The 57,671-nt window shown below is 60.2% G+C and carries 50 protein-coding genes (2 of these 50 running past the window's edge); 15 read left to right on the forward strand and 35 right to left on the reverse strand.

Annotated elements, in window-relative coordinates; all coding sequences use genetic code 11:
- Nucleotides 1–87, forward strand: the final stretch of a protein-coding gene (locus AKI39_RS23540) for an aminotransferase class III-fold pyridoxal phosphate-dependent enzyme (RefSeq protein WP_066641465.1). 1,272 nt of this gene lie to the left of the window's left edge; the window shows 87 of its 1,359 coding nt (coding positions 1,273–1,359); its start codon lies off the left edge, out of view; its stop codon occupies nt 85–87.
- Here the strand turns inward: AKI39_RS23540 and AKI39_RS23545 are convergent.
- Genes AKI39_RS23545 through AKI39_RS23565 form a run of 5 tightly spaced genes read right to left on the reverse strand, consistent with a single transcriptional unit; the run spans nt 40 to nt 4,545 of the window.
- Nucleotides 40–690: an alpha/beta hydrolase gene (locus AKI39_RS23545; RefSeq protein ID WP_066641467.1), complete on the reverse strand. Its 651-nt coding sequence runs from the start codon at nt 688–690 to the stop codon at nt 40–42. The two genes, AKI39_RS23540 and AKI39_RS23545, sit on opposite strands and share 48 nt — an antisense overlap.
- Nucleotides 691–703: 13 nt before the next feature.
- Nucleotides 704–1,630 carry an ABC-type transport auxiliary lipoprotein family protein gene (locus AKI39_RS23550; RefSeq protein ID WP_066641469.1) on the reverse strand — a complete coding sequence of 309 codons (927 nt, stop codon included), beginning with the start codon at nt 1,628–1,630 and terminating at the stop codon, nt 704–706.
- Nucleotides 1,627–2,580 carry an MlaD family protein gene (locus AKI39_RS23555; RefSeq protein ID WP_066641475.1) on the reverse strand — a complete coding sequence of 318 codons (954 nt, stop codon included), beginning with the start codon at nt 2,578–2,580 and terminating at the stop codon, nt 1,627–1,629. Before AKI39_RS23555 ends, AKI39_RS23550 begins: the two co-directional genes overlap by 4 nt.
- Nucleotides 2,567–3,412 carry an ABC transporter ATP-binding protein gene (locus AKI39_RS23560; RefSeq protein WP_066641487.1) on the reverse strand — a complete coding sequence of 282 codons (846 nt, stop codon included), beginning with the start codon at nt 3,410–3,412 and terminating at the stop codon, nt 2,567–2,569. Before AKI39_RS23560 ends, AKI39_RS23555 begins: the two co-directional genes overlap by 14 nt.
- Nucleotides 3,409–4,545, reverse strand: coding sequence for an MlaE family ABC transporter permease (locus tag AKI39_RS23565; protein WP_066641489.1), 1,137 nt, complete (start codon nt 4,543–4,545; stop codon nt 3,409–3,411). Before AKI39_RS23565 ends, AKI39_RS23560 begins: the two co-directional genes overlap by 4 nt.
- 231 nt (nt 4,546–4,776) lie before the next feature.
- On the opposite strand from AKI39_RS23565, the gene AKI39_RS23570 reads away from it, so the two are divergent.
- The 5 genes from AKI39_RS23570 to AKI39_RS23585 all read left to right on the forward strand — a co-directional run bounded on the left by AKI39_RS23570 (nt 4,777) and on the right by AKI39_RS23585 (nt 9,300).
- Nucleotides 4,777–5,661: a biotin--[acetyl-CoA-carboxylase] ligase gene (locus tag AKI39_RS23570; protein WP_066641491.1), complete on the forward strand. Its 885-nt coding sequence runs from the start codon at nt 4,777–4,779 to the stop codon at nt 5,659–5,661.
- Between the two features lie 206 nt (nt 5,662–5,867).
- Complete coding sequence (locus tag AKI39_RS25040) at nt 5,868–6,752, forward strand: type III pantothenate kinase (protein ID WP_443103681.1); 885 nt, start codon at nt 5,868–5,870, stop codon at nt 6,750–6,752.
- Complete coding sequence (locus tag AKI39_RS25930; RefSeq protein WP_201258529.1) at nt 6,752–6,904, forward strand: hypothetical protein; 153 nt, start codon at nt 6,752–6,754, stop codon at nt 6,902–6,904. The genes AKI39_RS25040 and AKI39_RS25930 overlap by 1 nt, the downstream gene beginning before the upstream one ends.
- A gap of 480 nt (nt 6,905–7,384) precedes the next feature.
- Complete coding sequence (locus AKI39_RS23580) at nt 7,385–8,347, forward strand: glycosyltransferase family 2 protein (protein WP_066641495.1); 963 nt, start codon at nt 7,385–7,387, stop codon at nt 8,345–8,347.
- Nucleotides 8,348–8,376: 29 nt separating this feature from the next.
- Nucleotides 8,377–9,300, forward strand: coding sequence for a hypothetical protein (locus tag AKI39_RS23585; protein ID WP_066641496.1), 924 nt, complete (start codon nt 8,377–8,379; stop codon nt 9,298–9,300).
- Nucleotides 9,301–9,304: 4 nt separating this feature from the next.
- Here AKI39_RS23585 and AKI39_RS23590 read toward each other — a convergent pair whose 3' ends face one another.
- The 10 genes from AKI39_RS23590 to AKI39_RS23635 form a co-directional block, all read right to left on the reverse strand.
- A complete protein-coding gene (locus AKI39_RS23590; RefSeq protein ID WP_066641497.1) occupies nt 9,305–9,970 on the reverse strand; it encodes an acetyltransferase in 666 nt (221 codons plus the stop codon).
- Entirely contained in the window at nt 9,967–10,602 is a 636-nt protein-coding gene (locus AKI39_RS23595) for a class I SAM-dependent methyltransferase (protein WP_066641498.1), read from the reverse strand. The genes AKI39_RS23590 and AKI39_RS23595 overlap by 4 nt, the downstream gene beginning before the upstream one ends.
- Before the next feature lie 39 nt (nt 10,603–10,641).
- Complete coding sequence (gene rffA, locus AKI39_RS23600) at nt 10,642–11,784, reverse strand: dTDP-4-amino-4,6-dideoxygalactose transaminase (RefSeq protein ID WP_066641499.1); 1,143 nt, start codon at nt 11,782–11,784, stop codon at nt 10,642–10,644.
- Between the two features lie 85 nt (nt 11,785–11,869).
- Entirely contained in the window at nt 11,870–12,634 is a 765-nt protein-coding gene (locus AKI39_RS23605; protein WP_066641501.1) for a class I SAM-dependent methyltransferase, read from the reverse strand.
- A 129-nt stretch (nt 12,635–12,763) separates the two neighbouring features.
- Nucleotides 12,764–13,192, reverse strand: coding sequence for a GtrA family protein (locus tag AKI39_RS23610; protein WP_066643674.1), 429 nt, complete (start codon nt 13,190–13,192; stop codon nt 12,764–12,766).
- An 8-nt stretch (nt 13,193–13,200) separates the two neighbouring features.
- Entirely contained in the window at nt 13,201–13,896 is a 696-nt protein-coding gene (locus AKI39_RS23615) for a WbqC family protein (protein ID WP_066641503.1), read from the reverse strand.
- 102 nt (nt 13,897–13,998) lie between these two features.
- Nucleotides 13,999–15,288, reverse strand: a complete 1,290-nt coding sequence (locus tag AKI39_RS23620) for a 3-deoxy-D-manno-octulosonic acid transferase (RefSeq protein WP_066641505.1) — start codon at nt 15,286–15,288, stop codon at nt 13,999–14,001.
- 35 nt (nt 15,289–15,323) lie between these two features.
- On the reverse strand, nt 15,324–16,256 hold the full coding sequence (gene waaC / locus AKI39_RS23625; RefSeq protein WP_066641507.1) for a lipopolysaccharide heptosyltransferase I: 933 nt from the start codon (nt 16,254–16,256) through the stop codon (nt 15,324–15,326).
- 390 nt (nt 16,257–16,646) lie between these two features.
- Nucleotides 16,647–18,503, reverse strand: coding sequence for a hypothetical protein (locus AKI39_RS23630; RefSeq protein WP_145925362.1), 1,857 nt, complete (start codon nt 18,501–18,503; stop codon nt 16,647–16,649).
- Between the two features lie 297 nt (nt 18,504–18,800).
- A complete protein-coding gene (locus tag AKI39_RS23635) occupies nt 18,801–21,977 on the reverse strand; it encodes a glycosyltransferase (protein WP_158515208.1) in 3,177 nt (1,058 codons plus the stop codon).
- Between the two features lie 232 nt (nt 21,978–22,209).
- Here AKI39_RS23635 and wecB point away from each other — a divergent pair, with 232 nt between their 5' ends.
- From wecB to AKI39_RS23660, 6 genes are all read left to right on the forward strand, one after another.
- Nucleotides 22,210–23,373: a non-hydrolyzing UDP-N-acetylglucosamine 2-epimerase gene (gene wecB / locus AKI39_RS23640; protein ID WP_066641511.1), complete on the forward strand. Its 1,164-nt coding sequence runs from the start codon at nt 22,210–22,212 to the stop codon at nt 23,371–23,373.
- Nucleotides 23,374–23,388: 15 nt separating this feature from the next.
- A complete protein-coding gene (locus tag AKI39_RS25670) occupies nt 23,389–24,483 on the forward strand; it encodes a glycosyltransferase family 4 protein (protein WP_145925363.1) in 1,095 nt (364 codons plus the stop codon).
- Between the two features lie 198 nt (nt 24,484–24,681).
- Nucleotides 24,682–27,054: a hypothetical protein gene (locus AKI39_RS23650; RefSeq protein ID WP_145925364.1), complete on the forward strand. Its 2,373-nt coding sequence runs from the start codon at nt 24,682–24,684 to the stop codon at nt 27,052–27,054.
- Between the two features lie 345 nt (nt 27,055–27,399).
- The gene (locus AKI39_RS25045) at nt 27,400–28,329 is read left to right on the forward strand and encodes a GNAT family N-acetyltransferase (protein ID WP_076879742.1); all 930 of its coding nucleotides are present in this window, start codon (nt 27,400–27,402) and stop codon (nt 28,327–28,329) included.
- A gap of 131 nt (nt 28,330–28,460) precedes the next feature.
- The gene (locus AKI39_RS25050) at nt 28,461–29,219 is read left to right on the forward strand and encodes a polysaccharide deacetylase family protein (protein ID WP_076879743.1); all 759 of its coding nucleotides are present in this window, start codon (nt 28,461–28,463) and stop codon (nt 29,217–29,219) included.
- Between the two features lie 432 nt (nt 29,220–29,651).
- Nucleotides 29,652–32,219, forward strand: coding sequence for a glycosyltransferase (locus tag AKI39_RS23660; RefSeq protein ID WP_083229027.1), 2,568 nt, complete (start codon nt 29,652–29,654; stop codon nt 32,217–32,219).
- 43 nt (nt 32,220–32,262) lie between these two features.
- On the opposite strand, the gene AKI39_RS23665 is transcribed toward AKI39_RS23660, so the two are convergent.
- The 12 genes from AKI39_RS23665 to AKI39_RS23720 form a co-directional block, all read right to left on the reverse strand.
- Nucleotides 32,263–34,137, reverse strand: coding sequence for a DUF2142 domain-containing protein (locus tag AKI39_RS23665; protein ID WP_158515209.1), 1,875 nt, complete (start codon nt 34,135–34,137; stop codon nt 32,263–32,265).
- Nucleotides 34,097–34,837, reverse strand: a complete 741-nt coding sequence (locus AKI39_RS23670) for an ABC transporter ATP-binding protein (RefSeq protein WP_066641522.1) — start codon at nt 34,835–34,837, stop codon at nt 34,097–34,099. Before AKI39_RS23670 ends, AKI39_RS23665 begins: the two co-directional genes overlap by 41 nt.
- A gap of 5 nt (nt 34,838–34,842) precedes the next feature.
- Nucleotides 34,843–35,643, reverse strand: a complete 801-nt coding sequence (locus AKI39_RS23675; RefSeq protein WP_066641524.1) for an ABC transporter permease — start codon at nt 35,641–35,643, stop codon at nt 34,843–34,845.
- Between the two features lie 81 nt (nt 35,644–35,724).
- Nucleotides 35,725–36,063 (reverse strand): EamA family transporter, encoded by a 339-nt coding sequence (locus AKI39_RS23680; protein ID WP_066641526.1) that lies wholly within the window; start codon nt 36,061–36,063, stop codon nt 35,725–35,727.
- Nucleotides 36,060–37,067, reverse strand: coding sequence for a glycosyltransferase (locus AKI39_RS23685; RefSeq protein WP_235610703.1), 1,008 nt, complete (start codon nt 37,065–37,067; stop codon nt 36,060–36,062). The genes AKI39_RS23680 and AKI39_RS23685 overlap by 4 nt, the downstream gene beginning before the upstream one ends.
- Nucleotides 37,068–37,080: 13 nt before the next feature.
- The gene (locus AKI39_RS23690) at nt 37,081–39,078 is read right to left on the reverse strand and encodes a glycosyltransferase family 2 protein (RefSeq protein WP_066641527.1); all 1,998 of its coding nucleotides are present in this window, start codon (nt 39,076–39,078) and stop codon (nt 37,081–37,083) included.
- Between the two features lie 4 nt (nt 39,079–39,082).
- Nucleotides 39,083–39,640 carry a dTDP-4-dehydrorhamnose 3,5-epimerase gene (gene rfbC, locus AKI39_RS23695; RefSeq protein WP_066641528.1) on the reverse strand — a complete coding sequence of 186 codons (558 nt, stop codon included), beginning with the start codon at nt 39,638–39,640 and terminating at the stop codon, nt 39,083–39,085.
- Nucleotides 39,637–40,527 (reverse strand): glucose-1-phosphate thymidylyltransferase RfbA, encoded by an 891-nt coding sequence (rfbA, locus tag AKI39_RS23700; RefSeq protein ID WP_066643681.1) that lies wholly within the window; start codon nt 40,525–40,527, stop codon nt 39,637–39,639. The genes rfbC and rfbA overlap by 4 nt, the downstream gene beginning before the upstream one ends.
- Before the next feature lie 8 nt (nt 40,528–40,535).
- Complete coding sequence (gene rfbD, locus AKI39_RS23705) at nt 40,536–41,435, reverse strand: dTDP-4-dehydrorhamnose reductase (protein ID WP_066641530.1); 900 nt, start codon at nt 41,433–41,435, stop codon at nt 40,536–40,538.
- Entirely contained in the window at nt 41,432–42,502 is a 1,071-nt protein-coding gene (rfbB, locus tag AKI39_RS23710; protein ID WP_066641531.1) for a dTDP-glucose 4,6-dehydratase, read from the reverse strand. The genes rfbD and rfbB overlap by 4 nt, the downstream gene beginning before the upstream one ends.
- Before the next feature lie 2 nt (nt 42,503–42,504).
- Entirely contained in the window at nt 42,505–43,416 is a 912-nt protein-coding gene (locus AKI39_RS23715; protein WP_201258531.1) for a glycosyltransferase family 2 protein, read from the reverse strand.
- A gap of 59 nt (nt 43,417–43,475) precedes the next feature.
- Nucleotides 43,476–44,582, reverse strand: coding sequence for an MraY family glycosyltransferase (locus AKI39_RS23720; protein WP_066641542.1), 1,107 nt, complete (start codon nt 44,580–44,582; stop codon nt 43,476–43,478).
- A gap of 554 nt (nt 44,583–45,136) precedes the next feature.
- On the opposite strand from AKI39_RS23720, the gene AKI39_RS23725 reads away from it, so the two are divergent.
- The gene (locus AKI39_RS23725; RefSeq protein WP_066641543.1) at nt 45,137–45,706 is read left to right on the forward strand and encodes an SRPBCC family protein; all 570 of its coding nucleotides are present in this window, start codon (nt 45,137–45,139) and stop codon (nt 45,704–45,706) included.
- A 106-nt stretch (nt 45,707–45,812) separates the two neighbouring features.
- Complete coding sequence (locus AKI39_RS23730; protein ID WP_066641545.1) at nt 45,813–46,694, forward strand: DMT family transporter; 882 nt, start codon at nt 45,813–45,815, stop codon at nt 46,692–46,694.
- Nucleotides 46,695–46,722: 28 nt separating this feature from the next.
- Here AKI39_RS23730 and AKI39_RS23735 read toward each other — a convergent pair whose 3' ends face one another.
- The 8 genes from AKI39_RS23735 to AKI39_RS23770 all read right to left on the reverse strand — a co-directional run bounded on the left by AKI39_RS23735 (nt 46,723) and on the right by AKI39_RS23770 (nt 57,201).
- A complete protein-coding gene (locus tag AKI39_RS23735) occupies nt 46,723–47,922 on the reverse strand; it encodes an acetyl-CoA C-acyltransferase (RefSeq protein ID WP_066641547.1) in 1,200 nt (399 codons plus the stop codon).
- Between the two features lie 40 nt (nt 47,923–47,962).
- A complete protein-coding gene (locus AKI39_RS23740; protein ID WP_066643683.1) occupies nt 47,963–50,317 on the reverse strand; it encodes a 3-hydroxyacyl-CoA dehydrogenase/enoyl-CoA hydratase family protein in 2,355 nt (784 codons plus the stop codon).
- Between the two features lie 376 nt (nt 50,318–50,693).
- Entirely contained in the window at nt 50,694–51,911 is a 1,218-nt protein-coding gene (gene clsB / locus AKI39_RS23745; protein ID WP_066641549.1) for a cardiolipin synthase ClsB, read from the reverse strand.
- Entirely contained in the window at nt 51,908–52,768 is an 861-nt protein-coding gene (locus AKI39_RS23750) for an endonuclease/exonuclease/phosphatase family protein (RefSeq protein ID WP_066641551.1), read from the reverse strand. Before AKI39_RS23750 ends, clsB begins: the two co-directional genes overlap by 4 nt.
- Nucleotides 52,769–52,788: 20 nt before the next feature.
- Nucleotides 52,789–54,576, reverse strand: a complete 1,788-nt coding sequence (gene aspS / locus AKI39_RS23755) for an aspartate--tRNA ligase (RefSeq protein WP_066641553.1) — start codon at nt 54,574–54,576, stop codon at nt 52,789–52,791.
- A 92-nt stretch (nt 54,577–54,668) separates the two neighbouring features.
- Nucleotides 54,669–55,331: a DUF502 domain-containing protein gene (locus AKI39_RS23760; RefSeq protein WP_066643685.1), complete on the reverse strand. Its 663-nt coding sequence runs from the start codon at nt 55,329–55,331 to the stop codon at nt 54,669–54,671.
- Nucleotides 55,332–55,347: 16 nt separating this feature from the next.
- Nucleotides 55,348–55,686 (reverse strand): FmdB family zinc ribbon protein, encoded by a 339-nt coding sequence (locus AKI39_RS23765; RefSeq protein ID WP_066641555.1) that lies wholly within the window; start codon nt 55,684–55,686, stop codon nt 55,348–55,350.
- 249 nt (nt 55,687–55,935) lie between these two features.
- Nucleotides 55,936–57,201: a putative Na+/H+ antiporter gene (locus AKI39_RS23770; protein ID WP_066641557.1), complete on the reverse strand. Its 1,266-nt coding sequence runs from the start codon at nt 57,199–57,201 to the stop codon at nt 55,936–55,938.
- Between the two features lie 221 nt (nt 57,202–57,422).
- Between AKI39_RS23770 and AKI39_RS23775 the strand changes: the two genes are divergently transcribed.
- Nucleotides 57,423–57,671, forward strand: the 5' portion of a protein-coding gene (locus tag AKI39_RS23775) for a CaiB/BaiF CoA transferase family protein (RefSeq protein ID WP_066641559.1). 1,035 nt of this gene lie beyond the right edge of the window; 249 of the gene's 1,284 nt are visible here — the first part of the coding sequence; the start codon lies at nt 57,423–57,425; the stop codon falls past the right edge of the window.

The following is a 57,671-nucleotide window of genomic DNA, read 5'->3' on the forward strand; positions in this document are numbered from 1 at the left end:
CTGCGCGAGATCACGGGCGCGTCTGGCGCGTGGAAAACCTCAGGGCAAGACGCGCGACAGGCGGGTGAGGACCAGCTGCCGCAATAGCAGCAGCTTGCCGTGGAAGAAATGCGTGGCGCCGGGGATGACCACCACCGGCACCGAACGTTCGCGCGTCCAGTCGAACAATTCCCCCAAGGGCACCACTTCGTCGTGCTCGCCGTGGACGATCAAGGTATCGTCCGGCAGCGCGACGTCGCGAAACTGGAAGCGCCACACGGCGGTGCCCGCCAGCACCAGCGCGGCGGGCCGGTCCATGCCGGCATCGGCCAGCGTGGCGTCCAGCTGCGCCGCGACCGCGGTGCCAAAGGAAAAGCCGGCCAGCACCCAGGGCGTGCCGGCGAGTTCCGGCTGTCGCTCCAGCCATTGCGCGACCAGTTCGCGCATGTCTTCTGTCTCGCCCCGCGCCTTGTCGAAGACACCCGCCGATCCGCGCACGCCGCGAAAATCCGGCCGCAGCGCCACCAGCCCTTGCTGCACGCAAGCACGTGCGATCGTCGTCACGACCTTGTTGTCGCGCGTGCCTTCGTGCAGGGGGTGGGGATGCAGGCACAGCGCCCAGCCGCGCGGAGCGTCGTCGGGCCAGTCCACGGCGCAGTCGATGCGGCCGGCCAGGCCGTTGAACTCAACAATCTCGGTACGGGCGGGCATTGCGAAGTACTCGTCAGGGCGAAGAGCGCAATGTTAAACCGGCGGGGTCGGCGGCCGGCCGATGGATCGTCGATGCCGATGCCGGGCTCCGGGCCGAGGCGCGGCTCGATGCCGGTGTCGGTGTCGGTGCCCCGCTCGAAGCCGATGTGGACGTGGACGCCGATGCCGCCAGGCTGCGATCCAGCCAGGCGGCCAGATCGTCGGCGGTCATGTCCGTCGCCGCGCGCAGCGCCACCACACCGCCCTGGGCGTCCAGGCTGGGCGCCGGGGCGCCGTGGGCTAGCCGGACCGAATCGACCACGCGTCGATCGCGCACCAGCACCGCCTGCAGCGCGACCTGGCCGGAACTGGACTTGCCGTCCGGCGTGTAGACCTGTTCGAAACGCGTCAGCGTGACCTGCAGCACGGGCGCGCGCGGGTCGACGCCATCCTGCACCACCGGCCCCGCCGCGGACAGCCGGTCGATCACTCGCTGCTGCACCAGTTGCGACGGCGGCGCGGCCCAGCGATACGTTGCATAGGAATGCGGACTGGCGCTGTCGCCGACGCGCCAGATGACGCCGGTGTCGGTGAGCATCTGCGCCGCCGAAAAGTTGACCGCCACGGGTTCGCGTCGCGCGCCGAGCCCGGTCGCGGCCGATGGGAAGGCGTCCGGCGAACCAGATGCGCTGGCCGAGCCCGATGCGCCAGGCGATCCCGGGTGGCGGGATGCCCCCGTTGCCCCGCGCGAACCCGATGTACCGGACGGCGTGGGCGCGGCCGCCTCGTCGGCTGCCGGCGTCGACGCCATGCCCGGTCCCGGGCCCAGGTCGAACAGCTGGGCGGGAGGGCTCGTGCGGCCCAGGCCGCATCCGCTCAGGGCCACGGCCAGGCCCAGCATCACCGGCAGCGTGTGCCACCTGCCCCGCCGGGGCGCGTGTCCGGTCATGCGCTCGTTCATTGTCCTCTCCCGAATCCCTCGAAGCCGGCTTCGCCCGGCCCGGGCCGCGGCGGCGGCGCGCCGAAGATGATGGATTGCGGCGTATCGCCGACCCGGCGCACGGTCGCGGACACGCCGCGCGCCGTGGCGTTGACCTGGTTCGCCATGCCGCTGACCGCCGGCAGGGTCTCGGTGGACAGCCGCGAAGCGGCATAGGCGATTTCACGCAGGCTGCGCGTGGCCATCACCAGCGGTCCGTCGGGCGCATCCAGTCGCGCCACCGCCACGCGCGCCTGCTGCGCCAGCGCGGAGATGTCACGCGCCGCGCCCTGCGCCTGCCGCGAGGTCTCGGCCAGGTTGTCGATCAGCGGCCCGACCTTGGCGACCAAGGGCCGCAACTGCGCGCTGGCGTCCTTCAGCGACGCCGACACCGTGGCGGCGTCCCGCAGGGCCGACTGCAGGGCCTGCACGTTCTGGTCGCTGAGCAGGACCGCCAGCTGGCCGGATATTTTTTCCAGGTTGCCGACGATGTTTCCACCTCCCAGCGTCAGCCGCTCGAACAAGCCGGGGCGCAAGGGAATCACGGGCAAGGCGTCGCCTTGCCGCGTCAGCCGCACGTGCGAACTGCCATCGTCGCGCAGATCGACATTGGACAGGCCCGTGATGCCCTGCACGCCCAGTTCCGCCCAAGTCGCCGACGTGATGGGCGTACTGGGCGCCACGCCGATGCGGATGTGCACGCGCCCCGGCACGTCGGGATCGAAGCCCAGCGACTGCACCTTGCCCACCGGCACGCCTTGATAGCGGACGGGCGATTGCTGCGACAGGCCGCTCACGGCGGTATTGGAAACGATCTCGTACTCGGTCAAGGTAGCGCGATCGTGGTTGATCGCCAGGGCGATCAGGACCACGGCCGCCAGCAGCACCAGCGTAAACGCACCCGCCAGCAGCGCATGGCTACGGCTTTCCATACATCAACTCCTTTGGAGCCAGATCGCCAAGGGCGCGCCGGCCGCGTTCGCCCAGGAAGAAAGTATGAATGAAGGGATGATCCACGTTCAGGATCTCCGGCAGCGTATCGCAGGCGATGACGCGCTTGTCGGCCAGCACCGCGACGCGCGAGGACAATTCCACCAGGGTGTCCAGATCGTGCGTGACCATGAGTACGGTGAAATGCAGCTGCCGGTGCAGGTTGCGAACCAGGTCGACGAACTCGTCGGACCGCTGCGGGTCCAGGCCCGCGGTGGGCTCATCCAGGAACAGCAGCTGGGGATCGAGCGACAGCGCGCGCGCCAGCGCGACGCGCTTGATCATCCCGCCCGACAGGTCGGCGGGCCGCTTGTGCGCGTCGTCGGCCGACAGGCCGACCATTTCGAGGCGGCACATCACCACGTCCTGCACCAGCGTTTCCGGGATCGTGCGCAGCTCGCGCAAGGGCAAGGCGACATTGTCGAACACCGACAGCGCGGAAAACAGCGCGCCCGCCTGGAACAGCACGCCCCATCGCCGCGCCAGCCGGCCGCACTCGTAGGAGCTCATTTCCGACACCGGCATTCCCAGCACGGTCACCGTGCCGGCCGCCGGCGCGTCCAGCCCCATGATCTGCCGCAGCAGCGTCGTCTTGCCCGAGCCGGACCCCCCCACCAGCGACAGGATTTCGCCGGGATACACGGTCAGGTCGAGGTTTTCGTGCACGACATGGTCGCCGAACGCCGTCTTCAGTCCCACCACGGAAATAATGGGCGCCACGGTCAGCGCGTCGTCGGTGAACAAATGCCGCTGTTGACTGACATCGTCCTTCATAAAGGCACCCCGCTCAGCATGACTGCGTACAAGGCATCGACCAGGATCACACCGGTGATCGACGTCACCACGGACGTCGTCGTGCGGCGCCCCAGGCTTTCCGTATTCGGCTCGATGTTCAGGCCGAAATAGCAGGCCACCAGCGCGATCACGACGCCGAAGGTGGCGCCCTTGGCCAGGCCGATGGCGTAGTTCGACAGCGTCACCGCCGTCGGCAGCGTATCCAGGAACCAGGCCAGGGACACGCCCAGTTGGGCGCGCGCGGCCAGCATGCCGCCCAGCAGCGCCAGCGCATCCGTCCAGACCACCAGCAGCGGCATCGACACGGCCAACGCGACCACGCGCGGCAGGATCAGTCGCTGGCTGTATGAGATACCCATGACCGCCATGGCGTCCAGCTCTTGCGTGACGCGCATCACGCCGATCTGCGCCGTGAAGGCCGACCCCGAACGCCCCGCCACCAGGATGGCCGCCAGCACCGGCCCCAGCTCGCGGACGATGGAAGTACCCAGCAACCGCACGATGAAGCGGTCGGCGCCGTAAGCCGATAGCTGCTGCGACGAAAGATAGGAAATCACCACGCCGATCAGGAAACCCACCAGCGCCGTAATGCCCAGCGCCTGCGCGCCGGCCCGGTAGATTTGCGCCGAGATCTCCCGCCACGGCACGCGTGCCGGATAGCGGATCATGGTGCCCAGGTCCAATATCAGCTGGCCCAGCATGATGATCATGGCGTAGCCGTGCCGCGCGCCCACCAGGATGGCCTCGCCCAGCTTCGTCACGGCACCCCAGCGATCCGCGGGCGGCGGGGGCGGCGCGACAACCTCGTGTGGATGGGCAGCCAGGGCGTCGAAGACCTCCTTCAGCGGCCCAGAGACGCGCAGGCGCTCGGGAATCCGGTCGCCCCAGGCATGCCAGATCAGGTTGGCGCCCACGGTGTCCAGGCGCACGATGCCGGTCAGGTCCCAGCGGGCGTCGCGCGCGGCCTGCTCCAGGGCGTGGCAGCGCGCCTGCACCTCGCCGGGACGCGCCAGGGCGTGGACGCTCCAGTCGCCGCTCACATAGCAAACGTCGCCGGCAAGCCGGAAAGGCGGCGCGGCGGCGGATGGCAGGTTCGAGATGGTCTGGACCATGGACGGATCGGTAGTGCCGGTCTGGCGCCGGCCCTCGTGGGCGCGAACAGGGGTAATGATACGCGGAGTAGCGTGTCAGGACGGGGACGGTGGCTGTCGGAGCGGGGATCGCCGTTGCCGGTCCGGGACACGGTTGCCAGGCTAAGGACACGGCTAACTATAAAATCCCATGATCGCCACTGCCACTTTTCCGTCGAAAGCCCGCGCGGCTTGCGGCAACCGCCTCTTCCCATGCCGGATCTACCCGAACTTCCCACGCCAGATCACTTGGCCGCCGCCCTGCGCGCGCGGTTGATGGACGGGCTTTCCGCGCCCTTCGGGCGGGTTGATTGGGTGGCCCAGACGGGGTCGACCAATGCCGATCTGCTGGCGCGCGCACGGGCACGCGCCAGCGCCACGTTGGGTGCGGTCAGCGCGGCCAGCGAAGGGGCCGGCTCGCCCAAGCCGTGGCTGCTGGGCGCACACCTGCAGCAGACCGGCCGCGGCCGCGCCGGCCGTGCGTGGCAGAACCGTCCAGGCGCCGCCCTGATGTTCTCCTGCGCTTTCGATACGATGCTGCCGCCTGCAAGCCTGCCGGTGCTCTCCCCGCTGGCTGGCCTGGTCGCTTGTGAGGCCCTGCGCGGCATCGCCGGGACCGCCGGCGAACGCCTCTGCGTCAAATGGCCCAACGACGTGCAGTGGGGCGATGCCAAACTCGCGGGCGTGCTGGTCGAAACCACGCGCAACCTGGCCGACCGGACCGCCAGCCACACCGTCGTGATCGGCATGGGCATGAACCTGCGCGACGGCGACGCGTTGTCCCATGCGCTGGAGCGCCAGGTCGCGGACTGGTCCATGACGAATTGCGGCGCGGCGCTGAGCGATATCGTGTGTGCGGTCGCCTTGGCGTGGCGCGATGCGCTGGCCGATGTCGAACGCGATGGATTCGCGGGCTTCGTCGGGCGTTTCAGGCGGCTGGACGCGCTGGAAGGACGGGATATCCAGGTGCTGGACAAGGGCAGTGTGCTGCATCACGGGCTGGGTTGCGGCGTGGACGCGCAAGGGCGTCTGCGGATCCGCACCTGGGAAGGAGAACTGCCGGTTTCGGTCGGCGAGATTTCGGTGCGGCCAGCATGAACACCATCGTATTGATCGATTCGGGGAATACTCGGCTGAAGGTCGGGGTGATCGGCGACAGAGCCAGGGACACGGGTTCCGCACCGGACCGCAATGCCGGTGACCGCTCCTCGCATGCCGCCGATGGTGGATTGAGCGATGTCGATGACCTTGACGAGCCTGTCGTCACGACGGATTCGGCTCACGATGGGAAGGTCGGCGCATGCATTGGGGGTGTTGGCACCGGCCGCGGCAATTGGAGTGGAGACCTTCAGGCATCCGTCTTGGACCAGGACGATGTCCAGAGCTTGAAGGACTGGCTTGCCGCGCTGCCCGGCCCGCCTGTGGCGGCGCTCGGAACCAACGTTGCTGGCGAGGCGCGCGCCGCCATTATCGAAGCAGCATTTGCAGAGATCCGCTGTCCCATTCGTTGGATCGCGCCGCAGGCGCAGGCCTATGGCCTGACGTCACGCTATACGAGGCCGGAGCAGCTGGGCGCCGATCGATGGGTATCGATGCTGGGTGTGCTGGCCAGGCGCGATGCCGTAATGCATGCGTCCTCCTGCGCATTCCGTTCATCGGAGTCGAGACCTGGATCGGCGACGGGCGCCAGATCGGACCACGCTCGCCAACGCACGGCAGGCCCCAGTCCAGCTGGCGCCCTTGCACCCTTTCTACTCGCCAGTTTCGGTACAGCGACGACACTGGATACCGTGAGCGGCGAGAACGTCTTCGAAGGCGGCTTGATCCTGCCCGGTCCCGCAATGATGCGCCGATCCCTCGCATCCGGTACCGCCAACCTGCCTCTGGCCGATGGCGATGCGGTGGTCTACCCCACCGATACTCAGCACGCGATTGCCTCGGGCGTCGCCGCCGCGCAGGCCGGCGCCGTGCTGCGACAATGGCTGGCCGGCTTGCGCCGCTATGGCGATGCGCCTCACATCTATGTCGCCGGCGGTGGCTGGCAGGAAGTTGAACCGGAGACCCGCCGTTTGCTGACCGATACGGCGGCCGCGATGGGGCGCTTGCCGCCGCCTATCCACATAATCGAAAATCCTGTTCTGCATGGCTTGGTACGTATCGCCGCCACCATCAATCTGGGCCAGACCTAATGCGCATACTCTTCATTCTTATTGTGCTGGCGAATATCGTCGTCTATGGCGTGGGCCAGGGCTGGCTTGGAGTGCAGCCGGAAGACGAGGGGCGAGAGCCCATCAAGCAGCAGCAACAGCTGAATGCGGATAAGGTCATGATAGGAAAGTGAGTTCTTTCCCAACCTAACAAGCCGCATACGCCGGCTCGGGGATCCTAATAGCTGAAGATCCTTCGTCCCGGCCGCTGAATGGGCATGGATGCCCCGGCCGCATCAAGCGACCCGGTGCCAATACTCGGGTTTATCGAGCCTGATGTAAGGAAGCATATTCAGCCGGTCACGACGCCGCGGCATATTTCGCTCTGCTTCGACGCAGCCAATCCCCCGTGATGCTCGAACGTCATCATCGACGGCGCTCAAGTTCGAGCTCGTTCAGAGAAACAGTATACTGGCGGCCGACTAGCGCGGCCCGCAACCTCGTCGCACCGATTTGCCGCCTGTGCAGCAATGCAGAACAGGGCGAACGACTCCCGGGTTTCGGGTTTGTCTTTCCAGCCACGCCCTGTGCGGATGCGGACCATTTCGAAATATGCAATCTGGCGCAATTTCGCCGGTCGCCCCGCAAGTTCTGTTCATAAGGTAGCGCTTCCAATGAGGCTTTCGATTGTCGCGACCCTCTATAAATCCGAAGAATACCTCCAGGAATTTCACCGCCGGGCGATGACCGTTGCATCCAGCCTGGCTGGCGATGACTATGAAATCATATTGGTGAACGACGGGTCGCCCGACAATAGCCTGGATTCCGCCATTGCGCTTACGGAGCGTTACGCTCACTTGACAGTGATTGACCTGTCAAGGAACTTCGGGCACCACAAAGCCATGATGACCGGGCTGGCGGCAGCGAGCGGAGACCAAGTCTTCCTGATAGACAGCGATCTAGAGGAAGAGCCCGAATGGCTGCTGGACTTCGAGCGCAAGATGCGCGAAGAAGGGAGCGATGTCGTCTATGGCGTGCAAATGCGGCGCAGGGGCGGGAGCTTCGAGCGTATAACGGGTGGAATATTCTATAAAGCTTTTCGTTTCCTGACTGGTATCGCGCAGCCTGACAACATCGTCACGGCCAGATTGATGACACGACGATACGTCAATGCTCTGGTCTCCCATCGCGAGCGCGAACTGAACATCGGCGGGCTCTGGGTTATCACCGGATTCAAGCAATCCCAGCGATACATCACCAAGCACTCCACCAGTCCCACTACTTATACGCTGCGCAAAAAATTCAGTCACCTGGTCAATGCCGTGACCTCGTTTAGCAGCCTTCCCCTGGTACTGACATTTTACGCCGGTCTTCTTATTTCACTTTCCGCCACGGCCTTCATCGCCTATCTAGCATTCTTATACTTTTTCGTATCGACCCCTCCCGGTGGATACACCTCCATCATCGCATCCATCTGGCTCTTTTCCGGGCTTATCATTTTTTTTGTTGGAATGCAGGGCATCTATATCGCCAAGATATTTTCAGAGGTCAAGCAACGGCCGTATACGATCGTTCGGCAAATATACAAATCGCACCAAAGCCTGGACCTAAATGAAGTGACGCCGCGGCAGCAATAGCGCGGGGACTCGGAGCTACGGAGGAAAATATGAAGCAATGCTGGAAGAAATTGGGGCAGATTTACTGCCCGGCGACCGCGGGAAGGCATCCCAAGCTGGTGACTCACGCGGCGAATCCGCTTCCAATTCTCCTGGAAGGCGATATTTACCGTATTTTCTTCTGTGGCAGGGATGCCTCGAACCGCTCATCCATAGGTGCAGTGGACATCGATATTGTTTCCCGGACAGTCGTAAGAGACCATTTTGAGCCGATCTTCGAATATGGCCCGCCGGGAAGTTTCTACGCGGATGGCGTGAGCATCGGTGGCTGCTACACGGTGTCCGGACTGCAGTACATGCTCTTTATGGGGTGGCAAACCCCGCTTGGCGGGCAGTTCCGCGGAGACATTGGCAGGCTAGTATTGGATACCGATCTGGGGCTGACCCTTGAAAGCAATAGCCCTTTCTTGGGGTCTGACCCAACGGATCCGATCAGCCTATCGTACCCATGGGTGACCACGGACGACGAAGGCAACTACCTGATGTTGTACGGTTCGACTCTGACATGGGACGCCGGAAACGGGGAAATGCTGCATGTCATTCATCTGGCGACCTCCGTCAATGGACATGATTGGGCGCGCAAGGGGGCTGCCGTTCCGCATTCTTTAGGTATTGCGCAGGCATTTTCGCGCCCCACCGTGGCAAGAACCGAAAATGGGGGCTACCAGATGTGGTTCTCTTATCGCGGACCGAACACTAAGTATCGCATTGGCTATGCGGAAAGCGCGGATGGCCATCTTTGGCGTCTGGACCTGGAAAATGCAGGCATCGACGTTTCAGCCTCCGGCTGGGATTCCGAGATGATCGAATACCCCTGCGTATTCGACCACCTGGGCGTCCGCTACATGCTTTACAACGGCAACAGTTATGGGAAAACGGGCTTCGGCCTGGCCGTGATGGCGGGAGAGCGATAGCAGCTCAAATTTTCCGCAAGCGAGTACTGGGCACTCTGGATCGCTCAGTGGCACTCCCCAGATAGACTCCCTCCGCGGCTGCGTCAGCCAGAAGCAGCGCCCCCGCGCCAATGACGCAGAGGTTTTCCACCTTGATGTGATCCCGCAATGTCGCGTTGACGCCGATGAAGCAGCGTTCGCCGACTTCCACGCCCCCTGAAATGACTACATGCGACGCGATAAATGTATGATCGCCGATCACTGAATGATGGCCGATATGATTTCCGCTCCAGAGGGTGACGTTGTTTCCTATCCGAGCGAAGGGTTGTACCGTGTTGTCCTCGAGGATGAAACAGTTGTCCCCGATGGCCCCTCCGTTCAGGATAGTGGCCTTCGGACTGATGAAGCTCGCCATGCTGTAGCCCAGCTCCTTCGCGGCGATATATTTATCACGTCTCAGGGCGTTCAGCTTTGAATAGCTCAGGGCTATGAACATCTGATGGGTGTCAGGGGGATATACCCTGGTCACGTCATCGAACGGCACGACCGGCAGGCTGCAGAACGTCTCATCCGTCACATAGGCCGCGTCCACGGTGAAAGCCACGATCTCCCATTCTGGCTGCGTCGAGAAATAATAGTGCGCCAATTGGGCAATATCTCCAGTCCCGAAGATAACGAGCTTCGTGGTCATTTATCGTTCCTCACCAAGATGGTGAATTCGTAGAGACCGTAGTCGTGAAGCAAGGCCACATGGCGTGAATACCTGCGTTTGCACAGGTCGAAGAGTACGCACGGATCGGCGTAATACAGTTCATCGCGCATCTTCTCCGGATCGGAATACGACGTTAAACAGTTGAACCCGAAACCACGGCGGCTGGTTTCGTTCAAGACGTCGAGCGTGTCACGCAGATAGTCCGTCCATTCCAGGTCGCCGCGGCCCATGCGCACGTTGAATATTCCGCTCGCGACGCCGAAATCCGCTACTTGGTCTGGGCGAGCCGCGGTCGTGAAGGCGACGTTGGGCGTTCCAGCGAAACGGCGTCTGCCTGCCTCCGTCATATCCTCCGACACGTCGATCCCGTGATAACGGAAGGCTCCGAAGTGCTCCTTCAGGTAGTCACAAAGCGCGCCATAGCCGCAACCGACGTCATTAATCGAGAAGTCGTTCGGCGCTTCGATCAGCTTGCAGAGCTGCTCAAACCGACGGCGTTGGCTCTCTTCCCCGTTCCAATCGACGCCCCGTGGCGTCTCCCCGTGTTCCGCCAGCTTTGCGGAATAATAGCGGGCGACATCCTCGAGCAGGCCCGGTCTATTCTTTTCCATGCTTTTCCTTATGGGGTACGGAGCTACATGCCCATGCGATCAGCGCACGTCCGTCAAGCATTTTTGCAAGACATCCGCTACCTTTTCCTGCTGGGCCTGCGACAGCCCGATCCACAAGGGCAATCTTACCAACCGGTTGGATTGACGGTCTGTCACCTCAAGAGCGCCGTGCGCGCGTCCATATCGCCGTCCGGCCGGTGAAGAGTGCAATGGGATATAGTGAAAGACCGCATTAACCTCCTGCCGCTTCAGTTCGGCCAACACACTTTCCCGATTCGCCGACTCAGGCAGCAGGACATAATAAAGGTGGCCGTTATGCTGGCAATCATCTGGCACGACAGGCCGACGCAGCAGCCCCTTCTCCTCCAGGGGTTCGAGCAGGGTATGGTAGAACTGCCAGCTCTCGAGCCGTTGTGCCAGAATCGCTTCCGCGTCCTCCAGTTGCGCCCAGAGAAAAGCAGCAATAAGCTCTCCAGGAAGGAACGAAGATCCCACGTCCTGCCAGGTATATTTATCGACTTCACCGCGGAAGAAGCGACTCCTATCCGTTCCCTTCTCACGAATGATTTCGGCTCGCAGCGCCAGGCCTGGATCGTTAACCAGTAATGCGCCGCCTTCCCCGGAAATAACGTTCTTTGTCTCGTGGAAGCTATACGCGCCCAAATGCCCGATGCCACCGAGGGCCCTACCCTTGTAGCTGGCCGTCACGCCTTGCGCAGCATCCTCCACCACCCGCAGATCGTGTTTAGCTGCAATCTCCATGATGGAGTCCATCTCACACGCTATCCCGGCGTAGTGCACCGGTACTATCGCGCGAGTCCGGGACGTTATGGCAGACTCGATCAGCGTCTCGTCCAGGTTTAGCGTGTCCTCCCGTACGTCGACGAAGACCGGTACGCCACCGCGCAATACAAACGCGTTCGCGGTCGAGACGAACGTATAGGACGGCATGATTATTTCGTCACCGGGCTTGATATCGAGCAAGAGCGCCGCCATCTCCAACGCCGCCGTGCAAGAGTGAGTCAAGAGTGCATGGCTACTGGCGGCACGTTTCTTAAGCCATGCATGGCACTTCTTCGTAAAGGGCCCGTCTCCAGCCAGACTGCCGTTGAAATGAGCTTCAGCGATGTAGTACAGCTCCTTGCCTGTCATATGGGGCCAATTAAACGGGATCTTTGCCATGCATCGCCTTCGTATCAAGTATCTTCATATGCGCCCTTTCGGTACCGTCCGATGGGCGGGCCAAAGCGGCCGACAATTCATGCTGCTATGTCAAGCTCTCCGCTACAACGAGGCGAGATCCTCCGACCGGATAATTCAATCCAGCCTGGATACCCAATAACTCGATTTTCAAAATCCATTCGAGCGTGGAGTTCAAAGGTGCGCTGAGCTTTAGTTCGGCCGCGGGGTCGAAATTTTCATGGGCGGCAGTCGTGGGCTTCTTCCTGCTCGCGTACATGACCGGCAGCAGCAGACTCACGAACGACGTACTCCTTACTATGCGGAAGCCCGCACGCTTCAATTTGCCGTGCAACTCATCCGCGGTATAACGCCTTTCATGGTACGCCCGGGTATCGGTGACGCTCCACAACGAGGGATGCTGCGGCACGGTCAAAAACAGTGCGCCACCGCTCTTTAGCGACATACGCAACTGGTCCAGGACGATCTCGTCCTCTTTAATATGCTCCAGAACGTCAAAGGCCCCCACGGCATCGAATTCGGCACGGAACGGAATGCGCCTTGCATCTAATTGCATGAACTTGGCCGCCGGCACGCGCTGGGCGGCGAAGCGCAAACCTTCTGTGTGCAGCTCGCTACCGTGAAGGCTCGCTTGCGGGAATGCCTTGGCCACGCCACTCAAGACAAAACCGGTTCCACACCCTACTTCAAGGTATGTCCCGATCTGGGGGCGATACTTCTTCAGTGCCCACACTATCAATTCATTCCTGACCCGGAACCAGAAATTGCCTTCCTCCAGGCCTGCCAGCGTTTTGAAGTCCAGCGGGTTGAAGCCCTCTATGGTATTGGTCATCTCGGCGGCATAGGCCTCAAATCCATCGATAACCGTGGGAAAATCTCCACATGCCGGACATCGTGGGATAGTGGACGAGCGCCCCGTTCCGCATTGCAAACAATATTTCACCGCGACCCTCGATATGGACTATGCGCTACTGCCAAAGGCATAAAACCGCAACGCGAGGAAAAGGAATGCCGCAACCACCAAAATCGCGATTGCTTGAACCGCTTGATGCGGGTATCCAAATTTGTCGACGAACACGGTCAATATCCCCAGGTTGAGAAGATACCCGCCCCCGTAAGCCACGGCGTATCGCACCGCGGCCCCGGCCAAGTCGCCCTTATGCCGGAACGTCATGGTTTTGTTCATGAAGAACCCGGCGGTCGATGCCACTACATAAAGCACCGTCATGGTGAGCTTCGGCGTGCCCCCAAGCGAAGTCGCCAACAGGTAGACGACGTAGCCGCACAAGTTTGACATCAGGCCTACAGCCGCGTACTTGATCAATTGCCGACGGGTTTCCCGCTTGCAGCAGGCAGCCAGAAGATTGGCGGAGCGCGACCATATCGACATATCGACACTCATGCGCCCACATACCGCATATAGCGGCTAGCCTCTTCTCCGCAATTGAATAACAAATCCAGGATGGTCACACCGTGCGAAAAATCCCCCCAAAGTTGAGGATATTCGGGATAGCCGCTGTAGTCGAACCATGTCAGTTTGATTCCCGCCGCCTCGAACAGCCGGGCATCGACATAGTCTTTCGCCGCAGGGCCGGAGATATACTCGGCGCCTGCGGCTTGGCGGCATATGTCCACCAGACGCTCCGTCTTGCCTTCGGCCAAGCGATATTCCGACGAATCGGTGATCTCAGTTTTGATTGCCAGATATTTGCATACCGCCACGATCAGGCGACGGTTTAAATCCGACAGCAGGCTGTACTTTTCTTCCATATAGAGCGGCTCGAGCCATGATGCGATTTGGGAAAAGTATGCAGCCTTCTTGTAGTTCTGCACGATAGACCGCCAGTGCAGCGCCGCCCACTCCTCACCGTCGATTTCGGTCTCATTGATTTTCTGAAGGTATTTCCCCTTGACGCGAACCGGCACGGTGAGCCACTGCGGACCTTGAGGGGTTTTGATAAGGTTGCGATTGCGCCAATCCCGTCGAGTATATTGCATATCGTCGTAGAGTATGAACTCGTCGACCGCCGCGATCATGTCGAAGTAGCCCTTCCACGGGATATAGTTGGATTGGACGATAGCAACTTTCTTCATTCGCTTGAGACTCCAATGGTCACGATATAGGGGGGATGCGGACGTCCCGTCGCTGCGCAGATCCGACCGTTGTTTTTTGTTTAGCCTGACGATCCACGTAGCTTAGGCTCCCACCCAAGGCCGCAGTAGCTGCAACATACGGCCTGTCGCACCAGTATGCGACGCAGTCCAGCCCAATGCCGCATCGCGCATGGCCATGCGCCTGGGTTCATCGTGCAGCAACGTGGAGGCTATGCGCATGGCTTCACTGGCGTCGGGGACTTGTAGTGCCGCGCCGGCGGCGGTCGCATCCTCTGTAGCCTGCGCAAAGTTATGCATATGCGGGCCGACGACGACCGGTGTTCCGGCTGCGCATGCCTCGATGAAATTTTGCCCTCCCAACGGCTCGAAACCTCCACCGACGATGGCCACGTCCGCGGCGCCGTAATAGAACGCCATCTCACCCAGCGTGTCGCCCAGCAAAACCGGCACGTCAGCCGGCGGCACCTGCGTTCCGCCCGATCGCCGCACAAAGCGCACATTATTCTTTTCCAACAGCGCAGCCGCTTCGGCAAAACGTTGTGGATGCCGCGGGATCAGCATATAGAGCGGAGCAGCGCCTTTCCGGCCGTTTATCGCGTTCCGTATAAGCGTGGCGAAGATTTCGTCCTCGCCCTCCCGCGTGCTTGCAATGGCGACAATGGCGCGTCCTACGGTCCGCCTCCATGCCCGCCCTTCTTCCAACTGATCGGCGGACAGGGCAACATCGAATTTCAAGTTGCCCACGACGTGGGGACAATATGCGCCAACCTGGCGCAAACGCTCTGCATCTGCCTTGGTCTGCGCAAGTACCAGATCAAGCGCTGCGTAAGCCCTCCGCAATGCCCCTCGCGCCCAGCGCGACCGGCGCACGGATCTCTCGGAGAGCCGGGCGCTGACGAGCAACATCGAAACGCCTTGTCGCCCAGCCTCCTTTATCAGGTTCGGCCAAACTTCCCGTTCAATCAAGATACCGCAGCGAGGGGCGAAGAATCGGAGGAACCGGCGGACCGATCCAGGGAAATCGTACGGTAGCCACGCTTGCCGCAGTTGGCCATTCGCTATCGCGTCAGGAAATAAACGGCCTCCTTCGGCACGGCCCGTGGGCGTGGTATGGGTAAGGAGTACCTGCCGCCCCTCGTCCAGCAGCGCACGGATGAGCGGCTGTGCCGCGCGTGTTTCTCCCAAGCTGACGGCATGGATCCATATGCGACCTTTGGTACGTGGCCCCGCCTCGCTGTCGGCATAGCGGCCAAACCGAGCAGGGCCAAGGATGTCCCACTCGCCACTGCTCTTCCCGGCTCGACCGTGAATCCACAGCCAGAGGATCGGGGCGAATAGCCGAAGCAATACTGTATAGAGGAATCTCGTCATTGGAGCGCGTCCGGATCTTCTTGATGCGGCACCTTCTACGCTATCAACGCCTGTTCGACGGCGGCAAGAACGGCATCGCGTGACGGCGGCGCGCCGCGGTCGCCTAGACTGGCGGTGAACGAATCGCCCACCAAGGGTGTCCGTATGGGCGTAGACGCGCGATATATACCTATCGTAGGACGCCCCAGCGCGGCCGAAAGGTGCGTCAAACCACTGTCAAGACCCACCATCATCCGCGCACCGGACAACAATTTTGCAATAGCCGTCAGGTTCATCCGCGGCACAACCTCCGCACCTTCGAATCCCTCAATCAAGGCCGTTGCTCGCAGCGTCTCCTCGTCATTGCCGGCGAGCAGGCGCAATGAACAGCCGGCCTCTCGCAACCGATGGAAAACGGCGTGCCAGTCGTCCTCGGGCCACAATTTGTCCGGCCGGCTGGCACTTGGCATGATGACGGCATATTCAGCGCCATTGCGGCGTTGATCCGTATTGACTGCTCGATGCTGGGCTTGGCGAGTGAAGGCCTGCAAACCGAAATCCGGACGCCCCATTACCGTATAGCCGAAAGTCAGCGCAGCCAGCTGCCGTTGACGCACAACGGCCGGCTGCCAGAATTCGACCTTGTGGCGGACGTCATAAAAGAGTGAGGCCAGCGGCTCCCTGGCCGATTTCCAATCGAGCCCATGGCGTACGCCTTGGGCTTGCCGCACCAGCCATGCTGATTTCAATAGCGCCTGCATGTCGAGCACCACGTCATAACGTTTTGCGTGCAGCCGGCCGCGTAGACCACGACGCTCCGCTCGGACGTCCGCGGACCACCACGACTTCCGCCAACGCCGATGTGCAACCTTGATGACGTTTCCAACGGCCGGATGCCAGGATGGAATTTCGGCGAATGCTTCTTCCGCAAGCCAGTCAATACGGGCATCCGGTACGTGCCGCGCGATGTCCGACATGGCGGGCAGCATATGCACTAGGTCGCCTAGCGACGAGGTACGAACAATGAGGATTTCCAAGTGACAGGACGAAGGAAAGTTGACCTGCCGGTATTCTAAGGCCTAAACATGCGCTGCCTGGTGCGCTGCACAGCGGCCGCAAGCACGCGGACACATGCACACTGGGCTTGCCCTATCTCTCCGGACACGTCAGATGGCATGACGATGCCTGGAGAGCAGGAAGATGGCACGGACCAGAAGAACCTTTACACACGAGTTCAAACGCGAGGCGGTACGCCTAGGCTGAACACCAGGATAGCAACGTCTCGAAAATCGCGCTGAACCATACCGACGCGCTGATGATGACGTTGCATCGGCGCGGCCACTGCAGGTCGTCATCATTGGTACTGTCATGGCCGGGGCTCATTTTTCATGCAGCCAGCTCACGTTGAAGGCCTGCGGACGAGCGAACTGGTCCCGATAGAGTCTGATTAGTATCTCCGGCGCAGGGGTTTCGGTTGGAGGGATTTCCACGCGCTGCCATCTTACCGGCTCGTCTGCCAGTGCCCCTGCAAAGCTAAGCTGGCCATCCACGGTTACGTCATAGCGCAACCCCGTAGGCTGCCTCGGCTCCCAGAGATAAGGGAAACGCGTAGCGCTGACAAAAAACGATAAGGACTTGGCATCTGGACCTAACGGTACCGCAAGCAACGCACAATTCACACCGGGCGGGAAACGGATCGTGATGTCGTTATACGCCTTGACAATCTGCGCGCCCTCGCAGGAGCGTCCCGCCGCGGTCGGGCCCGCTAAAGTTGTGGAGACGCTCAGGTTCGGGTGTGTCGAGCGTACCGCCCAGAACACCAAACAAAGTGAAGTGAATAAGCCAAACAGTAAAACGGCCGGGGGCCAGAGGCGGACGACGGCCTTACGTGGCTCGATGTCAGCCTCTACCGGTAGCAGGCCCTGCGCCGCGAGCAGACACAAGGCCGGGGCGATAAGCAACACATATCGCGCCTGGGTCTCGCCCAAACACAGCACAACAAGGAAGAAAGCGGCCATCCAGGACAACGCAGCGAGCCTGAGGCCGTCAGCGCGGAACCAAGCAATCCCTTTGATCGCTAAACAGACATATGTGAGCCCGACAATGTTTAGCCAGGAAAACCATTCGCCGCGAAAAGGCACGGTGCTCTTGGAGACCACGTAGACCGTGTCCGGATTAAAACCGGTATAGTTCAAGGACGAGAGGCCGTAATATCCGGTTGCCGAGAATAATGTGTACGCCTTGCTCATCAAATACTGCGGGAATGAAGATAAACCATTGATCATTTCCTGTGAGAAGCGCAGCAAGGCGACGCCCAGCCGGTCCCCCAGAGGCACGGCGTACCAGAAATACTGGCCCCACGGATAATTGCTGTTGAAGTCCTGATTTGTATGAAAGTCGATTGACGAAAGTATCTTGAAAAGCTGGAGAGGCTCCGCGGCAATAGTCCCCTGCGTCGCATGGCTCATCCCTGTACGCAGCGCGGCGTAGACGAAAATAACCACGGAGCTTCCCAGGACGAGGCGTCCCAAACGCTTTCGATCAGCAGCGGCGATGACCCAGAACACGGTTGCTGCCAGCATCAATGGTCCGATCGACCGGAGGGCATCTCCCATGAAGATCGTGGCGGCAAGGGCCGGCGCAACGAAGGCTAATCTGCCCGTCAGGAGACGAGGTAGCAGAAGCAGGAATAAAACCACGAATATCACCGCCGCGTTATCCGTGCTGGCTAGCGTCGTCGTAAACCAGAACTCCGGAAAGACCGCAAGCAGGATAGTAGTGCAGGTGGCGACCCTCTCGCCGTACCAGCGCCGCACGCCTACGAACCAAATCGTCAACGCGACCAAGTGCAACAGCACATTGGCTAGCTTCAGGTCAACGTACGAGCTTAGGCCGATGCCATTCAATAAGCCGGTATAGAACAGTGACCGGGTCCAATAAGTCAGGCTAGGACGCAAGTATTCGGACTGGCAACTTGCAATCCACGTCACGAAATCCCACCGTGCACGTGAGCCACAGGTCCAATAGACGCCGAAGTCGCTATTCTGTACAGAATCGTAGATCCCCGCCCACGCGAACTGCACTACCGCCACCGCCCCGACCGCCAACATGCCGGTCCAAGGCGGCCCGGCTCGATCCGGCACTGACCCGTAGCTCAACCGTGATCCGATGAAAACCAGAACCGCAGCTATTGCAGTCGGAAGAACTTTCATTGGCCATGCGGCTGGATCTGTCATCGCATAGCCTAAAATTGCGAAACAGAATACGAACAAGGCAACGGCGCGCAATAAGCTCGCTAGGACGTTCTCCCGAATTATCAAGGGGAGCGCTGGGTCTAGGATCGCGCGCCCACGAGTTGTAGCTGCGGAGGCTAGGCGGGACCAGAATGGCAAGACGCGATGCACCGACATTGTTGAAGCAATTTGGTAGTGACACAGCGGGCGCGAGCCGGCATGGGAGAAGCGGGCGTATCGGTAAGCAGGCCTGTTGCATGAACGGCCTGCGAACATAGACCTGCCGTAACTTCGACGCGATCAAAGTATTCGGCCGAAACCCGGGCGGTATTCGTGTGGTTGCCACGGCCCCCACTTCCGTTCATACAGCTCGCGGTTTTGGGTAAACAACTTCGCCCGGGCGTCTACGGCCATCAAATTGAACGACGCTGAATGGTGATGGTGGATGAAGACATCCTCTGCGCAACGCACGATATAGCCCCGTTGCTGAATTCGACGGCAGTAATCGTCGTCCTCGAACATACCGATTCCGAACGCTTCGTCTAGATCACCCACCTCCTCGTACATCTTCCTAGACAGCGCGACGCAGAAGAATGCAGCAGTATAGATTGCAAAGGATTGGCCCATATGGCCTGCCGTATAAAGGCGCGCCGCATACTCCATTTCCTCCATCGTGTTATAGGCGATGTCGATCTTTGCTTCATTCCCTATGTTGTTGGTGACCGGACCAACTATACCGCTCGCGGTATCGCGCTCAAGGTGTCGAACCAGCGTCCCGAGCCACCCAGGAGTCACATAGGTGTCGTTGTTCAACAACACCAGATAGTGTCCGCGCGCGATCTTCAATCCCTGATTGTTCGCTGCGGCGAAACCCCGGTTGTCCGCATTGAGAATGATTTGGCGGTTCTTTCCACGGGTAACCCATTCTTTCAAATATTCTGGCGTCGCGTCGCGCGAATTGTTGTCGACGACGATGACCTCGAAGTTTTTGTAATGAGTGTTCTTTTCGATACTGCGCAAGCAAGCGTCGGTCAGCTCCAACTTGTTATAGGTAACCAAGACCAAACTGACTAGCGGGGGGTTATATTGGTCGATGGCCAGACTGAGTGTGTGCGCGCGGTCATCCCAGGTTTGACTCGAGGCAAATCGGCGCCGCTGCGTCACCTCGGCGTCGGTGGGCGGAGTGCGCAGCGCCGCCCGAATATGGTCCATGATCTCCGCCTCTTCCCGTCCAACTGATACCAAACCAGAAAACTGGGCCATCTCGGGAAGATCAACAGCCACTACGTGCCTACCCGCGCTCAGATACTCATATACCTTCACTGGGTTGGTAGCAAGAGTCAAAGGGATGATTTTGAACAACAGCAGGCAAACGTCGAAAGCATAGAGGTAAAAGGGCAGATCTATATACTTCACCTCGCCCGTGAACTGCACGTTTGGACAATGGCGCAGACGTTCCTGAACCCCGGCGGAGTCCGCGCCTACGAGCAGCACGAGTGCGTCAGGAAAGGCCTGAGCCACTCTCTCGACCAAATCCACATCGAACCAGTGCGCAATGGCACCGTAATAGCCGATGATCTGGCGTCCGAGAGGATCTTCGAATACCTTGTCAGGTCGGGTCGCAAAATGCTCGTATTCGCAGGCGTTGCGAACGACATGCACCGAGCTATTTTTTGCACGCGCGATCTTTTCCAAGAAATCGGAGGTAACGATTACTTGGTCCGCCTCCCGCAGAATCCGTTCTTCCAACTCCAGGATGTCGGGCGCCCCATCACCGAAACCTTCATGGTGATCCATCATGTCATAAACGAGATGGCGATTCGGTAGTCGGTCGGCAAACGGTACCCAGAACGGGTGTTGCACCATCGAAATGATGGATGCAGGAGCGGCTTCGACCAGGAAGACCGCCAAGCTGGCCCGCAGATCCTCCGTCGTTTTCGCACTGGCGGCGGCCGAATAGATCGACGGTACGCCAGCCACGTGCAAATAGACCACGTTGAGCAGACCGTCTTCGGACAGCACTTCGATACGGAAGCCGGGCTTCGGGTCGTCGATAAAGTGATTGGAAAAATAATAGGTGCGATGCCCACGACGCGCCATGCCGCGGGCGATATGCTGTGGACGTTGAATACGAAAATGCCAGTCGATGATGCCCCAGACGAAAACATCGGCGCGGTCCTTGGCACCACGCAGCGGCGGCACCAATTGCGGCACGATGCTGGACATGGCCTCGGGTACGGTCGTCGCCGCAGGCAGCGGCAGGCTGGCACCGCCTAACAACCTTTGCTTAAGGGCATGCTTCCAAGCTTGGGGCACGGGCGTCTTGTGATAAGCCAATCGCGCCGCAGAATGCATTTTTCTTTTCCCTAAGCGGACCACATGGCCTACAGCACGTAGCGGCTTTGTCAGGCGCCACGAGGTGCTGTGCTTGATAGCCGCGATCGTTAGGTCTCGTTCGAGCACGGCGGCTTCGCGGTCGCGCAACTCCGCGTCATGTGCCATCAACGCATGTCGCAGCTCCGCTTCACGCTTCTCCCACGCATGCGTTTGCTCCAAATACTGATGGTTGGCCAGCTTCAGTTCACTGCGTACTCGCTCCAATTGCGAACTGGACTCCCGGAGCGCCTCTTGAGCAGCACCTAGATCGGCGCGCAAGGCGGTAACTGCTTCTTCAAGGCTGGCAATCGTCGCCTTTGCCATGCCGAGCTCGACGCCGGTGGGGATTGATTCGCGGGTTATCTCAAGACTATCGAGGCATAAGTTCAGCGATTTGATTTCCTCGCGCGCAGCGTATATGAGGAGAATCTGTTCGCCAGCCCAATAAGAGGGCTGATGGCCACTCAAGTCGACTACGCGGGAGAAGACGAGATCGAAGCGATCCGCGATCGATATAGGAATATTTTCCTGATCGAACGTTGCCTCGTGCTCATGGTGACGATCGTATTCCCGGAAAGGAACTAGCACCACCAGATATTTTCGCGCGAGGACCGCAAGATCCTTCAAGACTTCCTGTGGATTCGGAAAATGCTCCAGCGTATTAGAAGTGAACAATATGTCGTACTTAGCTTGGCTAGGGCGATTTTCTCGGCTCAAATAGTCCACCGCCTGAAATTCCGGCTTCGAATATCGCCCACGTGCCGTCTGAATGGCCACATCGGAAAAGTCGACTCCGACAACAGGCACGTCCAATATTTGCGCTAGCAGATCCGTCCCATCACCGGTGGCACAGCCCCAGTCGCACATCGAGGCTTTTTCTCGTCGAATTTTTTCCGAGAACCATTTGGGCAAATTGTCGAGCGCTGTTTTATAAAAAAAACGTGTTTGCTCGGGCCCACCTAAAGATTCCCAATCATCATGGAACCGACGCGTCCAATACCCTTCGCTATTTACTACCGGCAATTTCGTTCCCATGCCATAGTCAACGCCCCGGGCGGCGCCCTCCTCTTCATTCGAATGCGACGACAAACCCGTGCTCATAGTTTGATAGTAGAGAATTAAAAAATCTGCGAATATCGCAACGTGTAGCCGAAAAAAAAACGGCAGGCAAAGTTCGCGGGATGGTAACATTGCGCCCGAAAATCGCCAAGCTTTGCACAAGCCGGACTTCCCAGTCTTTCCGCCGGGGTGACCTGAGCGTTGCTCATCAATAGATTCCGGGGCGATCCCCTAGAGGTTGGGCGCCACCCCAAATTACTACATAAGTAACAGCATGATTATGAAAAAAAAGGTCGTTTGCATCGTCGGCACCCGGCCTGAAGCCATCAAGATGGCACCGGTCATTCGAGCCTTTAAAGAATGCGAGTGGGCCAACACCGTCGTGCTCTCGACGGGTCAGCATCGCGAGATCCTGACTCAGACCCTCAGCGATTTCGGCCTTCAGGTGGATCTGGACCTGAACGTCATGCAGGCCAATCAAAGTTTGGCCGGCCTGACGGGCCGCCTCTTCCTGCAGTTGGACGCCACCCTAGAGAGCCTCGCACCCGATCTGGTGCTAGCTCAAGGCGATACGACTACCGTCATGGTTGCCTCGGTGGTTTGTTTCTATCGACGCATTCGGTTCGGCCATGTCGAAGCGGGCCTGCGCACCGGAAATCTAGAGCATCCGTTCCCCGAGGAGTTCAACCGCATTGTCACGGGTCGGATTGCCGCATTGCACTTCGCGCCAACGCTGATATCCAAAAACAACCTCTTGACTGAAGGCATTACCTCCGCACAGGTGAAGATCACCGGAAATACGGTGGTGGACGCTCTGCTGGACATGGCTCGCCGGGCCGAAGCCGCAGACTTCGGTGCGGCTGGTCCACTGATCCTCGTCACGGCGCACCGGCGTGAAAATTTCGGTGAACCGTTGAAGCGCATTTGCGCCGCCCTGCGCCGCCTGCACGATGAGTCCCCTGATCTGACGCTGGTCTACCCAGTCCACCCCAATCCCAACATCAAAGATGTAGTGTTCGAGCTTCTCGGTGGCCTGCCGCGCATCAAACTCATTCCTCCCATGGGATATCGCGAAATGGTCGGCGTGCTCAAACGCTGCACCTTCGTCATTACGGACAGCGGTGGTCTGCAGGAGGAAGCTCCTGCCCTGGGCAAGCCCGTGCTCGTTATCCGCGAAGTTACCGAGCGTCCCGAAGCAGTTGTCGCAGGGGTCGTCAAAATCGTTGGCACCGACACGGAGGCAATCGTCTCGGAGGCATTGCGCCTGCTGCGTGACCAGGCTCACTACACCTCTATGAGCCGAGGCAATTCTCCCTATGGCGACGGCCATGCGAGCGCCCGCATCGTGGCGACCGCCCGCGCCGTTCTGCTCAACGAACCCGGCGGCGCCACTGCCGTCGCCGACTGGGACCTTGGGCGAACCGGTCAAAACGCCTGAATACGGTCTGCTAGTATGCGCGAAATTCTGAATTGCATCGAACGCCCAGTTGTGGTGTTTTCGAATGGCGTCAATCCGCTGGATGACAAGCCAAGAGAAGGTTACCAACAACGGGTCGCCGCCGTGGATTCATATTTGAGTCCACATTATCGCGTATATATAAAGATAAATCCCAATCTCCGATCCGGCGAGAACTTCCGCCAGCTTGGTCTCGCTTGCCTGGAAATTGAAATTGGGCCTGAACCCAGCAGCATTATCGCCCGGTTGATACAGCGTGCTATTGCAGTTTATTCCCATAGCATTTATCCGCTTCTTCAAACGACAGCGCGGGAATTGGTTTCATTGCGACATGCGCCATTCATTGTTGATCTCCATGGCGTCGTCCCGGAAGAAATAGCTTTTTTGGGAGATGCCCCTAAAGCAGGGATCTTTGCCAGCCTGGAATCCTGGGCGGTCCTGGAGGCGGATGTCCTCGTGCACGTCACCCATCAGATGGCTAACCATTTCATCCGAAAATACCCTTGGCTGAACAACGAGAATATTGTCTGTCCGATATTCACCGAACCCTCCCATACCGAGCACAGGGGGAGAGCAACCCATAATGCTGTGGTATACGCTGGCGGAGCCCAAGCGTGGCAACAGGTCGATCGGATCGTGGATGCGGTTAAAGAGTCATTACAGACCTACACGACGACAATATTGACTCACGAACCGGCCGTATTTCGTGAAAAATTTATCGCTGCCGGATGTCCGGTGGATGGAAAGCGAATTTCAGTCTACGCGGCGCGGCCCGCCGAGGTACGCTCTGTGTATTCGAAGAGCAACTACGGCATTTTGTGTCGCGAAGCTCACATAATAAACAAAGTGGCCTGTCCAACCAAACTGATCGAGTATCTGAGTTTCGCCGTCTTGCCAATCATGGGCACACCGCAGGTTGGGGACTTTACTGACATGGGAATGTGCTATGCCACCATGGAACAATTCTCGGCTAGCCACTTGCCTACTGGTATCGAGTATTCCGAAATGGTGGCCAATAATTTCATAGTCCTGCAGCGGCTCGCAGAATTGGCAAACTCCGGGCGCAAGCAACTGCTTGCGCAACTTAGATGAGAAGGCCCGGTTTCCACATCGTGCCTAATGGCAACCAAGATATCGATGCTTCTGTAGCGCTCGTCGCTGATTAGCGCATTCTAGTGCGTGATGCCGACCTTAAAGCGCGCCCATCCCGAGAGATATGAATTGAGTGCAACTCGGAATATCCGTCCTATCATAACAGCCCTGACGTGGACGCTATTCTGCGTCTTGGCAATGCTCGCGTCCCGCTATTTTTTTCAAGAAACTGTCTGGTTATCGCCGCACGAATATGACGGTCCTATCTGGGCACTCGCCGTCATGCTGACAGGAGTGGTTCTTGGCATTCTGGTGCCGCGCAATGCCAACGCAGCATTGTTGGGCCTCGCACTTGGCTGGCTCGGCCTTGGCGTTGGTTTAGACAAATTGGCCGTCATAGGCGTATGGGCGATCAGCGCGTGGGCGCTCGGAGGTCTGCTTCTCCGTCGGATACATAAAGACCAAAGCTATTCCGTAGACCACCCATTAGAGGCCTTGGTTGTCGGCGTTGCCTTCTGGATCGCCCTATGGGGCGTCATGCTCCATTACCAGGTCAACTATCGTGGCCTTTATTGGGGATTGTGCCTACTTCCCCTAGGGAGTCTGGTCCTTGTGCCGGCCACCGGGAGCCGAGAGGCAATTGGCGGTCGGCTAACCGCAGCGAACGAGTGGATCCGCGCCATTCCACTGTGGGCGTGGGTCCCGGGTATTGCAATCACTAGCTGGGTGCTGCGATGGAGCAGCTTCCCAAGCATGGCGTATGACGATCATGCGATGCATCTCCGCATGTGGGCCAACTTCGCATCACAGCACCGCGCAGAGTTGAATCCACTCAACCAGATTTGGTCGGTGGCGCCTTTTGCGGCAGATCTACTGCACGGCGCGTTATCTCTCCTGGCGGGCGACGATGTCCGGGGCGCCTTGGATCTGGCATTTGCACTGGCCCTTCTGGTGCTGACGATCAACATCTTGCATAAGATTCGCATAGACGTTCGTTGGCAATGGCTCCTGGTCATTCTGTCGGCGAGCACGCCGATGCTCGGCAATTTGCTGCTTTCCCTACAAACGGAGTTACCGCTGGCTGTAGTGACCCTGGCAGCGGTGTCAATGATCGGTGGTGCGGGGAAGCCGCACGGAAAACCCGTCTTTGGCATCCTGGCTTGCGCTAGCCTGTGTGTCGCGATCAAGCTGCCCGGCGCAGTGCTCGCATTGACGTGTATCGTCGCGCTAACGATCCGCGTAGGAATTCGTAATACGCTAGCGCCTCTTCGCGGGAGTATGCCTGGGCTGGCGACGATGCTGATCTTAGGCTTTGCAGCCTTGCATTCCTACGGTGTGGCTTGGCGCATCACAGGGAACCCCGTCTTTCCTCTTTACAACGCGGTCTTCCGCTCCCACTTTTTTTCACCTGAAAATTTCACGGACCTCACTTGGACGAAAGGTTTCTCTCTGTACAGCTATGTGCGGGCATTCTTCGACACATCTAAATACTTCGAATCGGGAGATTATGTCGCCGGATGGCAGTATTTGATATTGCTTCCCTTCGCCCTAGTTTCACTGGCCTGCCCGGGAGCTCCGCGCCTTTTGCGTCTGGCACTGTTGCCCATGCTCGGTTTCGGTCTCGCGATGTTCGCCGCAACTCAATATTGGCGATACCTGTTCCCGGTCATGCCACTCGCCGTTGTGGTCATGGGGTCTCTGTTTGTAGAACAGCGTAGCCGCTGGCGCTTGTTCGCCATGGCATTGGCTATTGTCTGCATCGGACTCAATCTAGCATTTTTTCGCGGTGTATCGTGGATGATGCGCAACCCCGCGCAGGTGGCTTTTACGTCGGAGGGGCGGGATCTGCTCACCGGCATGTACGCGCCAGGAGCAAAGCTCACTCAGGAGATTAATAGGATAGCTCCTGGGTCGCGAGTGCTTTACCCAATGAATATCCCATCCGGCGCGACGTTGCACGGCGAACCACTATACGTGAACTGGTATGCCCCCGCGCGCATGGCTCGTTTCCTGGCGATCAAGAACGGTACCGATATTGCGTCGTTCATCGCAGAAGACCGCATCGATTTCATAATCCTTTCCCAAGCAGACGCGGATGCTACGCAAACTCCAGCCGCGTTGATGCGCGAATATATGGCTCGTTATGGTCGAGCCGTTTATCAGATCGGCGCGTTGACTTTGTATCAGGTCGTCCCAGCACCCATCAGCTACCATGATGCATTCATACTAAAGGCTCCGACGCAGACCAGCGCGAGCATGAGTACACCTAGGGATGACGCTATTTTGGCAACGACGCAGCCCAAGGCGTTTGAGGCGTTTACCACGGCTGGCGCCGACCAAGCCAGGTACTCAGTACGCTTACGCTGCGCCAGTGATAACGGAGACCTTATCGCTCAGATTAACTGGGATGTGGGGCTGCCGTACTATCGACTGATCGCCTGTCACAGCGGAACAACATCTTTTTCTGAAGCCGTGAAGATTCCCTTTGGTGCGAAGCACGGGCGACCTATCATCAGTGTTCGAGACGGATCCTCGATAGCGGTGGAAGAGCTGCAAATAGACCTTGATTGACAATCGGCCCCTGCCAAGCAGCGCCTTCAGTTCTGCCCGGAGCGCAGTCCAAATGCGCTTCCGCCGTGCCACATATGCCAGTATTCGAATTTCGCCTGGGCGGTAACTATCTCTAGCTCCGGCATGCACGCCCGCCGCATCTAGTGGTATCCTGAAACACACCGAATTATCGGGGCATCCCACTCGTCACGCCCCAAGGAAAGTTCGATACACCAGCATCGGGTTTTTGCCGCGAACGAGCACCGTCACGCCAAGCTACGATGGGGTCAAGGAAAGGCGACTCGGCGTCCCCGGACAGGTAGAGGCAGTCTCCGTTGAGGCATCGACAATTTATTCATCCATCCCATGACTGATAAATTCTCGCCACTCACAGACCAACAAAAACTTTTGAATGTTGTATTTCCCGACAGTGGCTTCTCCTACGATTATCTCAAGTGGCTATACAGAGATGCTCCGGACGGAAACGACATTTCAAGCGATTATCGGGAAGCTGAAGAGTTGTTAGGCCACTACACGATTCTCCCGCAACGATGGTACTTTGGCTCAGAGACTAAATATCTGGCCCTGTCGCTCAATACGGCCGTTCACGAAAGAGCTCGCGGGAAAGGTATGTTCACGCGGTTGGCAGAAGAGTCCTACGCTGCCGCGGCAACCATGGGAGTTCAGGCAGTCATCGGTGTAGCGAACGCCAACTCGACGCCGGGGTTCCTCCGACGGCTGAAATTTAAACTTATTGATCCTCTACCCGTCGTCGCGGGCGTCGCTCTACCTGCCCTCTGGAACGAGGGTGCGAGCCATGCAGTGACCCCCGAATTCCTGGATAGCACGCAATTCAAAACGATCGCGTCGTGTATTGAGCAAGCTAGCGCGGGAAGCGGCGTGTCACAGGCCTGGACACTCGAGAAGTTGAAATGGCGACTCGCCAGTCCTCGAAGCAGTTACGCCCTGCACACGAATTCCAACGGAACCTTGATTACGACCACTGCACGTGCAGCAGGGTGCCGCACGATTGTGGCCTTGAAGTTTTTTGCCCATTCTCCGACAGTCCAGGTCGACGGTGGTGGCCTGCTGCGCAAGGCGGCAGGATTCCATCGAAGTCCAATTTTCATATACTGCGGATTTAACGGAAGAGCGGTTGTACGAGGCCTCCCGTTGCCACGCCGATTTCTTCCTTCACCCTTGAACCTGATCTACCGAAGGCTGGATGATTCCATGCCTAAGCCGGACGAGGTCAAGTTTGACACTTTCGAGTTTCTCGATTTCGATGCATATTGAAATGGGACTCTCGGAAGCGACCAGAAAATTAAAAGATGGATACAAAGCGGGTATTGTTTACCTTAGATCTGGAAGATCATCTTGCTTGCTACGACGGATCGAGTAGGTATCCTGGGGTGACGCGCCAAGTCATGAACACACTTGCCGATCGGAATATCAAGGGCACAGTGTTCACTGTTGGCCGGATAGCGGAAAGCGAGCCGGGGTTGTTGCGCGAAATAGCCGATATGGGGCATGAAATCGCCTGCCATAGCTTCGACCATTTGCCTCTCGACAAACAGTCTCCAGCGCAGCTGCGGGAAAATACCAAACGCGCGAAAAAAATTTTGGAGGACTGTGTAGGCCAAGAGGTTGTAGGATTCCGTGCGCCAGTTTTTTCGCTCGTCAAACATACGCAGTGGTTCGTTGATGACCTGAAGGAAATGGGATTCTCCTATTCTTCCAGCGTGATGCCGGCGCGTACGCCACTGTACGGATTTCCGGGTGCACCACAAAAGCCTTTCAAATGGCAGAACGGCCTAATCGAGCTGCCTTGCCCAGTAGGAAGACTCGGAAGTCTAACTTTACCCTATCTGGGTGGGTTCTATCTAAGATACCTGCCGGGCGCAATTATTCAGAAATTGCTACGCCAATCGTCCGAGGCTTCATGCCTGTGGACGTATTGTCACCCTTACGATTTCGACGTCGATGAGCCCTTCGCGCGAATTTCCGGCGCTTCGTTGTGGGTTAGTTTGCTATTGTGGCTCAACCGACGCAGCGCCATGAACAGGATGCTGAGCGTAGTGGGAGGGGGGGGTGGTATGACGCTCGCCTCGTGGGTGAGCGAATTTCAGGAAACGCTACCAACCCACGCTTCTATGACGCCCCCGGACGGTAAGGAAGTGGTGTAACGGGGCCAATACGGCCGCGAAAATTTCACCGCTTCTCAGCTTTATCATGACCGTCGCGGCGGGCTAATGGATCCCCTCCGCTCGTCGCCGTGGCAGCGACCGATAACAGCCAAGTCTTAATACAAATTATTTACCTGCTGCGCTGGCGCCAGAAGCGGTGCTTCGATATTGTTACGTCGATAGGAATTATCGGGAAGCAGTGTCTCGAGCACGCGCCGGTGGGCCGACCACTCGACATCGACTTTGCCCTTTGAATACGGGCTGCTTCGCTGAAAGTCCCAACATTGTGGGTTTTGAAGAAAGTCGGGCAAGCTGGCGGTCGAGGGCGTTGTTAACAGCACAGGCGGTATGCCCTTAGGCCGCCGTACGTTAAAATTCCGAAGCCGGGGCCTGTAGAATGAGCCGGAGACGTGGTACTTGAGGAGTTTAAGATTGTTTAACCGCTTTGGCCAAATTGCAACACGGGGATGGAACGCGCTCCGGCTTGTCCCGCGTGCCATAGAAGTCGGCGGCGGTTTGTCGGGTGCCGTCGCCAAAGCGATGCGGCTTTATAAACGCGAAGGGATCAGCGGCCTCAAACGCGGTTTGCGGCTTGTAGGGCGATCTAATACCCCGTTATCGCTGGACCACTATCGTGGGGCCGGTATGGATACTCCCGTTTCCACGCCCGCTGCGTCGATCTTGAGGCGACGCATTCTCCTCATAGCGGAGCTCAGCATCCCACAATGCACAAAATATCGGGTGATGCAAAAACGGGACATGCTACACAACCTAGGAGTCGAGTGTACAGTACTAAACTGGAATGACACTCGCTCATGCCTTAACGCACTCGCGACCCATTCTTGCGTTATTTTCTATCGCGTTCCCGGATTTGGGTCGGTCCTGCAGTTGATAAAAGAAGCGAGGCGACTGGGCCTACATACGGTGTGGGAAGTTGATGACCTGATCTTCGACCGCGATCTGCTCGCGGCAGCCAAGTCGCTTACGCATTTGGACCAAGATGTCCATGCCGGTCTACTGCGTGGCGCGTCGCTCTATCGGTCAGCGATGCTCGCTTGTGATGCTGGCATTGCGTCGACTCATGGCCTGCGTCAGTCCATGCTCGACGCGGGCATGCCGACAGTCCATGTTATCGAAAATGCGTTGGACCAGGCGACGCTCACGGCCGCAGCAATTGCCAACGGAAAAGCCCGCGTCGATGACGGGGTCGTCAGGATCGTGTACGGCTCGGGGACGAGCACCCATAACCTCGACTTCGAGGAGGCCGCAACTGCGCTTTTGCGCGTGCTCGGGCGCTATGAGAATGTCAAGCTTCGTCTAATCGGTCTCCTCGACCTTTCGCCTGCGTTCTCGAGATATGAGTCCCAGATAGAGCGTGTTCCATTGTGCGACTACGACGAATACTTGCAGTATTTGGCGGCGTCCGATATCAATATCGCACCTCTTGAACCGGGTCAATTCAATGACGCCAAGAGCAATATCAAGTACCTTGAGGCTTCTTCCGTAAAGGTGACATCGATATGCTCACCCCGCTCGGCCTTCAAGACCGCGATCCGGTCGGGAGAGAACGGCATCTTGTGTGAGGGGGCGGAAGAGTGGACGTCGGCCTTGAGCCGGCTGATCGAAAGCAAAGCCCTTCGGCGCGAGATGGGAGAAGCAGCTTACGAACATGTAATGAAGGCATATTCGCCGGAATACATTGCGAAGCGACAGCTCGCGCCTGTGATCCATCCGGCGGCGAATAAAGCCCGGCTTCGCGTTCTAGCTGTGAATGTGTATTACAGCCCACGCGCTTTCGGTGGTGCGACCATAGTTGCCGAAGAGGTCAACAAGCAACTGGTCCAGCACCACAATACGGACGTCTACGTCTTCACCACCTTGGCTCTCGATGCCGCTCCTCCGTACTCGATGCGCCGATACGAAGCCGACGGCATACCAGTATTCGGGGTCGCCCTACCTCTCGGCATGGACGAGACAACGGCTTTCGAAAATCCGCAGGCTGCCGCCTCTTTCGCCGCTGTGCTAGATGCTGTGCGGCCGGATGTCGTCCACTTTCATTGCCTGCAGAATATGGGCGTGACTCTTGCTGACCTTTGCAATGAACACCGCATTCCTTATGTAGTGACCTTGCATGACGCTTGGTGGTTGTGCGGGCGCCAATTTATGGTGACACGGCAGGGGACACCGTGCCGACAGACAAATATAGATCTGGACGTTTGTGCGGCTTGTGTCGATAACGCGAGCCTCAACCGCTATCGGCAGTACATCCTGGATCGTGCTTTGCGGGGCGCGGCGGCACTGCTGGCACCCAGTTCCTATTTTGCTGAGTTCTACAAAGCGAACGGCAAACCGCAAGACAGGATTTTGGTAAACAAAAATGGCATCAAGCCGCCACGGACGACGACGAAGGTGAAGCGGGACGGTCCGTTACGATTTGCTTATGTAGGCGGCAATGTAGCGCTGAAAGGCGTAGAGCTGGTCCGTGGAGCGTTCAGAGAACTGTCCGACCGCAATATTGCGCTGACCGTCGTAGACAATGCCCTGAACCTTGGTATGAAGTCTTATCCTACCAATTATTTTTCCGCCATCCCGGGTGCCGCTATCGTCCCTGCCTACAACCAAGACACTATCGACGACTTTTTCGAGGGCGTCGATGTTTTGCTTTTCCCGACGCAAGCAAAAGAAAGCTTCGGGTTGGTCGTGCGGGAGGCGCTCGTGCGGAATGTGTGGGTTATCACGACTGACGCGGGTGGGGCCGTTGAAGATATCCTGCCCGGCCGCAATGGATTGATCATTCCACTCAAAGCGACGGTCAAGGATCTGTGCACGGCCATACTGCAGACTGCGGCGTACTACGATGAAATTCCCGCGGGGTCCCTCATCCGGTTGGAGCAAGGTAAGATCACGACATTCGAAGACCAGGCGGCGCAGCTCGCTCCGCTGTACCGCCAGATTGTTTCAGAAGCGGCCGGAACGGCTCGGATGGAGCCGGAGGCATGAACCCCTGCCCAATGGCCCCTCAGGGGTACACCAACGTCCGCCTCTATCGGATCGCAGCCTGAAACAAAGGCACCACATCCCCGTCGTGCCCATTGTCTTCTGTCAATCGTAATGTCTCGTTGTCGTGAGAAGACCAGACGGCTACGGGGTGTCGGGAAGCAGATAGAGACAACGAAACTTGGACCGGTACTTCGGGGCTTACCACCAAGGGGTGGTCGAGCAGGAAATAGGCAGGCTGATTATCCTGCGCCTCCGCCACGTCTACAGTCCCTGTGGCACACTCGGTGTGACAGATGCGCAATGTAAGAACACCGTCCGAAGCGCCTGCATAGGTTCCCAAGATAAAAGTAGCCGCGTTCAAACTTCCATTGGCCTGTGGAACGTATTCGGCGGTGACTACATCACCGCTCTTCATCGCGAGAGGCACCCAGTGCCTCTGGCTCGGCAACGGCCGGGCATAGCTAGGGTCATGCAGCCAATACCGATCAATTAGCGCGACGGTCATTACGTAGGCACCGGCGATCAGGAAAGCCGCGTAGACGGCCATGCTCACGCCCTTAAACGCCCGGCTCTGCTTTGTCGGGACGCCGCAAAGTGAATACGCGAGTAGTAACGCGGGTATATGAAGATAGCGACCTTGTACGCCCTCGATAAAGGTACTGGGAAATGGCGTCCACGTCACCGTCAGCGCCGCGAACACAAGCACGCTGGAAGCGAACGCACAAAATACCAGGCTAAGCCTGCCCAGACGCTCACCCTGGGTCCCCCTCTCCCACTTCGTGGAAAGGACCGCTAGCAACAACAAGGCAAGGGTGGCGAAAATGAGGTACAGCTGGGGAAGATAGACATCAAGGTAGCCCAGACGGCCGATGAATGTATCGCGATAAAATCGCCATCCTATCGACAGCGTATGCAGCAGCAACCGTACGAACTCTTCCGGGTGAGTCAAATAATGCCGAAGTATATGAATGGTGGAAACGTTTCGCACTACCCGTTCGTCATGCACGGCGAGTAGGGCATAAACGGTCCAAAGGACCGCGCAGAGCAAGACCGCCGCAGCTGCGATCGAGCATGCCCGACTTCTCCTCTGCCAAGCCAAGATAAACGGCAAGATAACAAGAGGAAGGGCGTGTGCTCGGCTGCTCGCCAGTACAAAGACAACCAGGCACAATACGATGATGCGTGCACCGTCTCGATCGGCGTCGCGACCAGAGAGGAGCGACAAAAAGCTGCTCGCGGCCAACATACACAAGCCCAACGAAAGCGCATCGATCGTGGCCGAGATAGCCTGGAAAACGACCATAGGCATGGTCAGCAGGGCCGTAACGGCAAAACTGGGCCTTACCAGGCGGATGGAAAGTACCACGAGCAGTGCGGAACATGTGAACGCGAATAGCCGTGCCAATTGATAACTGTGATCGATCGACAGATCCGAGTATCGGCCAATAGCGAACGCGACTGCCTGCGGAATATAGATCGCGGGGAAGTAATAGCCAGTTCCTGCATACTGCGCCCAGGACTCCGTGCCCGCCCATTCTATTTGAGGAAGAACAGCGCGCGCGAGAGCGGAATCCATCTGCGCACCGACACCCACACCATGAAATAGGGAGATGAAGCGCAACAGTCCATCATCGACAGGGCCACCAGAGCCGCCAGGTCCAGTCTCGAGCAGCACATGGCCCTTCGACAGGCGATATGCCCGCTCGAGATGCGATTGTTCGTCAGGCGATTGGCCAGGAGGAATGATTGCGCTGAGAATGAAGCATGCTGCTAGCAGACCGACTATTGCGGCGTACAGGGGAATGTCGCCGAACACGCTGTTTCGCGTCTGTGCCGCCTCTGTTGCCATCGCGTCTGGATCCTGATTAACAGCAGGCTTAAGCGAAATAGGCCCGTGCCACATCACCCACATCGCCATGCATCCGGATCTTCCCATGTTCGAGCCACATGGCCTTGTTGCATGTACGCAGCAATAGGTCGGAAGAATGCGTTGCAAGCACAAGGATATTGGTTGACTGGACCAGTTCCGTCATTCGCTCTTCGGCCTTATGCTTGAAACCTTCATCACCGACCGAAAGCCATTCGTCCATCAAGAGAATTTCGGGACGTACGATGGTGGATACCGCGAACGCCAAGCGCAGGTGCATACCGGTGGAATACGTACGTACCGGCATGTCGATAAAGTCGCCCAGCTCCGAAAATTCGATGATGTTGCCGAGCTCGTTGTCGATTTTCCTTTTGTCCATACCGAGCAGCGCACCGCGGATATATATGTTCTCCCTGCCGGTGGCCTCTGGATCAATGCCCAGGGATATGTCGATCAGGGAGCCGAGTTCTCCCCGGATGCGGGCCTGGCCGGTAGAGGGCGAGTACACACCGCTAAGCAGCCGAAGCAGGGTGCTTTTCCCCGCGCCGTTGTGTCCGACCAGACCCAAGCGGTCACCGTCGCCCAGTGAGAATGTCAGCCCTTCCAGAGCTCGGACAATGACTCGGCCCTGCTGGTCCGCTCCGAGCTGCCCGCCCGTAGCAACCTGGAGCAACCGCTTCTTGAGCGACCGGCCGCTGGCGTTGTAGATGGGGAAATCGACGCAGACGTCGGTAAATTCGATAGAAGCCATGTAGGTCAAAGCCAGTATGCGATGCGCCGCTTATAGCGGCCGTAGACGAAAAGAGCAACCAGCCACCCGCACAAAGCCATAGCGACCGAAGCGATCCAATTGAAGGCCGTCGGCATTTCTCCAAGGATAGGCGCGCGTACGACCTGCAATAGGTGATAGCAGGGATTGAAATCGAGCAGATAAAGGGTCGCTCGCATCGGGAGATGCGCAGGCATCCACATGATAGGCGTCAGATAAAAAACCACCTGAAGAACGCTCGCAACGATCTGCGGCAAATCTCTGTAGCGCGCACACAGAACGGCAAGAATGAGGGCAACCCATGCCCCGTTGATGCATGCCAGGACAAAACCGGGAATAGCCAGCAAGGCCACCCAACTCACGGGCTTGGCAAGCACAATGAATATAAGCGGCAGGATGACCACGTTATGAGCAAGAATTACTATATTCCTCCATATCATTCTGAGGATATGGACGAATAGAGGAATGGGTAGCTGCTTGATGATCCCATCCGCGGTGATGAAACCCATGCAGCCCTCCGTGACCACGGAGGAGACGAAACTCCACAATATTATCCCTGCAGCCACGAACGGCAGGAACTCATGCATCGGAGAATTGAAAATCTGCCCGAACACAAGACCGATGGTGCCGATCATGACGCCCATGCTGATAGTGAGCCAAAACGGCCCCAGAGCTGATCGGCGATACCGCTGCCGTACGTCTTGCCAGCCCAGTATCCCAACGAGCGAATAACGTTTGATCCCGGCCACGATGTCCGAGAGCGCGATTCTTAATAATCCAGTCTGCATCGATATACAATTTGATGTTGGTCGATAGGTGACGACAGCGTCATTTTGTCAGTCGATCACCCCTAGGGACACGGCGAGCCTCTATGCCCGGACGGCGACGAGGATCCCGATGATGATCAGCGCGACGCCCGCGAAATACTGGGCGTGGAACCGTTCGCCGAATACGAAGTGGCTCGCAATGGGAACAAGGACGAATGCCAGCGCCATAAAGGGATAGACCCGACCCAGCTCCACTTTCTGGAGCACCCATATCCATGCGATGGTAGTCACCCCGTATAACGCCAGCGCACAGAACAGCGTCGTGGCCGTACTAACGGCAAAGAAACTACCGGTACGTTGCAGAGAGGCGGCGCAAAGCTTGAAAAGAATCTGACCTGCAGCAATGCCGAGTACACAGAGGATCGATACGAAGTAGGTCATGGGTGCTGTTTACTCTGCGGAGAGAGGGCCGTCGACAAGCTTTGAAAAGGCCGTTTGGGCACGGCCGCTATGTCATGCCCAATAAAGGCCAGAATGAATTGGACTCCAAGCAATATCGGCGTGACGGCCAACATCACAGTACCGCTGGCGGTAGTGACCCCTCTGGCACTGGACTCCGACCAATGAATCGCGGCGTAAATCAACCCGAAAACCAACATGAGAAGGCCCAGTGGAAGCTGAATGGACGCTAGCGACATGTCCCGTAGGTAGTAGTTATAGAACAGACGTTTGAAGAAATTTCGAACGTGTTTGACCGCAAAGTCGCCCATAATTTGACCTATCCGCAGGTTGCTTACCTCATCGCCGTACTTCGCGGCCATGGGAATGTCGACCACGACGGCACGAAGCGTATTTAGGCGGAACAGCATGTCAGTTTCAAAGAAATAGCGGCGGCTAATTTTATCGAAAGGGAGGTGGCGCGCCACCTCCACATGGATGGCAGTGTAACCATTGGTGGGATCGAATAAGTCCCAGTACCCAGAGGACAGCTTCGTTAAGAAAGAAAGTGCGGCATTGCCTATAAGGCGTACCAGTGGCATTGTTCGCACCTTTTCTAGATCAAAGAAACGGTTGCCCTTGGTATAGTCGGCTTCGCCGGCGAGAATGGGTGTTACAAAACTCGATATCAAGCCCGGATCCATCTGCCCGTCGCCGTCAATCTTGACAATAACGTCCATGCCATCCGCTATTGCGGCTGCATAGCCCGTCATCACCGCACCTCCCACGCCCTGATTCTCTATGTGACGGATTACCCGCACCCTTGGATCAGCGCAGTTAGCGAGTACGTAGTCTCCAGAACTTTCGGGGCACATATCGTCAACGACATAAATGCGAGCCACCTCGGCGCCGATAGCAGCGATGACGTCCAGCACATGCGCGCGGACCTTATAACTAGGTATGACGACCGCAATGTGAGGGTCGCATTTTGTCAAGCCCATTTCCATTTTTGTCGCCTTACTATTCCTGCCGAATGTACTGTTCCGATGATGACGCGGGTCTATGCGAACCGCCGTCTAGCGGTTCACGCGGCCATTGTCCTTCCCCCGGCACGATCGGCATCCTCGGAGGCCACGCGTAAGAGAAGTCTTCATATTCGAGGGTGAGATTTGGGTTGTACGCTGGATCCGCATCCAAAATGTTGCTCCAACGTTCCTTGAAGGCGCTTACGTCGGACACCTGGGAATTATCCTTTACGCATTCGCTCCCGCTCATGCCGCCATCATGGCGGTAGAGCTGTGCATACGAGGCATAAACGTTTCTATACCCAGCCTGGAGCACCCTTATGCAAAAGTCGGCGGACGATGTCAACGATGGATGTGCCTCCTGCAGCCCACCTGCCTGAAGATAGACCGATCTTCGAATCGCTAGGCACTCTGTAGCAACTGCCGATACGCATTGAGTTGCGCGCGCGCGCCCAAAATATCCTGGATGGTCTGCAGGAAAGCCGCTGAAGCCGTATCCCGCGATGCCACCAATGCCTAGTATCATGCCGGCATGGAACACAGTCTGGTCGGCTCGCAATAAACGCGCTCCGACGGCGCCCACGCCGGACTGTATCGCGTGGGATATCATTTCGCCAAGCCATTCGGCGTCGACCGCCTCGATATGGCTATCCACCAAAACGACAAATTCTGCACTTGATCGGGCAACGGCAAAGTTGCACGCCGCGGCGTGGCCTGGATGATCCGCCTTGACAGTGCGAATCCGCCCGTCGCAGCTCAATTGCGTGAGGTCCGTCATGTCATCTCGCGAGCCAGTCGTATTGCTCACGATCAACACCTCATAGTTTGAATATGCGGTGTGTGCCAATATGCTGCTCACACATCTTCTTAGATTGCTTAGCTGAGCGCCGACCGGAATAATGACGGAAACGCTCGGTTCCGTGGAGGATAGCGCGAAGCGCGTACGGTAGAGGCCATGCGGCTGGATTTCAACCGCGCCTATGATTCCGCGACGCTGCAGATGCTCGTTCAGCGCCCTTTCGCCGGCATCTAACGCATAGGGTTTGGTCTCACCCGCCTTGGCGGTACTGGCAGCGTGCACACGCCAGTGATAGAGCACCCTTGGAACATGGACGATCTGGGATGGCGCGAGACGTTCAGTGCATCGCAGCGCTAAGTCGTAGTCCTGCGATCCTTCAAAACCCTCCCGAAAGCTGCCAACGTCACGCACAAGATCCAAGCGATAGGCGCCTAAATGCGAGATCATGTTCTGCGACAGAAACAGCTCGTAGTTCCAATCCGGCTTGAAGTAGGGATCGCGGCGTATGCCCCGCTGGGTGATCTTGTCTTCGTCGGAGTAAACGATACCCGCATCGGGCACACGATTGATAGCTTCGGCGATCCAGAACAGCGCGTGTTCGGCGAGCAGGTCATCATGGTCAAGCAATGCGATCCATTCAGACTCGGCCAGGGCGAGCGCAGTATTAGAGGCCGCCGAGATGTGTCCGTTGCGCTCGCGGAACGCGACTTTGATGCGCCTATCCGCCGACTTATAACGCTCCAGTAGCCGACGTACTTCCGGGTCCGTCGACGCATCATCCGCGATGCAAAGCTCCCAGTGCGGATAGATCTGCCGACGCACGGATTCGATCGCCTGCTCGAGCCAAGCCGCCACAGGGTTATAGACGGGCATCAGGACAGCGATGCGAGGCTTCGCCGACAGCGCCTCGCTGGCTTGCGCTAGAGAAAGCCTACGCTGCTCGTCCAGGGTGTCGTAGCGCTCCACCCAAGCCGCGTAGTCGACCCGGCTGATCGCGGCGCGGTTTCTGACCATATGCCGCATATGGGCAACACCACGGCGGATACCCGCCAGCCCTTCACGGCGATAGATGCTCAACGCACGGCCAGCCAGCTGGTACACCCCGCCCTTCTGCGCGATACCACGCCGCACCGTTCCCATGACATGGAACAGTCGACGGAGCTGCGCTTGGGCTTGGTGCCAGAATGCCTTCATGGACCTATTGATACACGTCGGCTTCGCTGAAGCGACGGCCTTGCTGGTCCTTGGCCGACAACTGCACCGCAGCCCCTTGCAGCCGCGCCAGCGGCCAATCGATAGCCAGGGTGGCGTCGTTCCACACAATGGAGCGTTCAGCCTCGGGCGCGTAGTAGTCGGTGGTCTTGTAAAGAAATTCCGCGCTTTCCGAAACCACCAGGAACGCGTGACCAAAGCCTTCGGGTACCCAAAGCATACGCTTGTTGGCGGCGCTCAAGGCCTCGCCGACCCACTGCCCGAACGTCGGTGACGACTTACGCAAATCGACCGCGACGTCGTAGACTTCGCCCTGGACCACCCGCACGAGTTTTCCTTGGGGTTGTTGGATCTGATAATGGATGCCACGCAGCACGCCCTTGACGGAACGCGAGTGGTTATCCTGCACGAAATCAACATCACGGCCTATCGCGTCCGCGAATTGACGACGATTGAAACTCTCGAAGAAGAATCCACGATCGTCGCCGAAGACCCGAGGTTCTAGGACGACCACATCGGGGATCGCTGTTGGGATAACCTTCAAGACCGCACCTCATCTTTCAGCAGACGCAGCAGGTATTGACCGTACCCGTTCTTGGCGAGCGAGCTGGCAAGTTTTTCCAACTGCGCTATGTCGATAAACCCCCGGCGAAACGCAATTTCTTCGGGGCAGGCTACTTTGAGGCCCTGCCGGTGCTCGATAGTTTCGATAAAGTTGCTGGCTTCTATCAAGCTTTCATGCGTCCCAGTATCCAGCCACGCATAACCCCGGCCCATGATCTCCACGTTCAATTGCCCACGCTCCAGATAGATCCGATTGGCGTCGGTGATCTCCAATTCGCCGCGCGGGGACGGTTGCAAGGACGCCGCGATGTCGCAAATCTGCTCATCGTAGAAATACAGCCCGGTAACGGCGTAATTTGACTTGGGCTTCGCCGGCTTCTCTTCCAAAGAAGTTGCCCGCCCGTCATCGTCGAACGCCACTACGCCGTAGCGCTCGGGATCCTGCACGTGATAGGCGAAAACCGTCGCACCTGCCTGTTGCGCGACGGCGCGTTCCAGTTGCGCGTGAAGGTCATGGCCGTAGAAAATATTGTCGCCCAGGACCAGCGCGGACGGCGCACCGTCCAGGAAATCCTTGCCGATGATAAATGCTTGAGCCAGGCCATCCGGACTGGGCTGCACGGCGTACTGCAGATTGATTCCCCACTCGCTTCCGTCACCGAGCAATTGCTGAAAGCGCGGCGTGTCTTGCGGTGTTGAGATGATCAGGATGTCCCGCAGCCCCCCCAGCATCAAGGTGGCCAACGGGTAATAGATCATCGGTTTGTCGTAAATCGGAAGCAGCTGCTTCGATACGGCTTTCGTTACCGGATAAAGCCGGGTGCCGGAACCGCCGGCCAGGATGATGCCTTTGCGTTGACGTAGCATGGTGGTGCTCATCTCTCAAGGATTTCAGTAAGCATGCGATCGACACCGGCTTCCCAGCCGGGCAAGGACAGGCCGAAGGACTGCTGCAGCAAGGTCGTATCAAGGCGCGAGTTCAAGGGCCGCTGCGCGGCGACCTTGTAGGCGCTCGACGGAATGGGCGCCACGGCTTGCAGTGGCGTCTTGAGCTCGACGCCGGCCTCCCTCGCCTTTTCCAGAACGAATCTGGCATAGGCGTACCACGATGTTTCTCCTGCCGCGACCAAATGGTAGGTGCCGCTCAAAGCGGGCGCCATACGAGCATGGACAATCGCATGAGCGGTCACGTCAGCAATCAGTTCGGCGCCCGTCGGCGCGCCTATCTGGTCATCGATGACCGATAGCGTTTCACGCTCACGTGCGAGTCTCAGCATGGTTTTGGCGAAGTTGCCGCCACGCGCCGCATAGACCCAGCTGGTACGGAATATCAGGTGCGGACAACCAGCCGCGTGAACTTGTTGTTCGCCGTCCAGCTTGGTACGCCCGTAGACGCTCAGGGGATGGGTCTTATCCCCTTCTTTCCAGGGCTGGTCCCCACTTCCGTCAAAAACATAGTCCGTGGAGTAATGTACCAACAGGGCGCCGTACTCGGCCGCCGCCCTGGCCAGCACACCGGGCCCATCGGCATTGATGCCACGTGCCACTTCAGGCTCACTTTCCGCCTTGTCAACGGCTGTATAGGCAGCGGCGTTGACGATTACATCCGGCTTTACCCGCTTGACCGTGGCCATGATCGCGGGCCCGTTGGCGAGGTCGCCGGACAATTCACCGTGCCCCCGGCGGTCCAACGCGACGAGCTCGCCCAGGGGCGCCAGCGACCGCTGCAGCTCCCAACCGACTTGGCCATTTTTTCCCAGCAGCAGGATTTTCACTGTTCGCGGCCCGCGTAGTTCTTTTTCACCCACTGCTGATACGCGCCGCTTTGGACGTTGGCGGTCCACTGGGTGTTTTCCAGATACCAGGCAACGGTCTTGCGAATACCGGACTCGAACGTTTCGGCGGGCTTCCAGCCGAGCTCGCGCTCTATTTTGCGAGCGTCAATGGCATAACGGCGGTCATGGCCGGGACGGTCACGTACGAATGTGATTTGATCAGCATAGGAGCGGCCATCCGCACGCGGCTTCATTTCATCGAGAATACCGCATATCGTTTTAACGACATCCAGGTTCGGCTTTTCGTTCCACCCGCCGACGTTGTAGGTCTCGCCCAGTTTGCCCCCTGCCAGGACGGTCCGGATGGCCGAGCAGTGGTCTTTCACATACAGCCAGTCGCGTATTTGTTGTCCATCGCCGTAGATCGGCAAGGGTTTACCGTTAATCGCGTTCAGGATGACCAGTGGAACCAGCTTTTCCGGGAAGTGGTACGGCCCGTAGTTGTTGCTGCAATTCGTGGTCAGCACGGGTAGCCCGTAGGTGTGATGCCAAGCACGGACCAAGTGATCCGACGCGGCCTTGCTGGCGGAATAAGGGCTGTTCGGCTCGTACGGATTGGTTTCCGCAAACGGCCGGTCTTGGGGACCAAGAGAACCGTAAACTTCGTCCGTGGACACGTGCAGGAAGCGGAACGCAGACTTTTCGGTGTCCGAAAGGTTGGTCCAGTATCCTCGAACACTCTCCAGCAGATTAAAGGTGCCGACTACGTTGGTTTGGATAAACTCGCTCGGGCCGTCGATGGAACGGTCGACATGGGATTCGGCTGCAAAATTCACCACCGCCCTCGGCTTGCGGTCATGCAGCAGGCGCGAGATGATCGCGCGATCGCCGATGTCCGCCTGCACAAAGGTATAACCAGGGTGCCCGGCAAGCGAAGCAACGGTTTCCAGATTTCCGGCATAAGTCAACTTATCAACGTTGACCAGCGGCTCATCAGTCTGGGCGAACCAATCCAGCACATAATTGCCGCCAATAAAGCCGGCGCCACCCGTTACCAAAATCGTCATGTCTATAGTTTATTGAAAAATGCAGCCACAATGAGGCCGATGTTCCCACCGAAAGTCTGTCGGTAAACGCCGGAGCGCTTCAAACCGACAAGACGGCGAACAACACCGCCATGCCGTGACGCGTTGAACTCGAGGAAAATCCGTTGATGCGCCAGTGGCAATTCCGCCGCGATCCGGATTATGCCTGCTACGTTGGCATCGATCCAATGCCGCAACTGGCCTTGCATGAGCAATCGAATCCGGGCGAGCCGCGCGGATAACCCCTGGTTGGACCCAATGAGATTGCCACCGTGCTGACGATACATCAAATAGGGTTCGGGGTCATAAACGATGCGCCCGCCTGCAGCGCTGATGGCTACGTAGGTCCACCAATCGTGTGCGACGACACCAAGATCCGCGCCCGCCGCCAAGAGAATGCGCCGGCCCGCCGCGTTGAACACCATGGTATTGCCGCCTCCAACATTCTGCACCAACGCGTTCCGAAAGTCGGGTTTTTGTGTAAACAGAGGTGAGAGCCCCATGCTTTTCCCCGCCTCATCGATGAGGCGGGTACGGGAACAGTACAGCGCAGGCTCTCTATCTCCCGAAGCTTGCAAACTCTGAATTGCGCGCGCTAGCTTTCCGCTCATCCATACATCGTCCTGGTCGGCATATGAGAAATAGGCCGCGTCTATTTCCGGGCGGCACACCAGGGAAAGGAAATTGGGAGCGAATCCCCGGGAGGGCCCGCGGACCACCTGCAGGCGGTCGCCGCCCCACAATTGACGATATTCGGCAAGAATCTCCAACGTCCGGTCACTTGAACCATCGTCGGAAACCCAGACCTTCCAATTGCTGTAAGTTTGCGACTTGATCGAGTCGAGCTGTTCGCGAATAAATCGCTCACCGTTGTACGAACAGAGCAGAATGGCCACGAGCGGTTCAGCCTCGCGCGCGTGACTTCCTGTCTTTGGCATTCTTGCAAAATCAGTACTCAAACGTCGTCAACCTCTTTCTTGACCATCAACCAGCGCGGCGTGGCAAAGCGCACCAGTGTGCGATACAGCACCAGATAGACGATGGAAAACAACGCCACGAAACCCATCAGCACGTATTGGTACTGCCAGAACAGGACTGCAGGAATGACAGCCAGCGACGACAGCACCCACAGATAGGGCGACGTCATCGCGTTACGCTGGATCTTGTGCCGGGCCTCGGTGGACCCGATCGCCCACCGCACCAGCCGCTTATAAACCAGCATGTGCAAGTGCACCCCATCCGGCATGCCGGGCGAACGCCCACGCAGCCAGCGCTTCCGGTATATGGAAAACAGCGTTTCGAACACCGGGTATATGCACAGCAGCAAAGGAAACCAGGCCGATACGTTGGGATGCCGGTAAAGCATCAGCACGGACAATTCACCGATCATGTAGCCAATAAAATATGCTCCGCCGTCGCCCAGGAAAATCAGGCCGCGCGGGTAATTCCAAATCAAAAAACCGCCGATCGCGCCCATCAATCCGACCGAGGCCACGACCAACAGCCGATCACCCAGGTAATACGACACATAAGCCATGCCCGCAAGGATCATGACCGACACCACGGCCGCTAGCCCGTTATAACCGTCAATGATATTAATGGCGTTAGCCGCGCCGCCCACCGCGATCATCGTGCACAGCAAAGAAACGAACCAGAACTGCAGCAGCCAGTCCACCCCTACGATGTCCAACCGCACTACCGCCGCACCAAACATATAGTAGGCCAGGCCTCCGGCCAGCATGGCGAGCAGCAGACGCACGCTTGCCCGCACACGCTTGGTGACATCTTCCGCCAAGCCACCGAGGAATGCCGGCATGCTGCAAAGCAGCAGCAACAGTAGCGGCTTGACCAGCACGGGCTCGCGCCAAGCCGCGGCGCCGGCAACCACGAGCATCCCTACGACCAGCGCAACACCACCCACGCGGGGCACCGTGCTGACGTGATACTTCTGTACACCGGTCGTGTCGCTATCGCCGGTATAGCGCAGATGCCAATGTCCAAACCTGAGCGTTAGAAGCGCGAATATGGCGGACGCTATAAACGCGATGGACACATAAAGCATTGAGATTACCTACCCCTGGGACTCTTTTTCCGGTTTCTAGGGTCGGCTGCACGAATTCAGGTCGGTGCGAACAGAAGTATCTTCCGGGCGCAGCTCATCGTTACCCCACTTGATGGCGCGACGATTTTACTTCTTTTCGTGAGCCTCTTCTGAGCCGGCCCACTTTCCGTATGTCACCGATCTAATACAAAGGTAGGATGACGCAGAAACCCCGTGAAATTCCGCATCGCGGTCCAGGCTGCCCTTATCGGGCAAGCATTTAGTAACGTCTACGGACAGCCGCGCGCAGCGCCATGACACGAAGCTTCTCGTATAACCGAGAGCCGAGGCCAATGGCCGCCTATCACAAGGGAGACGGCTCCGGCACTGGGTGAACGGCGGCCCAGCACACTGCCTATGGTCTTGCCTAATGCGAAGTCCCCGAGCTTCCCGGTCAGCCACCGTCAGCCCTCCGTCAGTTGCAACCCGGTACCGACTGCCCATCCTGCCCTGTAGCCTTTCGCATCAATCAGGTCCAGAATAAGTTGCAAGAAGGCCAGATAAAGGAGACAGCCATGCGCATTTCCGATGCTCAATGGATTCCTTCGACTCAGCACCAGACCTGGGAAGCGCTGACCGACTGCGCGGTCCTGCGCAAGTGCATCCCGGGCTGCGTGGACGTGCAGTGCAAGTCGCCGACGGAGTATGCGTTCACCGTCCGGGCCAAGGTTGCCGGCCTGGGCGCCGATTACGAAGGTGAGGTCCTGCTGTCGGACGTCAATCCGCCTCATGGCTGTACCCTGGTATTCGAAGGCAAGGGCAACGCGGCGGGATTGGCGATCGGGACGGCCCAGGTCAACCTGACGCCGAAGGACGAGGGGACCCGGCTCTCGTATACGCTGGCGGCGATGGCCGGCGGCAAACTGGCGGAATTCGGCGAAGGCACGCTGCTGAAGGCCGGGGAAAAGATCGTCCAGAAATTCTTCGCGGCCTTTATCGACCATATGGCGGCGCAGCCGCATCTCGCGCCCCCGCCTCCGCCGCCACCGCCCGAACCGCATGGCCTGCGGAATTCCCGATGGTCATGGGCGGTCGTCACCGTGCTGATCCTGGCCTTCGTGGGTTATCACACATTCTTCACCTGACGGACAGGGGGCCACGCGCGCCCTGGCCAACCCCGCAAGAACCAGAGTGCCAGCTGGCTACCCCGGTGTATGCTCGTGTCCTTTCCTGGCATACCCGCGTCCATCCATGCGCATCCGTGACCTGACAGACTTGCTGGTGTTGGCCGCCGTCTGGGGCGGCTCCTTCCTCTTCATGCGCATCGCCGTGCCGGAACTCGGCCCGGCGCCATTGATGGAACTGCGCGTCGGGTTCGCGGCCCTGACCTTGCTGGGGGTCCTGCTGTGGCGCGGCGGCGTGGCGGTCGTGCTGCGGCATTGGAGGCCCGTCCTGCTCGTTGGTGCCTTCAATGCAGCCCTCCCCTTCTTGATGTACGGCTACGCCGCCCAGGCGCTGGGCGCGGGGTTCCTGTCCGTATCGAATGCCGTGACCCCAATGTGGGGAGCCGCCATCGGCTGGCTATGGCTGCGCGATCGGCTCCCCGCCATGCGGGTACTGGGACTGGCCATCGGATTCTTCGGGATCATTGTGCTGGTCTGGGACAAATTCGACTTCAGCGATGGCGGGACCGGCCTGGCGGTGGTCGCCGCGCTGCTGGCCCCGCTCTGCTACGGCATCGCCGCGAACAGCACCAAGCGGTATCTGGCGGGTGTGGATGCGCTGGGTGGCGCCACGGGCAGCATGATCAGCGCGTCATTACTGCTGATGCCCTTCGCTGTCTGGAGCTGGCCGTCCGCGCCGGTATCGATGCAGGCCTGGGCCGCGACGATTACCTTGGCCTTGGTCTGCACCGCAATAGCGTATGTGATGTTCTTCCGCCTGATCGCCAGCGTGGGGCCCACGGCCGCTGTCAGCGTGACCTTTCTGGTCCCTGTGTTCGGGATGCTATGGGGCATGCTGCTCCTGAACGAGGAAATCACCGGCACGATATTGGTCGGCGCCGCCATTATTCTGCTCGGCACCGCGCTATCGCTGGGGTTGGTCCGGCGTCCGAAGGCCATCAACGCCTGACACCCCGCGAAGCGCGGGCCGCTTCGCCTCACACCCGCTCGAATATCCCCGCCGCGCCCATCCCCGTTCCCACGCACATCGTCACCATCCCATATTTCTGTTGCCGGCGGCGCAGGCCGTGCACCACCGTCGCGGCCCGGATGGCGCCGGTCGCACCCAGCGGATGACCCAGTGCGATCGCTCCGCCTAGCGGGTTGACTTTGTGAGGATCCAATCCCAGGTCGCCGATCACCGCCAGCGACTGCGCGGCGAAGGCTTCGTTCAATTCAATCCAGTCCATATCCTGCAGATTCAATCCGGCCTGCCGCAGTGCTGTGGGGATGGCCTCCTTCGGCCCGATGCCCATGAGCTCGGGCGCCACCCCGCGCACCGCGAAGGAAACGAAGCGAGCCAGCGGCGTCAGGCCGTGATCGCGCACGGCGCGTTCAGACGCCAGGATGAGCGCGCCGGCGCCGTCCGAGGTCTGCGAGCTATTGCCCGCCGTGACGCTGCCGCGCGCCGCGAAGACAGGCTTCAGACGCGCCAGCGCCTGCAGCGACGTGTCGCGGCGCGGCCCCTCGTCGCGGGCGAACTCGCGCCGCACGAGGTCGACCTCTCTCGATTGCAGGTTCGCCTGCCGGTCGACCACGGCCACCGGGGTGATTTCGTCGTTGAACTCGTCCGCGTCCTGGGCCGCGATGGCGCGCTGGTGCGATTGCAGGGCGAAGGCATCCTGCGCGTCGCGGCCGATCTTCCACTGCGCCGCCACACGTTCGGCCGTCAGCCCCATTCCATAGGCGATGCCGACGTCCTCATCGCGGGCGAAGATGCGCGGCGAAAACGACGGCGCGTGGCCCATCATGGGCACTTGGCTGAGTGATTCCGTGCCGCCGGCGATGATGAGGTCGGCCTCGCCCACGCGGATGCGGTCCGCGGCCATGGCGATGGCGCTGAGCCCGGATGCGCAGAAGCGGTTGATGGTGATGCCCGGCACGCGGTCCGGCAGGCCAGCGAGCAGGACCGCGATGCGCCCGACATTCAGCCCCTGCGCGCCTTCGGGCCGTGCGCAGCCGATGATGGCGTCTTCGATGGCCGCGGGATCCAACGTGGGAGCCTGGGCCAGCGCGGCACGCAGGATGTCCGCCAGCAGGTCGTCCGGCCGCGTGTGGCGCAACGCGCCCTTGGGGGCCTTGCCGACCGGCGACCGGGTGGCCGCGACGATGTAGGCGTCTTGCAAAGTTCGGCTCATCATGTGTCTCCTTGTGCCGCACGCGTGGCCGGGCGGCCGGTCAATTCCGCACCGGCTTTCCCGTCTTCAGCATCCCCATGATCCGCTCATGCGTCTTGGGGTTGCCCAGCAGGCGCACGAACGCGCGCCGCTCCAGTGCCAGCATCCATTCCTCGTCCACCAGCGTGCCGGGGTCCACGTCGCCGCCGCAGATCACGTGCGCCACGGTGCGGCCAAGCTCGTAGTCGTACTCCGACATGAAGCCGCCGTCGCGCAGGTTGACCAGTTGCGCCGTCAAGGTGGCCGCGCCGTCCGCGCCCGCCACGGGGAAAGGCGCGGCCAGGGGCGGCCGCCAGCCGGCATCGGCCAACGCGCCCGCATGGCGCACGGCGACATAAAGCAGTTCGTCCTCGTGCATGACGATGGGGTCGCTTTGCCGCAGGTAGCCCGTCTGGCGCGCTTCCAGGGCCGAGCGCGAGACCTTGGCGGTGGCGATGGCTTCGGCGAATTTCTGCAGGAAAGGCAGCAGGGGCATGTCCGGCGCGGAGGCGGCCCGTTGTTCGGCGGCGCGGCGCGCGCAATAGGCCAGGCCCCCGGCACCGGGGACCAGGCCCACGCCGACCTCGACCAGGCCGATATAGGTTTCCAGGTGGGCGACGCGGGCGGACGCATGGACGGCGATTTCGCAGCCGCCGCCCAGTGCCAGGCCGGACAGCGCAACGACGGTGGGCACCAGCGCGGCGCGAAAGCGCTGGGCGACGCGTTGCAGGTCGCGTTCCAGCGGTTCGATGGCGGCCGGGCCGCCCTGCATGAAGGCGGGCAGCATGGCCTGCAGATCCGCGCCCGCGGAAAACGGCTGTCCGGTCTGCCACACCACCAGGCCGCGGTAGCGTTCTTCCGCCAGGTCGACCGCTTGGAGCAGGCCCTGCGTCACGGCGGGGCTGATCGTGTGCATCTTGGTCTTGAACGAGGCGATCAGGATATCGTCGCGGCCGCTTTCCGCCAGGGTCCACAGGCAGATGGCCGCGTCCTCGTACACCGTGCGGCCCGGCGCCGCGCGCGATTCACCGACCAGCCGCGGGGGCGCCAGCTGGCGACGGTAAACAGGCAGCTCGCGCCGGGGCTGGAACTCGCCGGCGCCCGGATTCCAGGACCCGGCGGCCGTATGGACACCGCCGTGCTCCGGTACCGGGCCCTCCAGGACCCAATCGGGAAGCGGCGTGGGCGACAGCGCCCTGCCGTGCTCGATGTCTTCCTGTATCCACTGCGCGACCGTGGCCCAGCCTGCCGCCTGCCAGATTTCGAAAGGCCCTTTCGCGTGCCCGAAGCCCCAGCGCATGGCGAAATCGACGTCGCGCGCGGTATGGGCAATCTCGGCGAGATGGACCGCGGCATAGTGGAAGGTGTCGCGCAGCAGGGCCCAGAGGAAGCGGCCCTGCGGCTCGGTGGCATCGCGCAAGGCGCGCAGCCGGCGCGCCGTATCGCGTTCGGCCAGGGCGGCGGCGGTGGCTTCGTCCAGGCGGGCGTCGACGGGTACGTATTGGCGCGTGGGCGGATCCAGGCGCAGGATGGTCTTGCCTTCCTTGCGATAGAAACCCGCGCCGGTCTTCTGGCCCAGGGCGCCCTGTTCCAGCAGCGCCGCCAGCACGGGCGGCATGTCGAAGGCGGCGCGGAACGGGTCGTCCGGCAGTCCGGTCTGCATGGTGCGGATGACATGGGCCAGCGTGTCCAGGCCCACCACGTCGGCCGTCCGGAAGGTGCCCGATTTGGCGCGTCCCAGCCGCGCGCCCGTCAATTCGTCGACCACGTCATACGGCAAGCCGTGGCGCTCCGCTTCCAGCATCGCGGCCAGGATGCCGAAGACGCCGATGCGGTTGCCGATGAAATTGGGCGTGTCCTTGGCGCGCACCACGCGCTTGCCCATGTCGGACACCAGGAAGGTTTCCAGGCGGTCCAGCAACGCCGCGTCGGTATGCGCGGCCGGGATCAGCTCGACCAGCGGCATGTAGCGCGGGGGATTGAAGAAGTGCACCCCGCAGAAGCGGGCGCGCACGGCTTCGGGCAATGAAGCCGCCAATGCATCGATGGACAGGCCCGACGTATTGGTTGCCAATATCGCGTGCGGCGCCAGCGCGGCGCCGATCCGCTGGTACAGGTCCTGTTTCCAGTCCAGGCGTTCCGCAATGGCCTCCAGGACCAGGTCGCAGCCCGCCAGCAGGGCCAGGTGCTCCTCGTAGTTGGCGGGCTGGATGTGCGCCGCCAGTTCGGGCGCGGCCAAGGGGGCGGGATTCAGGCGCGCCAGCCCTTCGATCGCCTTGCGCGCGGTAGCGCTGCGGTCGGGGCCGTCCACGGGCAGATCGAAAAGCACGGCCGGGATACCGGCGTTCACGCAGTGGGCAGCGATCTGTGCGCCCATGACGCCGGCGCCCAGGACGGCGACGCGGCCAATACGCGCCGGGACACCGCCGCGCGCGGCCGGGCCGGAAGCCGGGCTGAATCCGGGGAAAGTTGCGCCGGGCATGTTCATCGACAATGTCTCCTGCAAACGTTTTATGCCGTCCCCGCGAGCGATTCGGGCCGGTCCTGTTCCACGATTGTCTGGGATATGCCGGCCGCCGACAAATCCCCTGGCGCGCCAGAAGCGGCGGGAGCCCGGATTGCGCGCCGGCTCGGCGCGATCGCGGATTCCGGACCGGTAGGGGAAAACGCGCATCCTGGGCCGACCCCTTGCGACCGCGCTGCCGCGGCCGCGGCCCGCGCAGGCCCGGTTGAGCGCGACACGCGCCGCCCGCTCAGTACCGCGCCGCCTGTCCCGTCAAGGCGACACCCAGGCGCAGCAGGGTATAGGCGGTATTGTCGGCCAGGCGCCGCAGCAGGCTGCGTTTCCGGTGGTCCGCGGTGTGCACCAGGCGCCCGCCGCGGGCGATCTCTTCTTCCAGCTTGCAGTGCAATTCACGCGCGAAGCCGGCGTCGTCGACCACCACGTTGGCCTCGCGCGCCAGCAGCAGGCTGAAGGGATCCAGATTGGACGATCCCACCGTGGCGAAGTCGTCGATCACCGCCACCTTGGCATGCAGGTAGCTGGGCATGTACTCGTAGATTTCGATGCCGGCCTTCAGCAGATCGGCGTACAGCACGCGCGTCGCGTAGTACTGCAGGCGGTATTCGACCTTGCCTTGCAGGAGCAGCCGCACGCGCACGCCGCGGGCGGCGGCGCGCTTGAGCGCGCGGCGAAAGCGCAGGCCCGGAAAGAAATAGGCGTTGGCGATCAGGATCTCGCGCTGCGCGCGGTTGATGCCGTACAGATAGGCACGTTCGAAGGTCTGGCGCCAGCGCAGATTGTCGCGCAGCACCAGCGCGGCGCGCAGATGCCCGGGGGCGCGGCCCAGGGGCTGGAAGTAGGGTTGGCGCAGGCGCCGACGCTCCGCGGCGGTTTCCCCCCGGCGCAGCACGACGGGATTCAGCCGTATCCACAGCAGGTCCTGCGCGTGGACGGCATGGGCGACCAGCGGGCCGCGCACTTCGACGGCGAAATCGAAACGGGGGTTGGCGTCGATCGCATCGGCCGGGTCCAGGTCATCGTAATCGTCGACGATATTGATGCCGCCCACGAACGCGATGCGACCGTCCACCACCGTGACCTTGCGATGCAGGCGGCGCAGGCGGCTGCGCGAAAACACCAGTCGTTGCGGCCAGCCGGGCTCCGGGCGGAAGATCCGGCATTGCGCGCCGGCATCGATCAAGCGGCGCCGGACCTCGTCCACCCATTCCCAGCTGCCGAAGCCGTCGATGACGACGCGCACCTTGACCCCGCGCGCGCAAGCCCGGGTCAGTGCGTCCAACACCCGCTGCGCGGTGCGGTCCAGCGTGAAGATATAGGTTTCCAGATGCACCGTCGCATGCGCCGCATCGATGGCGTCGCACAGGGCGGGGAAGAATTCCGCGCCATTCTTCAGCAGTCGGATCGCGTTGCCTTCCGACCAGTGCAATCGCAGTGGCCTGGACCTCACGGCAATTCGAGCTCCGCCAGCAAGGGTGAATGGTCCGACAGCTTGGCCCAGGCACGTCCGCGCAGCACGCGGGCGCTGCGCACGCCAAAGCCGCGCTGGTAGATGCGATCCAGGCGAAACCAGGGGAACACCGCCGGAAAGGTGCGCGGCGGTCGCACGTCCCGATAATTGCCCTGCATGGTCAGCTGATTGGTGCGTTCCAGCATGGCCAGGCTGTTGGGCACGCCGCGCAGCACGTTGCTGAGCCGGCGCATGCTTTCGCGCAGGCGCGGGCCTTCGCCGCCGACCAGCTTGGGCGCGTGCGAGAACACTTCGTAGACGCCCAGCCGCTGGACGAACAAAGGCGCCAGCCTGTCGTTCCAATCGTTGAAGTCACCCGCGATCACCATGGGCGCGCCCGCCGGCACCATGCGGTCGATGCGATCGACCAGCGCTTGTATCTGCCGTGTACGGCTGCCGGCGAACAGGCCCAGGTGCACCACGAAGCAATGCACCTCGTGGTTGCCGACTTCCACCGTGGCGTGCAGCAGCCCGCGCTGTTCCAGGCGGTGATCCGAGATGTCCTGGTTTTCGTGTTCCAGGATGGGATAGCGCGACAGCAGCGCGTTGCCGTGGTCGCTCTGGTTGCGTATGGCGTTGCGGCCGTAGCACATGTCCATGTGCAGGGCCGCCGCCAGCGACATGTGCTGGGCATCCAGCACGCCGCGGCTTTCGTTGCGGCCCTGGACTTCCTGCAGGAAGACCAGGTCGGGGCGCAGCCCATACAGTCCCAGGCGCAGCTCTTTCAGGGAGTCCCGCGCGCCGAGCGCGGAACGACCCTTGTGGATGTTGTAGCTGACGACGCGCAGGATGGACATGGCCCGACCTTAGCGCAAGGTCATTTCGCTTCGGCGTTGCGCAAGCGGATGTGCAGTTCGCGCAACTGCTTTTCGTCCACCGGCGAAGGCGCCTGCGTGAGTAGATCCTGCGCACGCTGCGTCTTGGGGAAGGCGATCACGTCGCGGATCGACTCGGCGCCGGTCATCATGGTGACGATGCGGTCCAGGCCGAAGGCGATGCCGCCGTGCGGGGGCGCGCCGTACTGCAGCGCGTCCAGCAGGAAGCCGAACTTCTGCCGCGCTTCTTCCGCGTTGATCTTCAGGGCGCGGAACACCTTGCTCTGCACTTCCTCGCGATGGATACGAACCGAGCCGCCGCCGATTTCCCAGCCGTTCAGCACCATGTCGTAGGCCTTGGCGTAGGCCTTGATGGGATCGGTTTGCAGGAAGTCCTCGTGGCCGTCCTTGGGGCTGGTGAAGGGATGGTGCGCGGCGGTGTAGCGGCCTTCCTCCTCGTCGTACTCGAACATCGGGAAGTCGATGACCCACAGCGGACGCCAGCCCGGCGTGAACAGTCCGGACTGCTTGCCGAATTCGCTATGGCCGATCTTCACGCGCAGCGCGCCGATCGAATCGTTGACGACCTTTTCCTTGTCCGCGCCAAAGAAAATGATGTCGCCGTCCTGGGCACCCGTGCGCTTGAGCAGTTCGGCCAGCGCGGCGTCGTGGATGTTCTTGACGATGGGCGATTGCAGGCCTTCACGGCCCTTGGCGGCTTCGTTGACCTTGATCCAGGCCAGTCCCTTGGCGCCGTAGATGCCGACGAACTGCGTATAGCCGTCGATTTCGCTGCGCGAGAGCGCACCGCCGCCCGGCACGCGCAGGGCCACCACGCGGCTGCCCGGCGCCGCGGCGGCCGCCGCGAAGACCTTGAAATCGACGTCGCGCATGATGTCGCTGATGTCGGTGAACTCCAGCGACACGCGCAGGTCGGGCTTGTCCGAGCCGTACCGGCGCATGGCCTCCGTCCAGGTCATGCTGGGGAAAGGCTGCGGCAGGTCGACGTCCTGCACCACCTTGAAGACGTGGCGGATCATGCTTTCGAAGATCTCGCGTATCTCCACTTCGTTCAGGAAGGAGGTCTCGCAATCGATCTGGGTGAATTCCGGCTGGCGGTCGGCGCGCAGGTCTTCGTCGCGGAAGCACTTGGTGATCTGGTAGTAGCGATCGAAGCCCGAGACCATCAGCATCTGCTTGAACAGCTGCGGCGACTGCGGCAGCGCGAAGAACTGGCCCGCGTTCACGCGCGACGGCACCAGGTAATCGCGCGCGCCTTCAGGCGTGCTCTTGGTCAGCATGGGCGTTTCGATATCGATGAAGCCCAGGGAATCCAGGAACTTGCGCACTTCGATGGAGACGCGATAGCGCAGCATCAGGTTGCGCTGCATCTGCGGCCGGCGCAGGTCCAGCACCCGGTGCGTCAGGCGCGTGGTTTCCGACAGGTTGTCGTCGTCCAGCTGGAAGGGCGGCGTGACCGAAGGGTTGAGGATTTCCACTTCCTTGCACAGCACTTCCACTTCGCCGGAGGCCAGTTCGGCGTTGGCCGTGCCTTCGGGACGCAGGCGCACCAGGCCGGTGACGCGGATGCAGAACTCGTTGCGCAGGCGCTCGGCGGTGGCGAAGGCGGCATTGTCGGGGTCGAAAACGATCTGCGCCAGACCGGCGCGGTCGCGCAGGTCGATGAAGATGACCCCGCCGTGGTCGCGGCGGCGGTTTACCCAGCCGTACAGGGTAACGGTCTGACCGAGGTGGTCACGGCAAACCTGGCCGGTGTAGCAGGTACGCATTGCGGGATGACTCCGTTTCTACTTTGTTGGGGCGCCTTGGAGCGTCACGATAATGGATCGAAGGGCGGGCCGCATGCCCGCCCGGATTGTCTTCAGGGGGCGTTCTCTCCGCGCTGGCGTACACCCGGCGCGGTGGGTATTTCAGTGGGCCGGCCCACGGGGACCGGCGGGGGCGGTGCCACCACCCCCATGGAAACCACGTATTTCAGGGCGGAGTCCACGCTCATCTGCAGATCGACGACTTCGGTGCGCGGCATCATCAGGAAGAATCCGGAGGTCGGATTGGGCGTGGTGGGCACGTAGACGCTGACGTGGTCGCCAGGCAGGTGCGTGGCCACTTCGCCGCTGGGCGTGCCCGTCAGGAAGGCGATGGTCCAGGAGCCCTGGCGCGGGTACTGCACCAGCACCGCCTGGCGGAATGCCTGCCCGTTGGGCGCCAGCACGGTGTCGCTGACCTGCTTGACCGAGTTGTAGATCGAACGCACCAGCGGGATGCGGCCCAGCAGCTTTTCCCACTGCTCGAGCATGGTTCGGCCCAGCAGGTTGGCGGCGAAGACGCCCGTGAGCAGCACGACCACGATGACCAGCACGAAGCGAAAGCCGGGGATATCCACCCCGAATAGCGACTGGGCCGACAGAAAGCCCGGCACGAAGCCTTCGAGCGTGGCGATCAGCACGCCCAGCACCCAGACGGTAATCACCAGCGGCACCCAGATCAGGAGGCCGGTGATGAAGTACTTCTTGAAGATGCGCATCGCCATGGCGGCTGGATCAGGAAGTCGCCGCGGGCGGCGCGGCAGGCGCGGCGGCGGCGGCCGTCGTCCCCCCGGCGTCGCCCGATTTGGCCGCGCCGCCGTCGGCGGCGGCGCCCCCGGCGTCGGGCTTGGCTTCGCTCTTGGCGCCGGCGGGCGCGCCACCGCCGCTGCCATTGTTGCGGAAATCAGTGACGTACCAGCCGGAGCCCTTCAGCTGGAAACCAGCCGCGGTCACCTGCTTGGAGAACGTGCTGGCGCCGCACTCGGGGCATACCGTCAGCGGGGCGTCGGAGATTTTTTGCAGCACATCCTTGGCATGGCCACAGCTGCTGCACTTGTAAGCGTAGATAGGCATTCAGTCCACTCCCAGGCCCGCCGGCACGAAAGAACCCGCTCACGGGCGCCCTTTCGGAAGAAACGGGACGCAGCAGGAGCGGGACCGGCAAAAATACGGGAAAGTCTTGAATTTTAGCGGGTTTTTGTCTCAGGGCCGTTAACCCCGGGCGGAGCCGCGCGCCGGCTGGGCCGGCCAGGCGCGGCGGGCCGCGACGGCCGGCGGCCGCCGTGCAGCGGCGGCGCCCCCGCCGCGTCGCGCCCGGCGCCGCTACACCGGCAGGAGGAACATGCCGGCCGCCACCAGCGTGGGCAGCAGCGCCGACACGAACAGCCGCCCGGCGGCGATGCTGCCGTCGGGAAAATGGTTCTTCAGGATGGCGTAGCCGGCCGGATTGGGCGCGTTGGCGATAACGGTAAGGCCGCCGCCGGTCACCGCGCCGGCCACCAGCATATAGCGCCAGGTCTCGCTGCTGCCCTGCACCAGCGATCCCAGGTAGGTCAGGGCCGCGTTGTCCGTAACCGCCGTCAGGGCCATCGCGCCCCAGAACAGCAGGGTGGGCGGCAGGTCGCCCAGCAGATCCTGCAGCCACCACCTCTGCAGGCCGCCCAGCACGACCAGGCCGGCCAGGAAGAAGCCCACCATCAGCCCTTCCTTGATCATCAGGCGGTTCTGGTGGCGCTTGTAGGCTTCCGTGAAGCCGATGAACATCATCAGCAGGCCCAGGAAAATGGCGGGATGGTGGGCGTTCAGGACGACGCCAACCAGGAAGACCAGGTGCACGGCGATGACGACCAGCGGCACCGGGGCACGGCCGTTGTCGCGGGCAGGCGCTTCCTTGGCGGCGCCGCGCAGGACGTCCCGGCAGACGAAGGTGAGCACGCCCGCGTTGATGAAGACCGCCACGGCCGCGCGCCAGCCGAAATGCGTCGCCATATGGGCGGCATCCCAGCCGAAGGTTGAGGCCACCATCAGGACCGGCGGCGCGGCGTAGGAAGTCAGCACGCCACCGATGGACACATTGACGAAGAGCACGCCCAGGGTCAGGTATTTGAAGCCGGCGCGGCCGCTGGTACGGAAATAGGCGTCGCGCAACAGGATGGCCGCCAGCGTCATGGCGGCCGGCTCGGTAATGAAGGAGCCGGCCAGCGGAACCAGGGACAGCACGACCAGGTAGGTGCTGACCTCGTCCCGCATGGGCAGGATGCGCGCGATGGCGCGCACGACGGTGTCGACGAATTCCAGGATGGGCCGGCTGGCCGCCACGACCATGATGACGAAGACGAACAGCGGCTCCGTGAAATTGCGCGTGTCCATGTATTCGATCGCCTTGCCGGAGCCACCCAGCAGCGCCAAGCACACGATAAGGACGAAGGCCCACACGCCAAAGACCGCCTCGACTTCGGCCAGCATGTGCCAGACGCCGGCGTGGGGCCCGTTGCGATTGGCCAGGCGCGCGAAGAAGGGGACCGAAAACGTATGCAGGACGGCGACGGCGAACAGCAGGGTGGCGATCAGTTCGATCGGGGTAGGCATGCGGTGGGGTCCCTTATATATGTTGTCGGCGACGGCGGCGGGCAGGGGCGGCGTCGCGGTGCGTTGCTTGTGCGGGCGTTGGGCGACTATACCGAATTTGTCGCCGCCCTTAGGCTCATCGAGCGTTGAATCGGCCAGGCGAAACCCTTCCCAACTGCCCTATTGACCTACGGTTGAACGCCCATTAATGTACGTACAAACGCACATTAAAGGAGACACCCATGGCTGGCTCGGCAGGCATGGCGGGCGCGTTGGCGGGCGTGAAGGTGCTGGACTTGTCCAACTTCCTGGCCGCCCCGATGAGCGCGATGTTCCTGGCGGACTTCGGCGCGGACGTGCTGAAGGTGGAGCGTCCGGGCAAGGGCGACGAAGTGCGCTACTGGGGCGAAAACAAGGATGGCGTCGGCCTTTACTACAAGGTCATCAACCGCAACAAGAAATCCGTGACCCTGGACCTGCATACGCCCCTG

This window comes from Bordetella sp. H567, from assembly GCF_001704295.1.
Taxonomy (GTDB): Bacteria; Pseudomonadota; Gammaproteobacteria; order Burkholderiales; family Burkholderiaceae_B; genus Bordetella_C.

Bases quoted from the DNA above. Each gene is read 5' to 3' on its own strand.
- AKI39_RS23550 (WP_066641469.1), bottom strand. From the start codon at position 1,630: ATGAACGAGCGCATGACCGGACACGCGCCCCGGCGGGGCAGGTGGCAC.
- AKI39_RS25045 (WP_076879742.1), top strand. From the start codon at position 27,400: ATGACTGATAAATTCTCGCCACTCACAGACCAACAAAAACTTTTGAAT.
- AKI39_RS23595 (WP_066641498.1), bottom strand. From the start codon at position 10,602: ATGGAAAAGAATAGACCGGGCCTGCTCGAGGATGTCGCCCGCTATTAT.
- AKI39_RS23760 (WP_066643685.1), bottom strand. From the start codon at position 55,331: ATGCGCATCTTCAAGAAGTACTTCATCACCGGCCTCCTGATCTGGGTG.
- AKI39_RS23765 (WP_066641555.1), bottom strand. From the start codon at position 55,686: ATGCCTATCTACGCTTACAAGTGCAGCAGCTGTGGCCATGCCAAGGAT.
- AKI39_RS23650 (WP_145925364.1), top strand. From the start codon at position 24,682: ATGCTCGCGTCCCGCTATTTTTTTCAAGAAACTGTCTGGTTATCGCCG.
- AKI39_RS23605 (WP_066641501.1), bottom strand. From the start codon at position 12,634: ATGACCAATACCATAGAGGGCTTCAACCCGCTGGACTTCAAAACGCTG.
- AKI39_RS23740 (WP_066643683.1), bottom strand. From the start codon at position 50,317: ATGGGCGCACAGATCGCTGCCCACTGCGTGAACGCCGGTATCCCGGCC.
- rffA (WP_066641499.1), bottom strand. From the start codon at position 11,784: ATGGCAAAGATCCCGTTTAATTGGCCCCATATGACAGGCAAGGAGCTG.
- AKI39_RS23615 (WP_066641503.1), bottom strand. From the start codon at position 13,896: ATGAAGAAAGTTGCTATCGTCCAATCCAACTATATCCCGTGGAAGGGC.
- rfbB (WP_066641531.1), bottom strand. From the start codon at position 42,502: ATGACGATTTTGGTAACGGGTGGCGCCGGCTTTATTGGCGGCAATTAT.
- aspS (WP_066641553.1), bottom strand. From the start codon at position 54,576: ATGCGTACCTGCTACACCGGCCAGGTTTGCCGTGACCACCTCGGTCAG.
- AKI39_RS23570 (WP_066641491.1), top strand. From the start codon at position 4,777: ATGCCGGATCTACCCGAACTTCCCACGCCAGATCACTTGGCCGCCGCC.
- AKI39_RS23620 (WP_066641505.1), bottom strand. From the start codon at position 15,288: ATGACGAGATTCCTCTATACAGTATTGCTTCGGCTATTCGCCCCGATC.
- AKI39_RS23560 (WP_066641487.1), bottom strand. From the start codon at position 3,412: ATGAAGGACGATGTCAGTCAACAGCGGCATTTGTTCACCGACGACGCG.
- AKI39_RS23545 (WP_066641467.1), bottom strand. From the start codon at position 690: ATGCCCGCCCGTACCGAGATTGTTGAGTTCAACGGCCTGGCCGGCCGC.
- AKI39_RS25930 (WP_201258529.1), top strand. From the start codon at position 6,752: ATGCGCATACTCTTCATTCTTATTGTGCTGGCGAATATCGTCGTCTAT.
- AKI39_RS23635 (WP_158515208.1), bottom strand. From the start codon at position 21,977: ATGAGCACGGGTTTGTCGTCGCATTCGAATGAAGAGGAGGGCGCCGCC.
- AKI39_RS23555 (WP_066641475.1), bottom strand. From the start codon at position 2,580: ATGGAAAGCCGTAGCCATGCGCTGCTGGCGGGTGCGTTTACGCTGGTG.
- waaC (WP_066641507.1), bottom strand. From the start codon at position 16,256: ATGCTGCCCGCCATGTCGGACATCGCGCGGCACGTACCGGATGCCCGT.
- AKI39_RS25670 (WP_145925363.1), top strand. From the start codon at position 23,389: ATGCGCGAAATTCTGAATTGCATCGAACGCCCAGTTGTGGTGTTTTCG.
- AKI39_RS23735 (WP_066641547.1), bottom strand. From the start codon at position 47,922: ATGAGCCGAACTTTGCAAGACGCCTACATCGTCGCGGCCACCCGGTCG.
- AKI39_RS23585 (WP_066641496.1), top strand. From the start codon at position 8,377: ATGAAGCAATGCTGGAAGAAATTGGGGCAGATTTACTGCCCGGCGACC.
- AKI39_RS23610 (WP_066643674.1), bottom strand. From the start codon at position 13,192: ATGTCGATATGGTCGCGCTCCGCCAATCTTCTGGCTGCCTGCTGCAAG.
- AKI39_RS23665 (WP_158515209.1), bottom strand. From the start codon at position 34,137: ATGGCGATGTGGGTGATGTGGCACGGGCCTATTTCGCTTAAGCCTGCT.
- AKI39_RS23590 (WP_066641497.1), bottom strand. From the start codon at position 9,970: ATGACCACGAAGCTCGTTATCTTCGGGACTGGAGATATTGCCCAATTG.
- AKI39_RS23670 (WP_066641522.1), bottom strand. From the start codon at position 34,837: ATGGCTTCTATCGAATTTACCGACGTCTGCGTCGATTTCCCCATCTAC.
- wecB (WP_066641511.1), top strand. From the start codon at position 22,210: ATGATTATGAAAAAAAAGGTCGTTTGCATCGTCGGCACCCGGCCTGAA.
- AKI39_RS23720 (WP_066641542.1), bottom strand. From the start codon at position 44,582: ATGCTTTATGTGTCCATCGCGTTTATAGCGTCCGCCATATTCGCGCTT.
- AKI39_RS23730 (WP_066641545.1), top strand. From the start codon at position 45,813: ATGCGCATCCGTGACCTGACAGACTTGCTGGTGTTGGCCGCCGTCTGG.
- AKI39_RS23680 (WP_066641526.1), bottom strand. From the start codon at position 36,063: ATGACCTACTTCGTATCGATCCTCTGTGTACTCGGCATTGCTGCAGGT.
- AKI39_RS25050 (WP_076879743.1), top strand. From the start codon at position 28,461: ATGAACACACTTGCCGATCGGAATATCAAGGGCACAGTGTTCACTGTT.
- AKI39_RS23725 (WP_066641543.1), top strand. From the start codon at position 45,137: ATGCGCATTTCCGATGCTCAATGGATTCCTTCGACTCAGCACCAGACC.
- AKI39_RS23630 (WP_145925362.1), bottom strand. From the start codon at position 18,503: ATGACAGATCCAGCCGCATGGCCAATGAAAGTTCTTCCGACTGCAATA.
- AKI39_RS23750 (WP_066641551.1), bottom strand. From the start codon at position 52,768: ATGTCCATCCTGCGCGTCGTCAGCTACAACATCCACAAGGGTCGTTCC.
- AKI39_RS23685 (WP_235610703.1), bottom strand. From the start codon at position 37,067: ATGGAAATGGGCTTGACAAAATGCGACCCTCACATTGCGGTCGTCATA.
- AKI39_RS23690 (WP_066641527.1), bottom strand. From the start codon at position 39,078: ATGAAGGCATTCTGGCACCAAGCCCAAGCGCAGCTCCGTCGACTGTTC.
- AKI39_RS23675 (WP_066641524.1), bottom strand. From the start codon at position 35,643: ATGCAGACTGGATTATTAAGAATCGCGCTCTCGGACATCGTGGCCGGG.
- rfbA (WP_066643681.1), bottom strand. From the start codon at position 40,527: ATGCTACGTCAACGCAAAGGCATCATCCTGGCCGGCGGTTCCGGCACC.
- AKI39_RS23770 (WP_066641557.1), bottom strand. From the start codon at position 57,201: ATGCCTACCCCGATCGAACTGATCGCCACCCTGCTGTTCGCCGTCGCC.
- AKI39_RS23565 (WP_066641489.1), bottom strand. From the start codon at position 4,545: ATGGTCCAGACCATCTCGAACCTGCCATCCGCCGCCGCGCCGCCTTTC.
- AKI39_RS23580 (WP_066641495.1), top strand. From the start codon at position 7,385: ATGAGGCTTTCGATTGTCGCGACCCTCTATAAATCCGAAGAATACCTC.